Source organism: Streptomyces sp. NPDC001156, assembly GCF_053598275.1.
Genome location: NZ_JBSFJX010000033.1, coordinates 1 through 57,671, shown reverse-complemented (window position 1 = coordinate 57,671; position 57,671 = coordinate 1). Strand labels below are relative to the sequence as shown.

The 57,671-nt window shown below is 70.2% G+C and carries 44 protein-coding genes (1 of these 44 running past the window's edge); 30 read left to right on the top strand and 14 right to left on the bottom strand.

Features of this window, described 5'->3' with window-relative positions:
* Positions 1 to 389, top strand: the 3' portion of a protein-coding gene (gene hflX, locus ACWDA7_RS18445; RefSeq protein ID WP_450605321.1) for a GTPase HflX. Its footprint begins 1,102 nt before the window's first position; the window shows 389 of its 1,491 coding nt (coding positions 1,103-1,491); its start codon lies beyond the left edge, outside the window; it ends in the stop codon at positions 387 to 389.
* Positions 390 to 556: 167 nt separating this feature from the next.
* Here the strand turns inward: hflX and ACWDA7_RS18440 are convergent, their stop codons facing one another.
* Complete coding sequence (locus ACWDA7_RS18440) at positions 557 to 1,783, bottom strand: trypsin-like serine peptidase (protein ID WP_450605320.1); 1,227 nt, start codon at positions 1,781 to 1,783, stop codon at positions 557 to 559.
* A 469-nt stretch (positions 1,784 to 2,252) separates the two neighbouring features.
* Between ACWDA7_RS18440 and ACWDA7_RS18435 the strand changes: the two genes are divergently transcribed.
* From ACWDA7_RS18435 to ACWDA7_RS18420, 4 genes are all read left to right on the top strand, one after another.
* On the top strand, positions 2,253 to 3,644 hold the full coding sequence (locus tag ACWDA7_RS18435; RefSeq protein WP_450605332.1) for a diaminobutyrate--2-oxoglutarate transaminase family protein: 1,392 nt from the start codon (positions 2,253 to 2,255) through the stop codon (positions 3,642 to 3,644).
* Positions 3,645 to 3,847: 203 nt separating this feature from the next.
* A complete protein-coding gene (locus ACWDA7_RS18430; protein ID WP_450605319.1) occupies positions 3,848 to 5,812 on the top strand; it encodes an IucA/IucC family protein in 1,965 nt (654 codons plus the stop codon).
* Between the two features lie 39 nt (positions 5,813 to 5,851).
* Entirely contained in the window at positions 5,852 to 6,751 is a 900-nt protein-coding gene (locus ACWDA7_RS18425) for a GNAT family N-acetyltransferase (protein WP_450605318.1), read from the top strand.
* A gap of 421 nt (positions 6,752 to 7,172) precedes the next feature.
* Positions 7,173 to 9,146, top strand: a complete 1,974-nt coding sequence (locus tag ACWDA7_RS18420; RefSeq protein ID WP_450605317.1) for an ATP-dependent DNA helicase — start codon at positions 7,173 to 7,175, stop codon at positions 9,144 to 9,146.
* A gap of 177 nt (positions 9,147 to 9,323) precedes the next feature.
* Here ACWDA7_RS18420 and lexA read toward each other — a convergent pair whose 3' ends face one another.
* Complete coding sequence (gene lexA, locus ACWDA7_RS18415; RefSeq protein ID WP_359394473.1) at positions 9,324 to 10,103, bottom strand: transcriptional repressor LexA; 780 nt, start codon at positions 10,101 to 10,103, stop codon at positions 9,324 to 9,326.
* 518 nt (positions 10,104 to 10,621) lie between these two features.
* Between lexA and nrdR the strand changes: the two genes are divergently transcribed.
* Entirely contained in the window at positions 10,622 to 11,182 is a 561-nt protein-coding gene (gene nrdR, locus ACWDA7_RS18410; RefSeq protein WP_450605316.1) for a transcriptional regulator NrdR, read from the top strand.
* A gap of 150 nt (positions 11,183 to 11,332) precedes the next feature.
* The gene (locus ACWDA7_RS18405) at positions 11,333 to 14,218 is read left to right on the top strand and encodes a vitamin B12-dependent ribonucleotide reductase (RefSeq protein WP_450605315.1); all 2,886 of its coding nucleotides are present in this window, start codon (positions 11,333 to 11,335) and stop codon (positions 14,216 to 14,218) included.
* Positions 14,219 to 14,567: 349 nt separating this feature from the next.
* Here the strand turns inward: ACWDA7_RS18405 and ACWDA7_RS18400 are convergent, their stop codons facing one another.
* Positions 14,568 to 16,748: a hypothetical protein gene (locus tag ACWDA7_RS18400; protein ID WP_450605314.1), complete on the bottom strand. Its 2,181-nt coding sequence runs from the start codon at positions 16,746 to 16,748 to the stop codon at positions 14,568 to 14,570.
* A gap of 171 nt (positions 16,749 to 16,919) precedes the next feature.
* On the bottom strand, positions 16,920 to 17,453 hold the full coding sequence (locus tag ACWDA7_RS18395) for a TerD family protein (RefSeq protein ID WP_450605313.1): 534 nt from the start codon (positions 17,451 to 17,453) through the stop codon (positions 16,920 to 16,922).
* 150 nt (positions 17,454 to 17,603) lie between these two features.
* On the opposite strand from ACWDA7_RS18395, the gene ACWDA7_RS18390 reads away from it, so the two are divergent.
* From ACWDA7_RS18390 to ACWDA7_RS18380, 3 genes are all read left to right on the top strand, one after another.
* Complete coding sequence (locus ACWDA7_RS18390) at positions 17,604 to 18,209, top strand: YdbC family protein (RefSeq protein WP_359394484.1); 606 nt, start codon at positions 17,604 to 17,606, stop codon at positions 18,207 to 18,209.
* 149 nt (positions 18,210 to 18,358) lie between these two features.
* Entirely contained in the window at positions 18,359 to 19,018 is a 660-nt protein-coding gene (locus ACWDA7_RS18385) for a histidine phosphatase family protein (protein WP_450605312.1), read from the top strand.
* Between the two features lie 12 nt (positions 19,019 to 19,030).
* Positions 19,031 to 19,936, top strand: coding sequence for an ADP-ribosylglycohydrolase family protein (locus ACWDA7_RS18380; protein WP_450605311.1), 906 nt, complete (start codon positions 19,031 to 19,033; stop codon positions 19,934 to 19,936).
* Between the two features lie 433 nt (positions 19,937 to 20,369).
* Here ACWDA7_RS18380 and ACWDA7_RS18375 read toward each other — a convergent pair whose 3' ends face one another.
* Entirely contained in the window at positions 20,370 to 21,917 is a 1,548-nt protein-coding gene (locus ACWDA7_RS18375; RefSeq protein ID WP_450605310.1) for an MFS transporter, read from the bottom strand.
* Between the two features lie 178 nt (positions 21,918 to 22,095).
* Between ACWDA7_RS18375 and ACWDA7_RS18370 the strand changes: the two genes are divergently transcribed.
* From ACWDA7_RS18370 to ACWDA7_RS18360, 3 genes are all read left to right on the top strand, one after another.
* Positions 22,096 to 22,719, top strand: a complete 624-nt coding sequence (locus tag ACWDA7_RS18370; RefSeq protein ID WP_450605309.1) for a TetR/AcrR family transcriptional regulator — start codon at positions 22,096 to 22,098, stop codon at positions 22,717 to 22,719.
* 140 nt (positions 22,720 to 22,859) lie between these two features.
* Positions 22,860 to 23,561: a ribonuclease HII gene (locus ACWDA7_RS18365; protein WP_450605308.1), complete on the top strand. Its 702-nt coding sequence runs from the start codon at positions 22,860 to 22,862 to the stop codon at positions 23,559 to 23,561.
* 69 nt (positions 23,562 to 23,630) lie between these two features.
* A complete protein-coding gene (locus ACWDA7_RS18360; RefSeq protein ID WP_450605307.1) occupies positions 23,631 to 24,236 on the top strand; it encodes a hypothetical protein in 606 nt (201 codons plus the stop codon).
* Positions 24,237 to 24,708: 472 nt separating this feature from the next.
* Here ACWDA7_RS18360 and ACWDA7_RS18355 read toward each other — a convergent pair whose 3' ends face one another.
* A complete protein-coding gene (locus tag ACWDA7_RS18355; protein ID WP_450605306.1) occupies positions 24,709 to 25,344 on the bottom strand; it encodes a hypothetical protein in 636 nt (211 codons plus the stop codon).
* A gap of 233 nt (positions 25,345 to 25,577) precedes the next feature.
* Positions 25,578 to 27,734: a RecQ family ATP-dependent DNA helicase gene (locus ACWDA7_RS18350; RefSeq protein WP_450605331.1), complete on the bottom strand. Its 2,157-nt coding sequence runs from the start codon at positions 27,732 to 27,734 to the stop codon at positions 25,578 to 25,580.
* 244 nt (positions 27,735 to 27,978) lie between these two features.
* Between ACWDA7_RS18350 and ACWDA7_RS18345 the strand changes: the two genes are divergently transcribed.
* From ACWDA7_RS18345 to ACWDA7_RS18315, 7 genes are all read left to right on the top strand, one after another.
* Positions 27,979 to 29,880, top strand: a complete 1,902-nt coding sequence (locus ACWDA7_RS18345; RefSeq protein ID WP_450605305.1) for a DUF4192 family protein — start codon at positions 27,979 to 27,981, stop codon at positions 29,878 to 29,880.
* 197 nt (positions 29,881 to 30,077) lie between these two features.
* Positions 30,078 to 32,213, top strand: coding sequence for a glycogen debranching N-terminal domain-containing protein (locus ACWDA7_RS18340; protein WP_450605304.1), 2,136 nt, complete (start codon positions 30,078 to 30,080; stop codon positions 32,211 to 32,213).
* 98 nt (positions 32,214 to 32,311) lie between these two features.
* Entirely contained in the window at positions 32,312 to 33,070 is a 759-nt protein-coding gene (locus tag ACWDA7_RS18335; protein ID WP_450605303.1) for an NUDIX hydrolase, read from the top strand.
* 132 nt (positions 33,071 to 33,202) lie between these two features.
* Positions 33,203 to 34,954 (top strand): ABC transporter ATP-binding protein, encoded by a 1,752-nt coding sequence (locus ACWDA7_RS18330; protein ID WP_450605302.1) that lies wholly within the window; start codon positions 33,203 to 33,205, stop codon positions 34,952 to 34,954.
* Positions 34,955 to 35,116: 162 nt separating this feature from the next.
* Positions 35,117 to 36,004 carry a FadR/GntR family transcriptional regulator gene (locus ACWDA7_RS18325; RefSeq protein WP_450605301.1) on the top strand — a complete coding sequence of 296 codons (888 nt, stop codon included), beginning with the start codon at positions 35,117 to 35,119 and terminating at the stop codon, positions 36,002 to 36,004.
* Between the two features lie 588 nt (positions 36,005 to 36,592).
* Complete coding sequence (locus ACWDA7_RS18320) at positions 36,593 to 38,143, top strand: RNA polymerase sigma factor (protein ID WP_450605300.1); 1,551 nt, start codon at positions 36,593 to 36,595, stop codon at positions 38,141 to 38,143.
* 118 nt (positions 38,144 to 38,261) lie between these two features.
* Positions 38,262 to 39,080, top strand: coding sequence for a S1 family peptidase (locus ACWDA7_RS18315; RefSeq protein WP_450605299.1), 819 nt, complete (start codon positions 38,262 to 38,264; stop codon positions 39,078 to 39,080).
* Between the two features lie 222 nt (positions 39,081 to 39,302).
* Here ACWDA7_RS18315 and ACWDA7_RS18310 read toward each other — a convergent pair whose 3' ends face one another.
* On the bottom strand, positions 39,303 to 39,530 hold the full coding sequence (locus ACWDA7_RS18310) for a DUF7455 domain-containing protein (RefSeq protein ID WP_359394518.1): 228 nt from the start codon (positions 39,528 to 39,530) through the stop codon (positions 39,303 to 39,305).
* 442 nt (positions 39,531 to 39,972) lie between these two features.
* Between ACWDA7_RS18310 and ACWDA7_RS18305 the strand changes: the two genes are divergently transcribed.
* The 6 genes from ACWDA7_RS18305 to ACWDA7_RS18280 all read left to right on the top strand — a co-directional run bounded on the left by ACWDA7_RS18305 (position 39,973) and on the right by ACWDA7_RS18280 (position 47,011).
* Positions 39,973 to 42,093: a DNA gyrase subunit B gene (locus ACWDA7_RS18305; RefSeq protein ID WP_432933718.1), complete on the top strand. Its 2,121-nt coding sequence runs from the start codon at positions 39,973 to 39,975 to the stop codon at positions 42,091 to 42,093.
* A 345-nt stretch (positions 42,094 to 42,438) separates the two neighbouring features.
* Positions 42,439 to 42,963: a DUF1453 domain-containing protein gene (locus ACWDA7_RS18300; RefSeq protein WP_450605298.1), complete on the top strand. Its 525-nt coding sequence runs from the start codon at positions 42,439 to 42,441 to the stop codon at positions 42,961 to 42,963.
* Entirely contained in the window at positions 42,960 to 44,111 is a 1,152-nt protein-coding gene (locus ACWDA7_RS18295; protein ID WP_450605297.1) for a sensor histidine kinase, read from the top strand. The genes ACWDA7_RS18300 and ACWDA7_RS18295 overlap by 4 nt, the downstream gene beginning before the upstream one ends.
* The gene (locus ACWDA7_RS18290) at positions 44,108 to 44,791 is read left to right on the top strand and encodes a response regulator transcription factor (protein WP_450605296.1); all 684 of its coding nucleotides are present in this window, start codon (positions 44,108 to 44,110) and stop codon (positions 44,789 to 44,791) included. Before ACWDA7_RS18295 ends, ACWDA7_RS18290 begins: the two co-directional genes overlap by 4 nt.
* Positions 44,792 to 44,861: 70 nt before the next feature.
* Positions 44,862 to 45,422, top strand: coding sequence for a DUF485 domain-containing protein (locus ACWDA7_RS18285; RefSeq protein ID WP_450605295.1), 561 nt, complete (start codon positions 44,862 to 44,864; stop codon positions 45,420 to 45,422).
* Positions 45,419 to 47,011, top strand: coding sequence for a solute symporter family protein (locus ACWDA7_RS18280; RefSeq protein WP_450605294.1), 1,593 nt, complete (start codon positions 45,419 to 45,421; stop codon positions 47,009 to 47,011). Before ACWDA7_RS18285 ends, ACWDA7_RS18280 begins: the two co-directional genes overlap by 4 nt.
* Before the next feature lie 89 nt (positions 47,012 to 47,100).
* Here the strand turns inward: ACWDA7_RS18280 and ACWDA7_RS18275 are convergent, their stop codons facing one another.
* Positions 47,101 to 47,793 carry a response regulator gene (locus ACWDA7_RS18275; RefSeq protein WP_432933729.1) on the bottom strand — a complete coding sequence of 231 codons (693 nt, stop codon included), beginning with the start codon at positions 47,791 to 47,793 and terminating at the stop codon, positions 47,101 to 47,103.
* 161 nt (positions 47,794 to 47,954) lie between these two features.
* On the opposite strand from ACWDA7_RS18275, the gene ACWDA7_RS18270 reads away from it, so the two are divergent.
* From ACWDA7_RS18270 to ACWDA7_RS18260, 3 genes are all read left to right on the top strand, one after another.
* A complete protein-coding gene (locus ACWDA7_RS18270; protein ID WP_450605293.1) occupies positions 47,955 to 48,770 on the top strand; it encodes an ABC transporter ATP-binding protein in 816 nt (271 codons plus the stop codon).
* Positions 48,760 to 49,626, top strand: a complete 867-nt coding sequence (locus ACWDA7_RS18265) for an ABC transporter permease (RefSeq protein WP_450605292.1) — start codon at positions 48,760 to 48,762, stop codon at positions 49,624 to 49,626. The genes ACWDA7_RS18270 and ACWDA7_RS18265 overlap by 11 nt, the downstream gene beginning before the upstream one ends.
* A gap of 122 nt (positions 49,627 to 49,748) precedes the next feature.
* On the top strand, positions 49,749 to 50,810 hold the full coding sequence (locus ACWDA7_RS18260) for an ABC transporter substrate-binding protein (RefSeq protein ID WP_359394542.1): 1,062 nt from the start codon (positions 49,749 to 49,751) through the stop codon (positions 50,808 to 50,810).
* Between the two features lie 17 nt (positions 50,811 to 50,827).
* On the opposite strand, the gene ACWDA7_RS18255 is transcribed toward ACWDA7_RS18260, so the two are convergent.
* The 4 genes from ACWDA7_RS18255 to ACWDA7_RS18240 form a co-directional block, all read right to left on the bottom strand.
* Entirely contained in the window at positions 50,828 to 51,517 is a 690-nt protein-coding gene (locus ACWDA7_RS18255; protein WP_450605291.1) for a response regulator, read from the bottom strand.
* Positions 51,514 to 53,247 (bottom strand): ATP-binding protein, encoded by a 1,734-nt coding sequence (locus ACWDA7_RS18250; protein WP_450605290.1) that lies wholly within the window; start codon positions 53,245 to 53,247, stop codon positions 51,514 to 51,516. Before ACWDA7_RS18250 ends, ACWDA7_RS18255 begins: the two co-directional genes overlap by 4 nt.
* A gap of 104 nt (positions 53,248 to 53,351) precedes the next feature.
* Complete coding sequence (locus ACWDA7_RS18245) at positions 53,352 to 54,302, bottom strand: sucrase ferredoxin (RefSeq protein WP_450605289.1); 951 nt, start codon at positions 54,300 to 54,302, stop codon at positions 53,352 to 53,354.
* Between the two features lie 174 nt (positions 54,303 to 54,476).
* The gene (locus ACWDA7_RS18240) at positions 54,477 to 55,733 is read right to left on the bottom strand and encodes a citrate synthase (RefSeq protein WP_450605288.1); all 1,257 of its coding nucleotides are present in this window, start codon (positions 55,731 to 55,733) and stop codon (positions 54,477 to 54,479) included.
* A gap of 96 nt (positions 55,734 to 55,829) precedes the next feature.
* Between ACWDA7_RS18240 and ACWDA7_RS18235 the strand changes: the two genes are divergently transcribed.
* Positions 55,830 to 56,993 carry a citrate synthase/methylcitrate synthase gene (locus tag ACWDA7_RS18235; RefSeq protein ID WP_450605287.1) on the top strand — a complete coding sequence of 388 codons (1,164 nt, stop codon included), beginning with the start codon at positions 55,830 to 55,832 and terminating at the stop codon, positions 56,991 to 56,993.
* 104 nt (positions 56,994 to 57,097) lie between these two features.
* On the opposite strand, the gene ACWDA7_RS18230 is transcribed toward ACWDA7_RS18235, so the two are convergent.
* Positions 57,098 to 57,334 carry a hypothetical protein gene (locus ACWDA7_RS18230; protein ID WP_450605286.1) on the bottom strand — a complete coding sequence of 79 codons (237 nt, stop codon included), beginning with the start codon at positions 57,332 to 57,334 and terminating at the stop codon, positions 57,098 to 57,100.
* Positions 57,335 to 57,671: the final 337 nt, after the last annotated feature.

The following is a 57,671-nucleotide window of genomic DNA, read 5'->3' as shown; positions in this document are numbered from 1 at the left end:
AGGAGCAGCTGGCCGCAGTGCGTGAGGTGATCAGGGACGTCGGCGCGACCGACGTTCCCGAGATCGTCGTCATCAACAAGGCGGACGCGGCCGATCCGCTGGTGCTCCAGCGGCTGCTGCGGACGGAGAAGCGCGCCATCGCGGTCTCGGCGCGCACGGGCCGGGGCATCGCGGAACTGCTCGCGCTCATCGACAACGAGCTGCCCAGGCCGTCGGTCGAGATCGAGGCGCTCGTGCCCTACACGCACGGCCGTCTGGTCGCACGCGCCCACTCCGAGGGCGAGGTGATCTCCGAGGAGCACACCCCGGAGGGCACCCTGCTCAAGGTACGGGTGCACGAGGAACTGGCCGCGGAGCTCGCCCCGTACGCCCCGGCTCCGGCGCTCTGAGCCACGACGGACCGACGCCGGTCCCCGTCATGATGTGACCGGCGGCGGTCCCGGGCACGACGTGGTCGGCAACGGCGACTGCCCGAGTCCCGCCGGACGGGTGCGTCAGGGTGATCCACCTGCACGGAAGGCCAAGGGAGCGGGCCTTGTGCGTTGCGTTCAGCCTGTCACTGGTTCGCGAACTTCTTGCTGACCGACGTGTAGATGCCCTTGGCCACGTCCCCCAGGCGTGGGCCCGCCAGCCAGCCGGAGGTCACCGGGCCGATCGAGGTGTTGGACACCAGCGCCGGCTTGCCGTCGCTGCCCTTCTCCACCCAGCCGCCACCGGACGAACCGCCCGTCATGGTGCAGCCGATGCGGTACATCGTCGGATCCGTCCGCACGATCGACAGCCGGCCCGGCTTGTCCTGGCACTGGTACAGCTTCTGGCCGTCGAACGGCGCCGCGGCCGGGTAGCCGGTCGCCGTGATGCTGTCGACCTTTGGTACGGCCGGCGCGTTGAAGTTCACCGGGAGGGCCGAACCGACCGTCTCCTCCAAGGACTTGCCGCCGTTGCCCTGCTCCGGGGTCACATGGATCACGGCGAAGTCGTACGGCGCGCCCTGGCCACCGGTCTCGTCGCCCCGCTCGATCCACTGGTCCGAGGTCTGCGCCCAGTCACCCCACCAGACGCCGTACGGGGCGATCTGCTCCCGCGTCGCGCTCTGCAGTTCGGCTTCCGTCCTGCCCGCGTTGTTGTACGCCGGCACGAACGCGATGTTGCGGTACCAGCCGCCCTTGCGGCCCGCGTGCACACAGTGGCCCGCGGTCCACACGAGGTTGGACTTGCCGGGATGGGCCGGGTCCTCGACCACGGTCGCCGAGCAGACCATCGTGCCCTCGGGCGAGTCGAAGAACACCTTGCCCGCCGTGGGCGCGCTGTCGTGGTAGGCGGGCCGTACCGACTGTGCCTGCACCGGCGCCGGGGTCCGGTCGGTTACGCCCTGGTCGCCCGAGAGGTCGTTGGCGTCGACACCCTTGTCCGGGTCGTTGGCCTTGCGCATCCGGTCCGGGTTCCACAGCCCCTGGATGATCGGGTTGACGAACTCGTCGGCCTCGCGCAGCCAGTCGTCCTTGTCCCAGTTCTTCCAGGCGCCGTTCTTCCACTTGTCGATGTCGATCCCGTGTTCCCTGAGCTTCCGCTTGATGTCGTCCGGGATCTTGATCTTGCCGTCGCCCGCGGCGGAGGCGGACGCGCTCGCATCACCGCCCGCCTTGGCGTCCCCGCTCGAGTCGCACGCGGTCGCGGTCAGCGCCAGTGCCGTGGCCAGGCCGACTGCGGCCAGCACGGGGGAGGTGGTGCGACGAACGCTCCTTTCCCGGGGGGCGGCGAAGAGCGGGCGTATGGATCGCATGGTCTGAACTCCCCCTGGAATGAACCCGTCTGACAGGATCGGCGCACCGCCGTGAGACGGCGGGACATCTCGGTTGATCATCCGATGTCACTGAACGACACCCGACACTATGTGCTCGCTGTGCGGGACTTCCCGCGGAACGGCAACGGTTCCGTCACGGCCGTGATCATCGACGCACCTCCGTCGCACAGGACGGGTCCGGCATCGGGACTCGGGTGACGGCTGGTGCGAAGCGCCCGCCTCGCACGGCCGTTCAGGGGATCAGCGGTATGAATTTCGCCCCCGACCGCTTCCACAGGCCGTTCACGTCGTTGGTATGTACGGGGGGAACTGCCGACCGCGCTCAAACGCTCACCCCCATTCCCTCTGGACAGCGGGAGGAACTGTCGTCGTGACCGTGACGGAGACTGCGTTGGTGCCGGTGGAGGGCGAACCGGAGGAGTGCGGAGCAGCCGAGGCGGAGTATTCCGTGCGCGAGACGACGCGCGGGACCGGAGCGGTGCGCTCCGCGCACGAGGGCATTCTGCGACGCCAGTCGGCGCGCGAATCGGCTGCTCGCACCTATGCGCGCGCCCTCCCGATCGTGCCTGTGCGGGCGCGCGGACTCACGATCGAGGGCGCGGACGGCCGCCGCTACCTCGACTGCCTCTCCGGCGCGGGCACGCTGGCCCTCGGGCACAACCACCCGGTGGTTCTGGAAGCGATCCGCAACGTCCTCGACTCCGGTGCGCCGCTGCACGTCCTGGACCTGGCCACGCCCGTCAAGGACGCTTTCACCACCGAGTTGTTCGGCACCCTGCCCCCCGGCTTCGCCGACCGCGCGCGTGTGCAGTTCTGCGGTCCGGCCGGGACCGACGCCGTGGAGGCCGCGCTCAAGCTGGTACGCGCGGCCACCGGCCGGAGCGGGATCCTCGCCTTCACCGGCGCCTACCACGGGATGACCGCCGGAGCACTGCAGGCGTCCGGAGGCGCCACCGACGTCCGGGTGACCCGCCTGCCGTTCCCGCAGGACTACCGCTGCCCCTTCGGTATCGGTGGCGATCGCGGTGCCGAACTCGCCGCGCGCTGGACCGAGTCCCTCCTCGACGACGACAAGTCAGGCGTGACACTGCCGGCCGGGATGATCCTCGAACCGGTTCAGGGGGAGGGCGGCGTCAACCCGGCGCCCGACGCCTGGATGCGCCGCATGCGCCAGATCACCGAGACCCGGTCGATCCCACTGATCGCGGACGAGGTGCAGACCGGTGTGGGCCGCACGGGACGCTTCTGGGCGGTCGAGCACAGCGGGGTGATCCCCGAGGTGATGGTCCTCTCCAAGGCGATCGGCGGCAGTCTGCCGCTCGCCGTCGTCGTCTACCGCGACGATCTGGACGTCTGGCGTCCCGGCGCCCACGCCGGCACCTTCCGCGGCAACCAGCTTGCCATGGCCGCCGGTACCGCGACCCTCCGATACGTCCGTGAGAACGGCCTCGCCGAACGCGCCGCCGCGCTCGGCACCCGCATGCTGGCTGAACTGCGCGCCCTGGCCGCGGAGTTCCCGTGCATCGGCGATGTGCGCGGCCGCGGTCTGATGATCGGCCTCGAGCTGGTGGACCCCGAGAGCGCAGCCGCACCGGCACTCCCGCTGTTCCCGACCGACGATCCCGGGAGCGCAGGACCGCGTCCTGCGGCGCCCGCACTGGCCGCCGCCGTCCAGCAGGAGTGCCTGCGGCGCGGCCTGATCGTGGAACTGGGCGGCCGCCACGCGAGCGTCGTCCGGCTGCTGCCGCCGCTCACCATCAGCGACGAGCAGACGAGCGCGGTCCTGGACCGGCTGGCCGACGCCGTGGCAGCCGTGGCCCGGGGGCCTGTCATCCCCTGAGCCGCGCATCTCCTGCTGCGCGAACCGACACCACTGCGACACCACAGCCGAGGAGTCACTCGCCCTTCACTCTCATCTCGCCCTCGCCGTGCCTTCCGACTCCGGCCCGAGGCCCTCAGATAGGTCCAAGGCACCGCACCCGCCCGCACGCCCGTACCGCTCGGCCCTCGCCGCACGAGCTGGACATCTCACGAGGAACGACCTTGAACGCCACCCCGATCCCCCACGGCGGTTTCCGGAGCCCCGAGAGAGAGGCCGGCCCCACGCGGAGGGCCGGCTCCGGGGGAGAGTCCGGCCTCGAGCGGGAGTTCGGCAGCATGCAGGCCACCGCCCCCGGGTTTCACACGGTACCCGCGCAGGGGACCGCGTCACCGGAGGCCGACGAGAGGCGCGGTGCCACCACCGACCTGCTGGAACACCCCGATCCGCACACGGCGGCCCACGCCGCGACCGTGGAGAACCTGCTGCGCTGCTGGGTCCGCGAGCACGACCTCTCCGCTCCCGTCGACGGCACTCTGCGCATCCCGCTCCCCGCCAGCGGTACGGCCCTCCTCGTCCCGGTCTCCTACTGGTCCCCGACCGGCTGGCACCGGTTCGGCCCGCCCTATCTGGCCGGTGCACCCGAGGCGGCCCCGCCCGCGGACGCGCTGACGGTGGCCACCCTGCTGGCACGCGAGACCGGGTCGGCTCCCTCGTCCGGCTCCGCTCCCGGGCATGTCGCCGATCTCGTGGCGCGCGTCGCCGACTCCGTACGCCGCACGACGGCCTTCGTCGCGGCGCGCCGCGAGCGCCCCGTTGACGGAGCGGACCTCTTTCTCTCCGCCGAGCAGGCGCTGGTGCTCGGGCACCCGTGGCATCCCACGGCCAAGAGCCGCGAGGGACTCTCCGACGCGGAGGCACGGCTCTACTCGCCGGAACTGCGCGGCTCCTTTCCCCTGCACTGGCTGGCCGTCGCGCCGCTGGTACTCGCGGCCGACTCGGCATGGACCAAACGCGGCCGCCCCGTGCCCGCCGGCCGACTGGCCCAGTGGCTCGCCGGCACCGGGCTCCCGCTACCCGACGGATTCACCCCGCTGCCACTGCACCCCTGGCAGGCGCGTGAGATCCGGCTCCGCCCCGAGGCCGCGGCGCTGCTGGACGCCGGACTGCTCCGCGACCTCGGTCCGCACGGCGGCCTCTGGAATCCCACGTCATCCATCCGCACGGTCCACCGCTCCGGCGCCCCGGCGATGCTCAAGCTCTCGCTGGGCTTGCGCATTACCAACTCCCGCCGTGAGAACCTCCGCAAGGAACTCCACCGCGGCGTCGAAGTGCACCGTCTGCTGCGTGGCGGCCTGGGCAAGCAGTGGCGGTCCGTGCACCCCGGTTTCGACATCGTGCGCGACCCGGCCTGGATCGCCGTCGACGACACGGACGGCACCCCGGTGCCCGGGCTGGACGTGGTCATCCGCCACAACCCGTTCGGTCCCACGGACGACGTCTCCTGCGTCGCGGGTCTCGTCTCGCCGAAGCCCCGCGCCCAGGCGGCGGGGCAGCGGCACCCCGTCCTGCGCTCGCGGCTCGCCGAGACCGTCACCCGCCTCGCCGGGCGCACCGGCCGCTCGCGCGGAGCCGTCGCCACCGAGTGGTTCCTGCGCTACCTCGAACGAGTGGTGCGCCCCGTGCTGTGGCTGGACGGCGAGGCCGGTGTCGCCCTGGAGGCACACCAGCAGAACACCGTGGTCCTGCTGGACCCGGAAGGCTGGCCCACGGGCGGCCGCTACCGTGACAACCAGGGCTACTACTTCCGGGAGTCCCGCCGCGCCGAACTCGACGCACGGCTGCCCGGCATCGGCGAGCACAGCGACACGTTCGTCTCCGACGAGGTGACCGACGAACGCTTCGCCTACTACCTCGGCATCAACAACGTGCTCGGCCTCATCGGCGCGTTCGGCTCGCAGCGGCTCGCCGACGAACGGGTGCTGCTCGCCGCCTTCCGCCGCTTCCTCGCCGACGCCGCCACCGGGCCCAACCGGCTGCGCACCCCCTTGCCCGCCCGCCTGCTCGAATCACCCGTCCTGCGCTGCAAGGCCAATCTGCTGACCCGGCTGCACGGCCTGGACGAACTCGTCGGCCCGGTGGACACCCAGTCCGTCTACGTCACCATCACCAACCCCCTGCATTCCTGAGGAACATGACCCATCCCGTCTCCTGAGAGGAGCCTCGCCGTGCCTCCCATCGATATGAGCAGCGGCGCCGGCACCGCCTCCGCCCCGGAGCCCGACACCGACCCGGGCTCCGGACCGGCTGCCGAAACCCGTCCGGCTCCGGGTTCCGGCCCGGCGGGCCCGGACTGCGAGGACACCCTCGACCTCCGGCTTCCCGACCAGTTCACGGCGCTCTGCGCGGACGAGGAGGCGGGGCCGAGCGGGGCGGCCGGTCCCACCACTGCCACCGAGTCGGCCGTAGCGCCCCCTTCGCCTGCCGCGCCTGCCGTATCCGCCTTATCCGTCACGCGTCTTGGCACCCCGCAGGACGACGACCTCCTCGACCACGTCTCGGACTGGGGCGAGGTCGCCACCTCCGTGGGCGTCTTCCACCTCGTCCCCGTCCGCCCCGAACGCGACCTCGCCCTGATCGCCCGTTGGATGAACGACCCCTCCGTGGCGGTCTTCTGGGACCTGGCGGGAGACACGACGGTGACCGAGCGGCACCTGCGCGCCCAACTCGTGGGTGACGGACGCAGCGTCCCCTGTCTGGGCGTGCTGGACGGGACACCCATGAGCTATTGGGAGATCTACCGCGCGGATCTGGATCCCCTGGCCCGCTACTACCCGGCCCGGCCCCATGACACCGGTCTGCACCTCCTTATCGGCGGTGTCGCCGACCGTGGGCGCGGCCTCGGCTCCACTCTGCTGCGCGCCGTCGCCGACCTCGTACTCGAACGGCGTGCCGCCTGTGCACGTGTCATCGCCGAACCCGACATCCGCAACACCCCTTCCGTCGCCGCTTTCCTGAACGCCGGTTTCCGGTTCTCGGCCGAGGTCGACCTGCCCGACAAGCGGGCCGCCCTGATGGTCCGGGACCGGGCGCTGCAGCCTCTGCTACGGTCTCATCACTCTCCGTAACGATCCGCGTCCGGCCTCGGTTCCCGGTCGACCGCGGATCCTCAGCCGAGGTGGCCTCCGCCAGTTCCTGGCGTCCCAGCCGAGAGGGCGTCCGCCCGTCCTCGGCGTCCTCGGCGTCCCCGGCCGAGGAATGTCCGCAGGCCCTCAGCGTCCGAGGCCGAGGTGACGGCTGGTCCTCAGTGCCCTCAGCTGAGGTGACCGCCAGTCCTCAGGGCCCCAGCCCAAGGGTGACCGCCTGTCCCTCATCCGAGGGGTGACCGCCGTCGTCAATCCAGGAGTTCCCTGCCGTGTCCACCGGCCGCACCGCACCCACCCACCGCACCGGAACCCGTTCCGAACCCCGCGCGCCCCGTGTGAGCCTCCCGCGCGCTGCGGGCTTGAGAGCCCGATTGTCGGTGGCGGGTCGTAGGGTGGTCGCGCTATGACGAAGCCCTCACTCCCCGAACTCCTGCATGCAGCCGTCACAGCTGTCGGCGGCACGGAGCGCCCCGGCCAGGTGACCATGGCCCAAGCCGTCGCGGAGGCCATCGACGACGGATCCCACCTGCTGGTCCAGGCCGGCACCGGTACCGGAAAGTCCCTGGGCTATCTGGTGCCCGCGCTCGCCCACGGGGAGCCCGTCGTCGTGGCGACCGCCACCTTGGCGCTGCAACGTCAGCTGGTCGAGCGGGACCTGCCGCGCACGGTCGAGGCGCTGCACCCGCTGCTGCGCCGCCGCCCCGAGTTCGCCATGCTCAAGGGCCGGTCGAACTACGTGTGCCTGCACCGCCTGCACGAGGGCATGCCGCAGGACGAGGAGGACGGCCTCTTCGACCAGTTCGAGGCCGCCGCGCCCTCGAGCAAGCTCGGCCAGGACCTGCTGCGGCTGCGCGACTGGTCCCAGGAGACGGAGAGCGGCGACCGCGACGACCTCACCCCGGGCGTCTCGGACCGCGCCTGGGCCCAGGTGTCCGTGTCGTCCCGGGAGTGCCTGGGCGCCTCCAAGTGCGCGTACGGCGCCGAGTGCTTCGCCGAGCTGGCCCGCGAGCGCGCCAAACTCGCCGAGGTCGTCGTCACGAACCACGCGCTGCTCGCGATCGACGCCATCGAGGGCGCTCCGGTTCTCCCGCAGCACGAGGTCCTGATCGTCGACGAGGCCCACGAGCTGGTCTCCAGGGTGACGGGCGTGGCCACCGGCGAACTCACCCCCGGCCAGGTCAACCGCGCCGTGCGGCGCGCCGCCAAGCTGGTCAACGAGAAGGCCGCCGACCAGCTCCAGACCGCCGCCGAGGGCTTCGAGCGGCTGATGGAGCTCGCCCTGCCCGGCCGCCTCGAGGAGATCCCGGAGGACCTCGGCTACGCCCTGATGGCGCTGCGCGACGCCGCCCGTACGGTGATCTCCGCGCTCGGGACGACCCGCGACAAGTCGGTGCAGGACGAGGACGCGGTCCGCAAGCAGGCGCTGGCCTCCGTGGAAGGCGTGCACGATGTGGCGGAGCGGATCACCAACGGCTCCGAGTGGGACGTCGTCTGGTACGAGCGCCACGACCGCTTCGGCGCGACGTTGCGTGTCGCCCCGATGTCCGTGTCGGGGCTCCTGCGGGAGAAGCTCTTCGCGGACCGTTCGGTGACTCTGACCTCGGCGACGCTGAAGCTGGGTGGCGACTTCAACGGCGTCGGGGCATCCCTCGGTCTCGCCCCCGAGGGCACGGAGGGAGACGATCTGCCCCAGTGGAAGGGCGTGGATGTCGGCTCGCCCTTCGACTATCCGAAGCAGGGCATTCTGTACGTCGCGAAGCATCTGTCGCGCCCCGCGCGCGACGGCGATCGCGCGGACATGCTGGACGAGCTGACGGAGCTGATCCAGGCGGCCGGCGGCCGCACTCTGGGCCTGTTCTCGTCGATGCGGGGTGCCCAGCTCGCCGCCGAGGAGCTGCGCACCCGCATCCCCGAGTTCCCGATCCTCCTGCAGGGCGAGGAGACGCTCGGCGAGTTGATCAAGAACTTCGCCGCCGACCCGAAGACCTGTCTGTTCGGCACGCTCTCGCTCTGGCAGGGCGTCGACGTCCCGGGTCCCAGCTGCCAGCTCGTCGTCATGGACAAGATCCCCTTCCCGCGCCCCGACGACCCCCTGATGAGCGCCCGGCAGAAGGCCGTCGAGGACGCCGGCGGCAATGGCTTCATGGCCGTGGCCGCGACACACGCCGCGCTGCTGATGGCGCAGGGCGCGGGGCGGCTGGTACGGGCGTCAGAGGACCGCGGTGTGGTCGCCGTGCTGGACCAGCGGCTGGCCACGGCCCGCTACGGAAACTATCTGAAGGCGTCACTGCCCGGCTTCTGGTACACCACGGACCGTAATCAGGTGCGAAGGTCCCTGGCGGCGATCGACGCGGCGGCGAGGGAGCAGGACGGGTAGCCGGGTGGGCTCGCGTTTGTGCAGGTCACTACGCTGTCCCCCGGCCGCGGCCGGGGGACAGCGTAGTGACCTGGTGTGCCTCACGGCTGAGGACAACGTGGGCCCCGGAACCGGCGCAGGGGTCCCGGGGCCCGGATCGTGGGCGGGCGCGGTGCACATCCGCCCGCCGCGGCGGAGTCACACGCGCCGCAGCACCGCCACCACCTTGCCGAGGATCGTCGCCTCGTCGCCGGGGATCGGCTGGTACGCGGAGTTGTGCGGCAGCAGCCACACATGGCCGTCCTCGCGCTTGAAGCGCTTGACGGTGGCCTCGCCGTCGAGCATGGCGGCCACGATGTCGCCGTTCTCGGCGACGGGCTGACGCCGGACCGTGACCCAGTCGCCGTCGCAGATGGCGGCTTCGATCATGGAGTCGCCGACGACCTTCAGGACGAACAGCTCACCGTCGCCGACGAGCTGCCGGGGGAGCGGGAAGACGTCCTCCACCGACTCCTCGGCGAGGATGGGGCCACCGGCGGCGATGCGGCCGACGAGCGGGACGTACGACGCGGCGGGCTTGCCCGCGGTGTCCGTGGGCTGGACGGAGGCCGGCTGGTCCGATCCGCGCACCTCATACGCGCGCGGGCGGTGCGGGTCGCGGCGTAGGAAGCCCTTGCGCTCCAGAGCCATCAGCTGGTGTGCCACCGAGGAGGTGCTGGAGAGGCCCACGGCCTGGCCGATCTCACGCATGGACGGCGGGTAGCCGCGCCGCTGCACCGAGTCCCGGATGACTTCGATCACCCTGCGCTGCCGGTCGGTCAGCCCTGAGCTGTCCGCCCGGATGCCTGGAGGCCGACCGGGCAGGGACCTCTTGGCCCCCTCGGGGTTCGTGGCTTCGTTCATGGCATGCACCGGCTCGAGTCGGCCCTGGGAGCGGTCCTGGGCAGTGATGGTGGCACTGTCTGCGGTGGTGGTCACGTCGGCCCCTCTCGATGGTCTCCCGTGCAGCACAACGGTAGTTGCTTTCGAAAGGTTGCGCCAAACACACGTTCGAGTGAAAAACCACGAATTACCTGACGCGATCAGGTGTCCGGGTGTACGGCCGACGTCGCCCCCGGGTGGGGGAATCTGCTCCTTGCCGTACTGTGCAGCGCCGGGAAGATCGCCTTGTGGGCCGCCGTAGCCGGCGCCCAGTCTGCCATCCGGTGTCCCGTAGATGGGGAACCGGCCCCCATCTCCATGCCGTGTCCACCGTATCCGCGCATGGCTCGTTTCGGTATGGCCGTGCGGCATGTGCCAATCACGCTCGATCTGCGTGTCGTCGCCGAATGTACGAGCCAATCGCTAGATGTAGTGGTTGGATTGCAGTCGTAGCCCACAAGTTGTGGTCCCCCCGGTCTCCATGGCTCGGGTGATCGCCTATGCTTGGGGCTGCTTCGAGAGGCCCATGGGGCCCGAGAGGCCAATGAGTCATGCTGAAAAGGAGGGATGGAGCCATGCACTGCCCCTTCTGCAGGCACCCCGACAGCCGCGTCGTCGACAGTCGTACGACCGATGACGGCACGTCCATTCGCAGGCGCCGTCAGTGCCCGGACTGCTCCCGTCGTTTCACCACCGTGGAGACGTGCTCTCTCATGGTGGTCAAGCGGTCCGGAGTCACCGAGCCCTTCAGCCGCACCAAGATCATCAACGGTGTGCGCAAGGCATGCCAGGGGCGGCCTGTCACCGAGGACGCACTCGCCCAGCTCGGCCAGCGGGTCGAGGAGGCGGTGCGGGCCACCGGTAGCGCCGAGCTGACCACCCACGACGTGGGTCTGGCCATACTCGGCCCCTTGCAGGAACTCGACCTTGTGGCCTTCTTGCGGTTCGCGTCCGTCTACCGGGCGTTCGACTCGCTGGAGGACTTCGAGGCCGCCATCGCGGAACTCAGGGAGCAGCAGCGCGGGCGCGCCGCCGAGGTCGACGACGACCACGGGAACGCTGTCGCGGAGCGCCAGGGAACCGACCGCGGGTCCGGAGCGACGGCCGACGTCCCCGTGCCCGCCGCCGCCGACTGATCGGGGGGCCCGGGGGGTACCGGCTCCGCCGGCGGCACACACAGACCCGTCACGCGCCCCCTCATGACGCGCGTGACACGTAGACACATAAACCGTGCCTGGGAAGAAAAGGGCACGTCAGGGCGTTTTTGCCTGATATAGGGAGGCGGCATGACAGAGACGGCGAGCGGTCCGGCACGAGGTGCCCGAGCGAAGGGCGCCAAGGCCACCAAGGGGCTGCGTATCGAGCGCATTCACACGACCCCCGGGGTGCACCCGTACGACGAGGTCGAGTGGGCGCGCCGTGACGTCGTCATGACCAACTGGCGCGACGGCTCGGTCAACTTCGAGCAGCGTGGCGTCGAGTTCCCCGAGTTCTGGTCGGTGAACGCGGTCAACATCGTCACCAGCAAGTACTTCCGCGGTGCCGTCGGCACCCCGCAGCGCGAGACCAGCCTGAAGCAGCTGATCGACCGCATCGTGAAGACGTACCGGAAGGCCGGTGAGGACCACAAGTACTTCTCCTCGCCCGCCGACGCGGAGATCTTCGAGCACGAGCTGGCCTACGCCCTCCTGCACCAGATCTTCAGTTTCAACAGCCCCGTCTGGTTCAACGTGGGCACCCCGCAGCCCCAGCAGGTCTCCGCCTGCTTCATCCTGTCCGTCGACGACTCCATGGAGTCGATCCTCGACTGGTACAAGGAAGAGGGCATGATCTTCAAGGGCGGCTCCGGCGCCGGCCTGAACCTGTCCCGCATCCGCTCCTCCAAGGAACTGCTCTCCTCGGGCGGCAACGCCTCCGGTCCGGTTTCCTTCATGCGCGGTGCCGACGCCTCCGCAGGAACGATCAAGTCGGGCGGTGCCACCCGCCGCGCCGCCAAGATGGTCATCCTGGACGTCGACCACCCGGACGTCGAGGACTTCATCGAGACCAAGGTGAAGGAAGAGGAGAAGATCCGCGCCCTGCGCGACGCGGGCTTCGACATGGACCTCGGCGGTGACGACATCACCTCCGTGCAGTACCAGAACGCCAACAACTCGGTCCGCGTCAACGACACCTTCATGAAGGCCGTCGAGACCAGCGGGAAGTTCGGCCTGCGTGCCCGTATGACCGGCGAGGTCATCGAGGAGGTCGACGCCAAGGCCCTCTTCCGCAAGATGGCCGAGGCCGCCTGGGCCTGCGCCGACCCCGGCATCCAGTACGACGACACGATCAACCACTGGCACACGTGTCCGGAGTCCGGCCGTATCAACGGCTCGAACCCGTGCAGCGAGTACATGCACCTGGACAACACGTCCTGCAACCTCGCCTCGCTCAACCTGATGAAGTTCCTGAAGGACGACGGCAAGGGCCACCAGTCCTTCGAGGTCGAGCGCTTCGCCAAGGTCGTCGAGCTGGTCATCACCGCGATGGACATCTCGATCTGCTTCGCGGACTTCCCGACCCAGAAGATCGGCGAGAACACCCGCGCCTTCCGCCAGCTCGGCATCGGCTACGCCAACCTCGGCGCCCTTCTGATGGCGACCGGCCACGCCTACGACTCCAACGGCGGCCGCGCCCTGGCCGGTGCCATCACCTCCCTGATGACCGGCACGGCGTACAAGCGTTCCGCCGAGCTGGCCGCGGTCGTCGGCCCGTACGACGGCTACGCCCGCAACGAGCAGCCGCACCTGCGCGTCATGAAGCAGCACTCGGACGCCAACGCCGAAGCCGTCCGCATGGACGACCTCGACACCCCGGTGTGGGCCGCCGCCACGGAGGCCTGGCAGGACGTGCTCCGCCTCGGTGAGAAGAACGGCTTCCGCAACTCCCAGGCGTCCGTCCTCGCGCCGACCGGCACCATCGGTCTCGCGATGTCCTGCGACACCACCGGTGTCGAGCCCGACCTGGCGCTGGTCAAGTTCAAGAAGCTGGTCGGCGGCGGCTCGATGCAGATCGTCAACGGCACCGTGCCGCAGGCGCTGCGCCGCCTCGGCTACCAGGAGGAGCAGATCGAGGCGATCGTCGCCCACATCGCCGAGCACGGCAATGTGATCGACTCGCCGGGCCTCAAGCACGAGCACTACGAGGTCTTCGACTGCGCCATGGGCGAGCGCGCCATCTCCCCGATGGGCCACGTCCGCATGATGGCCGCGATCCAGCCGTGGATCTCCGGCGCCATCTCCAAGACGGTCAACATGCCGGAGACGGCGACCGTCGAGGAGGTCGAGGAGATCTACTTCGAGGCCTGGAAGCTGGGCATCAAGGCGCTCGCGATCTACCGCGACAACTGCAAGGTCGGCCAGCCGCTCTCCGCCAAGAAGAAGGAGCCGGCCCCGGAGAAGGCCGAGGTGCCCGCCGCCGAGGCCAAGGTCGAGAAGGTCGTCGAGTACCGCCCGGTCCGCAAGCGTCTCCCGAAGGGCCGTCCCGGTATCACCACGTCCTTCACCGTCGGCGGTGCCGAGGGCTACATGACCGCCAATTCCTACCCGGACGACGGTCTCGGTGAGGTCTTCTTGAAGATGTCCAAGCAGGGCTCGACCCTCGCGGGCATGATGGACGCCTTCTCCATCGCCGTCTCGGTGGGTCTGCAGTACGGCGTGCCGCTGGAGACCTACGTCTCGAAGTTCACCAACATGCGCTTCGAGCCGGCCGGTATGACGGACGACCCGGACGTGCGGATGGCGCAGTCGATCGTCGACTACATCTTCCGCCGCCTCGCGCTGGACTTCCTGCCCTTCGAGACGCGCTCCGCGCTCGGCATCCACTCCGCCGAGGAGCGTCAGCGCCACCTGGAGACCGGCTCCTACGAGCCCGCCGACGACGAGGTCGACGTCGAGGGTCTGGCCCAGTCGGCCCCGCGCACCCAGGAGTTGAAGGCGGTCGCCACACCGAAGGCGGAGGCCGCCACGGCCAAGCCGGCCCCGCAGCAGGCGCACACCAGCGCCGAACTGGTGGAGATGCAGCTGGGTATCCAGGCGGACGCCCCGCTGTGCTTCTCCTGCGGTACGAAGATGCAGCGGGCGGGATCCTGCTACATCTGCGAGGGTTGCGGTTCGACGAGCGGCTGCAGCTGAGGAACGACCGGCCTTGTCGTGCCCCCGGTCATCCGTCGGTGTGAACCTCAGGTGAGGCACCGGCTGATGGCAAGGTGACCGGACAGTTGTCCCCTCGAAGCCCCGGTGCTTCGAGGGGACAACTGCGTGGGCCATGCGTAACGAGGATGCGACCCGTTGCCGTCCGGCACCGGCCCGGTCCTGGTCGGTGCTCGACGACAGGGAGCCGGAATCAGCACTCCCAGTTCGCGTAGTCGCCGACGGTCACGCCCTGCTGTGCCGGAGCGCCGTGGTCGGGCCGCACGGCCGCGTACGGCGCTCACAGTCTCCGTCCCCGGCGGGGCTGGCGCGCGACCAGGCTCGGTCGGGCCTATTCCGGCGAATGATGCCCGGTCGCGTCGGGGGCGACAGAGGCCGTGAAGGCCGTGACGAGTGTCCGGACGCGGTTCCGGAAGGCCTCGTCCCGGCGGATGATGCGGTCTTCCACTCCCGAGCGAATGATCCGCGCGTCGCCGTCGGCGAGGGCGGACAGCCGGCGCAGATGGTCGGCGGTCAAGGCGGCGGCGCCGAGGGACTCCAGGGCGTCGCAGGCACCCGTCGGGTCGGCTTCCAGTTCCGCGGACCGCAGGACGGCGCCGGCGAGTGCCGTACGGTCCAGCGAGGCGGGTTCTGCCACCGCCGTGAGGGCCAGCACCGCGGCCGGTACCTGCTCGGGATGGTCGAGCAGGGTCTTCAGGCGGGAGGTGAGCGGCCGCCCTGCCGGGCCGAGGAGGGCGGTCGTACGAGCGGCCCGCACCACCGACCACTGGGACCAGCGGTTCTGTTCGGCCCGGGCGAAGACCGAGTCCAGGGCGGCGACCACCGCGGCGGCGTCCTCCGTCACGCCCCACAGTGCCTCGGCCAGCGCCGTGTCCGCGTCCAGTGCGGGCGTGACCGTTTCGCGGTCCGGGCCGCCGAGCGCCTCGCGCAGGGCCGGCGCCAGGACCGCCGCCCAGGGACCGAGGGCGCCGACCGTCCCGAGGGCTTCCCTGAACCGGCGGCCACCACTCCGGATCTCCTGGTCGAGGCAGTGCACCAAGGGCTCGTACTCGCCGACGAGGTCGTACAGGGCCTTTGCGACAGGGAGCGAACTCTGCCCGCCGGCCTTCCGCAACACCGCGACCGCCTCGACGCGTTGGCCGGGCGCGCTGTCAGCGGCGATGGCGGCGATGGCCGGGGCGACCTGGCCAGGGAAGTGCGCGAGTGCCTTGTACAGCTCGGGCAGTGCCGGCGTTGCCTGGGCGCCCCACCTGCCCAGGAGGCTGGTCAGCAGTCCCGGTTCGTTCCCGCTCAGGGCCTCGGGCCGCAGGAGGCGGCGCCGGATCGCACCGAGGAGCTCAGCGTCGTACGGGAAAGCGGGGTCCGGCCGACGCAGGAACCCGGCAGCCGCGTCGAGCGCCCGCGGCCGTCGCCTGAGCCCGGCGGCCAGGAGCGGCGCGGCCTGGGCGGGCGCGACAAGGACGAGCGCAGCCAGGGCGCGGTCCGCATGGTCGTCTGCCTGCTGCGGGTTCCGGCCGGCGAGCGGGGCCAGGACGTCCGCGGCCGCCGCGGCGGAGGCGTCCAAACGGCCCAGCAGCGACGCCATCGCGACCACGGCCTCCTCGTCGACGGCCGCGGCACACAGGCCGGCCAGCAGCCGCGGTGGAGCACTGCGGGAGAGCATGCACGCGCGGTCGGCCGCCCACAGGGCCTCCGCCCGCACCTCGGCCCGGCCGTCGCGCAGGGCGGCGTCGACCAGTGCGAACGCCGCCTCCCGGTCCGCGTGGCGGTGCCTGTTCAGCAGGGCCTCCACGACGGCCGCGAACGGCTCGTTGCGTTCGAGGTCGAGGCAGTCGCCGCCAAGCGGATCGGCCGGCAGAAGGGACAGCATCGTCGTGTGGTGTGCCTCGGTCCAGGGCAGATCCGCGTCGAGGCAGGCCAAGACGGCGGCCATACGAAGCTCAGCGGGTCGGCGCGGGTTCAGGACGGTGGTGGCCGCCGACGCACCGGCCTGCGGGTCGAGCCGGGACATCCCGGCAAGGATCTCGGAGAGCACGAGCGGCTCGGGCTCCTCTTCCCAGCGCCTGCGGAGGGCTGGGAGCACGAGTTCGGTGGCACGCGTGTGGGACACCGCCCACACCGCGGTCCGGCGGACCTCCGGCTCGGCGGCGTCCATCAGGGGCAGGAGCAGCGGAAGCTGTCCCGCCACGGCGGCCCGGACCGCGCCCGGTGCCACGCCGTGCTCGTCCTCGCTCTCGGCCATGCCTCCGAGCAGCATCAGCACGTCCGTCACCTGGTGGCCGGCCGCCACGATCCTGGCCAGGAACGGCGCCACTTCCGCACTGGCGGCATAGACCGTCCCCTGATGCAGCACGCTCCCGTACAACTCCGACAGCGCTTCGCCGGCCGGACCCGCGTCGGTCTCCACCAGGGCCCGCAGCAGATCGGGGAGGTCCTCCGCGCTGCCGTAGGCGTGGGAGAAGGAGGACCAGGGGTGGGAGTCCACGCCGTCGAGCGGGTGTAGGAGCGCCATGCGAAGCATCGTGCCAGCCACGTCTGACAGCAGAACCCGTCGGCCACTGACAGCAGAACCGGTCGGCCACTTGAAGCGCTTGCGCCCCGTCACTTGATTGCGGGGTTCAAAGGGCGGCACGACCGGTGGTTCGTGCCGCCCTTCGCGGTCTGTGCTCTCTCGTGGGACAGCTCAGGAATCGCGCGGACTGCCCATCATGCGGGCGAAGCCTGCCGGGTCCGTGTCGTAGCCGTGGATGCCCGGGTGGAAGGTCCACTCACCGGAGGCGTCGCGGACGAACTCGGCCACTGTTGCCGCCGTCGCGCCCAGTACGCCGCCGAAGTCGTCCTCGGCCAGGACGGTGTAGCCCTCACGCAGGCGCAGCGCCGGGTTCAGTACGCCGACGAACGTCCTGCGGCCCCACTGCTGCTGTATGACCACGCCGGCCACCACGCGCGCGTACCGGCCGTCGAGCCGGTAGAGCTCCAGGGTCATGACCTCGTCCCAGCCGAAGCCCTTGCCGTCGAGGCTGTCCCGGTTGAGGTAGATCGTGCCGTCGGGGGCGCGGCTGCCGAAGTGCACGACGTACGCGGGATCCCCGTACGGGTCGGACGCCGAATAGGTCGCGGCCACGATGTCCAGGTCGGTGGGCGGCTGTCCCGGCGGACTCGGGTCCCACTTCACCGCCAACTCGGCCTTACGGATGCCCTTGTTGAGGCCGCTCATCACCCGTCCCTCCCGTTGTCGGCGCCCTCGGCGTGAATTGCCGTGCAATGAGGGTCAGTTGTCCATTGTGCCTCGTACATCGGACGCTCGCCCGGGTGCACTCCGCCGGAGAGCGACCGACGCCACGCACCGTGGCCTTACGATGGCGCGGTGCTGGTCAAGTGGATTCGCTGCACCGTGGTCGACCGCCGCGGTTTCGAGCGGGGGCAGCGAAAGTGGGCGGGGCTTCCGGGGGAGCCGGGCTTCCGGGGACAGGGCGGAGGCTGGAGTCGGGGCAGGCCCGGCGTGGCGCACATCTTCGCGTTCTGGGAGAGCCGTGCCTTCTACGACTCCTTCATGGCGCGCTCGCACGACCGGCTGGCCGCCGCGCAGTCCGGCACGTTCAAGGACCAGCAGGTCAGACTGTTCGACTACCGCTTCGACGTGAAGACCGGGTTCGAGCCCCGCTTCAGCGACGCCGACCTGGTGCGGGTCGCGCATTGCAGGGTGCACGAGGAGCGGGCCGAGCATTTCGCACTGATGCAGGAGAAGGTCTGGAATCCGGCGATGGCCGGCTCACCGGGCATGATCCGCGGACTGTTCGGCGAGGCACCGGGCCGTGAGTTCCTGATCCTGTCCATGTGGCAGTCGGCCGCCGAGCACGGCAAGTATCGCGAGGAGCGGGTGGAACGTCTGGCGCTGAGGGCGCAGACCGAGGCTGATGTGGCTGCCCTCACAGGTGACATCGTGGATCTCGAGCCGACGTGGACCGTGTGAACCCGTGGTGCCGGCACATGCGGGCGTCGGGGCGAATCCTGCGAGTTTGAGAACTGGACCGTGCGGATGAGCGCAGGCCGAATGTGACCTATGCCGTATAGAGGCCCCTCGGGTGCCACTTCGGCCGTCACTCGATCTAGGGTTTTGGCATGGCACGACCACGGCGCATCGTCCTTGTCCGACACGGCGAGTCGGTGGGCAATGCCGATGACTCCGTGTACGAACGCGAGCCAGACCACTCACTGCCGCTCACCGAGAAGGGGTGGCAGCAGGCGGAGGAGACGGGAAAGCGACTGCGGGAGCTGTTCGGCACGGAGCGCGTCAGCGTGTACGTCTCCCCGTACCGCCGCACCCACGAGACCCTCCGCGCCTTCCATCTGGACCCGGAACACGTCCGGATTCGTGAGGAGCCCCGGCTGCGGGAGCAGGACTGGGGAAACTGGCAGGACCGCGACGACGTGCGGCTTCAGAAGGCGTACCGGGACGCCTACAGTCACTTCTTTTACCGCTTCGCCCAGGGCGAGTCAGGCGCCGACGTGTACGACAGGGTCGGCGGCTTCCTGGAGAGCCTGTTCCGGAGCTTCGAGGCGCCCGATCACCCGCCCAATGTGCTGCTGGTGACCCATGGCCTCGCCATGCGTCTGTTCTGTATGCGCTGGTTCCACTGGACGGTCGCCGAATTCGAATCACTGTCCAATCCGGAGAACGGCGAGACGCGCATGCTCCTCCTCGGAGAGGACGGCAAATACCGGCTTGATCGCCCGTTCGAGCGCTGGCGGGAGCCGCTGCCGTACTGGATCACCGGATAGAGTAGTAATGCCATGATCGCTGACTCCTCATTCCACGGGCGCCGGGAACGCGCTCTGGCCGCCCTGCGCGGGCTGGCGGTGGGGGACGCGCTGGGCGCACAGTTCTACATCCCCGGGCACTATGCGCTGCTCAAGCGCCGCGAGCTGCCGCCGGGCCCTTGGCAGTGGACGGACGACACGGAGATGGCCTGCTCCGTCGTGTCCGTGGTGGCCACGCATCGCCGCGTCGACCAGGACGCCCTGGCGCATTCCTTGGCGGAGCACCACGACGCGGCCAGAAGGCACGAACCGCCGATCGACCGGATCCTTGAGCAGGTCGGTGCCGGCGGTGACTGGCGCGAGCTGGCCGCCGCGCTGTTCAGGGGGCATGGCTCGTGGGGCAGCGGTGCCGCGGTGCGGACGGCCCCACTGGGAGCCTGGTACGCGGACGACCCCGAGCAGGCCACCCATCAGGCGGAGATCTCGGCCTACCCCACGCATCAGCACCGCGAAGCCGTGGTCGGCGCCGTGGCCGTCGCGGCTGCAGCCGCCCTGGCCGCGGACCCTGCGGGGCCGCCGAGCCCGGAGGCCTTCCTCGACGGGGTGATCGCGCTCGTACCTAAGAGTGCCGTCGGCATGGGTCTGCGGCGCGCCCGTGACATGTTCGACTACGACGACGCGGCCACCGTGGCGGCCGTGCTCGGCTGTGGGCGGCGTACGACGGCGCACGACACGGTGCCGTTCGCGCTGTGGTCAGCCGCGCGCGCCCTTGGCGACTACGAGCAGGCGTTCTGGACGACCGCGCAGGTGGGCGGGGATGTGGACACAACCTGCGCCATCGTCGGGGGAGTGCTCGCCGCCGGGAAGGCGGGAGCGCCGCCCGCGGAGTGGCTGCGGCGCACGGAGCGGCTGCCGGCCTGGATGCCCCCGTCGGCGTAGACGATCGGGGTCGAGTCTGGGCGCCGTATCCCGCGCAGGCTCGGGGCGAAACCGCCTGCTGTTCTGTCTTGTCCTGAGAACGCCCCCGCGGTGGGGAGGCCGGAACCCGTTCCCTGGCCTTCGTCCAGGGAAGGCGCGACTTGGCCCTGGTGGACAGGCGCGGGAAGGCCCGCATCGGAGCCGGGCCTCTTCCTGGAGAGCCTGGGAAGGCCCGAACCGGCGCCGCCCCGTCAGTCCCGGGCGATTGTGCCGGCAAGGCGCCCACGAACCGGCCCCAGGCCGCGGGCGTGGACGGCCGAAGCGGCGCCCCGGCTGCCGTCGCCCGGGCGGGCCGAAGCGGCGTCCCGGCCGTCCTCGCCCGGGCGCCGCTTCCGACGTCGTGGGGCTCCTGCCACCGGTCCGCGCGGACCGGTGGCAGGAGCGAAGGGCCCGCTCAGCTCCCGGCGGGTCCCGCCGTGCCGGCCAGGGCCTCCAGGTCGCTCTTGCGCACCCGGATGACCACGGTGGCCGTGATCAGGGCCAGTACCGCCATCGCGGCGGCCGGGATGAACGCCGTCGAGATGCCGTGGGCGAGTACCTCGTGTCCCCAGGGGGCCGGCAGCAGGTGTGTCTTGGCGAACTCCGCCTTCTGCTCGGGCGCCCCGTTCGCCATGAACTTCGGTATCTGCTTGTCCGCCTCGTTCTGGCTGGCGGTGCCGAACACCGTGGTCAGGATGGACAGTCCGAGCGAACCGCCCACCTGCTGCATGGCGTTGAGCAGTCCGGAGGCCGCGCCTGCCTCGTGCTGGGCGACGCCCGACACCGCGGTCACTGTCAGCGTCACGAAGTTCAGGCCCATGCCGAAGCCGAACAGCAGCATCGGGCCGAGCACGCCGGAGACGTACGAGCTGTCGGGGCTGATGAACGTCAGCCAGCCGAGACCGAGCGCGACGAGCGTCGCGCCGACCAGCATGAACGGCTTGGGGCCGAGCACCGGCAGGAACCGTTGGGACAGGCCCGCGCCGATCACGATCGCCACCGTCACCGGCAGGAAGGCAATACCGGCGGAGATGGGCGAGTAACCCAGTACGTTCTGCACGAACAGCACGATGTAGAAGAACATGCCGAACATCGCCGCGGCGAGGCTGAGCATGATCACGTATGTGCCCGAGCGGTTGCGTTCGGCGAACATCCTCAGCGGGGTGATCGGCTCCTTGGCCCGCATCTCGATCAGGGCGAACGCCAGCAGCAGCACCGCGGCCGCACCGAAGGACCCGATCGTGAGGCTGTCCCGCCAGCCTTCCTCGGATGCGCGGATGAAGCCGTACACCAGCGACGCCATGCCGGCGGTCGAGGTGAGCGCGCCGGCGATGTCGAAGCGTCCCGGATGGCGCTGCGACTCGTTGATGTACATCGGGGTGAGCGCGGCGATCAGCAGACCGATGGGCACGTTGACGAAGAGGACCCAGCGCCAGTCGAGCCACTCCGTGAGCATGCCGCCGGCCAGCAGGCCGATCGCGCCGCCGCCGGCCGACACCGCGGCGAAGACGGCGAAGGCCCGGTTCCGTGCCGGGCCTTCTGGGAAAGTGGTGGTGATGAGAGCCAGCGAGGTGGGCGACGCGATGGCGCCGCCGACGCCCTGCAGAGCGCGCGCGGCGAGCAACTGCCACGGTTCCTGGGCGAGTCCGCCGAGCAGCGAGGCGAACGTGAACAGCAGGATGCCCGTCATGAACACCCTGCGCCGGCCGAGGATGTCACCGGCCCGGCCTCCGAGCAGCAGCAGTCCGCCGAAGGTCAGCGTGTACGCGCTGACCACCCATGTCAGGTCGGTCGTGCTGAACTGCAATGCGTCTTGAATGTGCGGGAGCGCGATGTTCACAATCGTCGCGTCGAGTACCACCATGAGTTGGCAGGCCGCGATGACGGTGAGCGCGATGCCGGGACGCCCTGTCCGGCGTGCGGTTTTGGCTGTTTGTTCCTGGATCAATGGAGAGGTTGTCACTATGGGTCCCCCATAAGTGCGTTAGTGAACGCCCGCGTTCACTGTCGCGTCAACGGTAGTGAGTCCCCGTCAGTGAACGCAAGCGTTCACTGACTTCGTTGCCGTCGACACCGCGAAGACCGCACGTCCCCTTCCCCCCAAAGCCCCCCGCTTCCCCATGCTCAACGGAGACATACAGATGGGTACTTCGTCCTGGATGGCCGCCTCCGCTCAGTCGGCCTCGCTCCGCCGGCGTGGTGCCGTGCTCGAACGCGCGATCCTCGACGCCGCCCTGGAGCAGCTCAGTACGGTCGGCTGGAACGGCCTCACCATGGAGGGTGTCGCCGCCGGTGCCCAGACCGGCAAAGCCGCCGTCTATCGCCGCTGGGCGTCCAAGGAGGACCTCGTCGCGGACGCGCTCCAGGCCGGACTGCCGCGCCTCGACGAGATGCCCGACCTCGGAAACGTCCGCGAGGATCTGCTCGCGTTGTGCCGACAGGCGCGCGAGGCCATGTACTCGCGCCCAGGCTTCGCGCTCCGCGCAGTCATTCACGAATGCGACAGTCGGCAGGCCGAGCGCTTCCATGGCGTGATCTACGAGGGTGTAGTGGAACCCGCCATCAAGCTGCTCCGTGAGGTGATCAACCGTGGTATCGAACGGGGTGAAGTCCGGCCCGACGCCGCGAACGGATATGTCTTCGACGTCATCCCGGCGATGATGATGTACCGCTCGAAGGTGTGCGGAAGCGAATGGGATGAGCAGGACATCGAGGAGATGATCGACCAGCTGATGATGCCGCTGCTGCGGCCCGGGCAGGGCTGAACCGGGTCTTGCGGACTGCGCGGGCGTGGCTGTGTCGGGGCCGTGGCCGTGCGCCCCGAACGGGCTGTCGGCCGATGTGCCGTTGCCCGGGGAAGCCGGGGTGTCGCTCGGCGATCCCGGCGGCGTAGGCTAAGGGCGCCATGCTGTACGAACCACCTACTCACACCGTCGAGCGCTCCCTTCGCGCAACGACCGGAGCGAAGATCATCGCCGGTGTCGACGAGGTGGGGCGCGGTGCGTGGGCCGGCCCTGTCACCGTCTGCGCGGCGGTCACGGGTCTGCGCCGACCGCCCGAGGGCCTCACCGACTCCAAGCTGCTGACCGTCAAGCGGCGCACCGAACTCGCGGTGCTGCTGGAGAAGTGGGTGACGGCGTACGCCCTCGGGCATGCCTCCCCCGAGGAGATCGACGAATTCGGGATGACGGCCGCGCTCCGGTTCGCGGCGGTACGCGCCCTGGAGGCGCTGCCCGTCCGCCCCGATGCGATCATCCTCGACGGGAAGCACGACTACCTTGGGGCGCCCTGGAAGGTCCGTACGGTGATCAAGGGCGACCAGTCGTGTGTGGTGGTCGCGGCGGCCTCGGTGATCGCCAAGGTTCACCGCGACAAAATGATGGCCGAACTGGGTATCGACCATGCAGACTTCGGTTTTGCGGCCAACGCTGGGTATCCGTCGCCGGTGCACAAGGCCGCACTGGAGGAGCGGGGCCCCACCCCGTACCACCGCTTGTCGTGGGCGTATCTTGATGCGCTGCCCCAGTGGCGGCATCTCAAGAAGGTCCGCAACTGGGCGGTCGGAAGCGCGTCGGAGATCGAGGGCCAGCTCGGCTTCGACTTCTGACCGGTTCCGATCGCACTCATGTGCCACCCGCCGAGGCAAGCCGCACCGGCGTTTGATAGATATCAGCTCATGCCTCTCATTCCCGAGGAGCCTCAGATTCACGAGAGTGCCCAGGGTCCCCGCGCCACGCCGGCTGCCGGCCGCACCGCGCCGACCCCTCGTCCTGTACCCGGCCCCCGCCCCGCGGCCCCCGCACGTCCCGGCCGTCCGGGGTCTGTACGGCCGATGCCGGCCCAGCGCGCCTCGCGTGAGCCGGCCAAGTCCGGACCGTCCGTTCCCTCCGCCACCCCGCAGATCCAGCTGATCCCGGCCTCGGCCGAGGGCGCTCTCGACGCCGCTGAGGAAGCAGTCGACCTGCTTCTGGAGTCCGGTCGTGCCCCCGGCGACGTGCTGGTGATCACCACTGGCGAACCGCACCCATGGGCCACGCACGAGCTGTCCTTCGGCGATGGCGCGTACTGGGCGCAGCATGACGCCGGTGACGACGTCTTCTACGCCGACGCCTCCGCCGCCGGCCGTGCCGCCGCCCGTCCGGTGGTCGTGGTCGCCGTCAACGGCGGCGCCGGCGACACCGTGGCGACCGCGCTTCCGCTGGCCCTCGGCCGGGCCGGTGCCCTGCTGATCGTCTGCGGTGACCCGAAGCAGATCAACTCGGTGCTGGGCGCGGGCGTCTGAGCGGTCCGGACCCGGTCCGGTCCACTCGCGTCCCGCCCGTCCGCGCCGGAGTTCCGGAGCCGGTCCGCCGGTTCGGACGTCGGTGGGCCGTCGGGAAGGGCGCCACATCGGTGGACCCCGAACGGCGGTCGCTTCGGCATACGTGCGCGCGGAAAGCCCACCGTGGCATGAGTACCTGGCGCACAGTCGCCGGTCACCGCGGTCCTCCGGCCACCGCGTCGACGGGCCGCCGCGGCCATAGGTCGCCGCAGTCGCCGGGCTTACGGGCCACCTGTGCCGTCGGACTGGGGCGAGGCGACGCGCCTGTGCCGACGATCCCGTGTATCGCTCTCCCGCACCTTCGCCAGGCGGCGCTCACCGGACGTGTTGCCGCGGGACTGCTCCGGCACCTGCCCTGCCCTCAGCGGTCGGCACGTCCCCGGATCGTACGAGGCTCGCCAACCGTACGAGGCTCGCGACGGTGCCGTGTCCTTCAGCGGGCGGCGGCCCGGCGCAGAATCTCCGAGGCGACGCCCCCCGTGCGCGGCGATGGAGAGGGTGCTGTGCCCAGGTCGAACGCCTCCGGTGGTGAGTCCGCATGGGGGCGGCGTCCGCTGCGCCCCTCGCCCAGGACCTGCCAGCCGTCACGCGTCAGCGTGATGTACGCACCGCACCGCAGCCCGTGGAGCGTGCATGCATCGCGCAAACCCCACATCCAGGCCCCGTCCTCCTCCGTCCAACGCCCGTTCCCCTCACGGCAATAGACCAATACGGCCGTCCGCACAGGGGTGCGGCGCCGCAGGTCGTGCGGGATGACCCGGCGCAAGTGGTCCAGCAGCGAATTGCGGAACATCCACCCGTCCGCCGGTGCGGGGCGCCGGATGAACGAAGCGCTCGCCAGCAGCCGTTCCTCTGGATCCAGCACAGCCACCATGGCCATGGAGGGACGCGGCCGGTGCAGGCCGTGCAGCTCGCTGACGACTTCACGGGGGTTGCGCAGCAGCGGAATCCCCGCCGCAGCCCACTCGGCGGGTTCGAGCATCCGGGGCAGAGGGTTGGCGGATGCGGCGAACGGTCCGGCGGAGGCCGACATCGACGCCGCCGAGGACGGAGCGAATCCGAAGGTCACGATTCTCCCTTCGGCTACGCGCCCAGACTTCGGGCGGGGGTCGGACGGGGGGCGCGCACCGCAGCAGAGCCCTACCGGAACCATGGACGAGCCGTGCGGGGAGCGGAATTCAATTCTTCCCGGCGAAGTGAAATGCAGCAACGCGCAATCGGGTCCCCCGACCGATTTCTAGTGCTGGGTGGCCTATATCCCCTGCGTACCTCTGCTCCAAGCGATCCCGGAGACGACACGGGTCACGCCTGCACGGCCAGCACCAGCGGCAACACCCCCTTCGCTCCGCCCTTCCGAAGCATGCGCGCGGCCACCGCCAAGGTCCAGCCCGTCTCGGCCATGTCGTCCACGAGGAGTACCGGACCATCCGCCTCCCGGAGTGCCGCGGCCAGCGCGGGCGGCACGGTCAGTGCCCCGTCGAGCGCCTTGAGCCGCTGCGCGCTGTTGCTCCGGGGCACCCGCGGGACGTCGCCGGCGTACTCCACGGAACCCAGCAGGGGCAGCCGCCCGATCTCCGCTATCCGCGCCGCCAGGGTCTGGATCAGCCTCGGGCGCGTACGCGAGGCCATGCTGACGACGCCGACCGGGCGCGGCTGTGCGTCGGGACTGCCTGCTGCCCAGCCGCCCGGTCCCTTGGCCCAGTCGGCCAGCACGCCGACCACAGCTCGCGCGATGTCGTCCGGCACGGGACCGTCCGGGGCTTGAGGTGCCAGCATCGGGCGCAGCCGGTTGCCCCAGCCGATGTCGGAGAGCCGCCCGAGGGCCCGTCCCGGCGTCGCCTGCTCCCCGGCCGGGATACGCCCCTTCAGATCCACACCGACCGCCGGCAGACCGGTCGGCCACATCTTCCGCGGCTCGACCTCGACGCCCGCGCGGCCGAGCTCACCGCGCGCCGCGTCCAGCGCGAACGGGGAGACGGAGTCCGAGAACCGCGGTCCGGCGCAGTTGTCGCAGCGTCCGCAGGGCGCGGCTCCCTCGTCGTCCAATTGCTGTCTCAGGAACTCCATGCGGCAGCCCGACGTGGATACATAGTCGCGCATCGCCTGCTGCTCGGCCTCGCGCTGCTTGGCCACCCAGGCGTATCTCTCGGTGTCGTACGTCCAGGGGACACCCGTCGCGATCCAGCCGCCCTGCACCCGGCGTACCGCACCGTCGACGTCGAGGACCTTCAGCATCGTTTCCAGCCGGGACCGGCGTAGTTCGACCAGTGGCTCGAGTGCGGGCAGCGACAGCGGCCGGTCCGCCCGCGCGAGGACGTCCAGCGTGCGCCGTACCTGTTCCTCGGGAGGGAAGGCGATCGAGGCGAAGTACTCCCAGATCGCCTGGTCCTCCCTCCCCGGGAGCAGCAGTACTTCGGCGTGCTCCACACCGCGGCCGGCGCGTCCCACCTGCTGGTAGTAAGCGATCGGGGACGAGGGCGAGCCGAGGTGGACCACGAAGCCGAGGTCCGGCTTGTCGAAGCCCATTCCGAGGGCGGAGGTGGCGACCAGTGCCTTGACCCGGTTGGCCAGCAGATCCTCCTCCGCCTGCTGCCGGTCGGCGTTCTCCGTCTTCCCCGTGTACGAGGCCACGGTGTGCCCGCACTGGCGGAGGAACGCGGTGACCTCCTCGGCCGCGGCCACCGTGAGCGTGTAGATGATCCCGGACCCCGGAAGCTCCCCCAGGTGGTCGGCGAGCCATGCCATACGGTGTGCGGCGTCCGAGAGCCGCAGCACGCCGAGGCTCAGGCTCTCCCGGTCCAGATGGCCGCGCAGGACCAGCGCGTCCGTACCGGCCCCGGTGCCGAGCTGCTCCGCGACGTCGGCGGTCACGCGAGCGTTGGCCGTCGCCGTGGTCGCCAGCACCGGCACACCCGGCGGGAGGTCCGCGAGCATGGTGCGCAGCCGGCGGTAGTCGGGGCGGAAGTCATGGCCCCAGTCGGAGATGCAGTGGGCCTCGTCGACCACCAGCAGGCCGGTCGCGGCCGCCAGCTCGGGAAGCACCCGGTCGCGGAAGTCGGGGTTGTTGAGCCGCTCCGGGCTCACCAGCAGGACGTCCACCGCGCCGGCGGCGACCTCGGCCTGGACGGTCTCCCATTCCTCGGTGTTGGACGAGTTGATCGTCCGCGCGTGGATGCCGGCCCGCGCCGCGGCCTCGACCTGGTTGCGCATGAGGGCGAGGAGGGGCGAGACGATGACCGTGGGGCCCGCACCGCGTTCGCGCAGTAGCGCGGTCGCCACGAAGTAGACCGCGGATTTGCCCCAGCCGGTGCGCTGTACGACCAGGGCTCTGCGTCCGCCGGCGACCAGGGCCTCGATGGCACGCCACTGGTCCTCGCGCAGCCGGGCTTCGCCCCCCGGCGCGCCGACGAGTCGGGCGAGCACGGCGTCGGCCGCGGCACGCAGGCCGGTCTCGGCCATGGCCGAGGGGGCGCTCGGGTCCCCGGAGTCCTGCGGGGATCGAGTCGCGGGGTCGTCTGCAGCGGTCGGTGTGGCTTCGTGAGTCGGGTGGCGCGGGTGTTCGTCGGTCATGCCGTCCATGCAACCCGATAGGTCCGACATCGTGCGAGCGAGGCCACAACCTGTGGACAAGTCCTGGCGTGCTCATGGCCGTGGTTATCCACAGGCTCAAACGGAACTCCAAGATCCGCGAGATGGTCGCGGCATGACGAACCACGACGAAGCGGCCGGCTCCTCCGGCATCGGTGACAGGGGCGGATCCGCGCACGGCGGCGGGGACCCCACCGTGCACGGCGCCCGGCCCACGGAGTACAAGGGACATGGCCACGCTGCCGGTTCCTGTGGCGAGACGCAGGTCACCCTGCGCACCCCGGCCGAGCTGGCCGACGCTCTGCCGTACCTGCTCGGGTACCGGCCCGAGGACAGCATCGTGCTGGCTGCCCTGCACGACCGGGACAAGCGCGGGAGGTTCGGCGGGCGCGCACGGCTCGGTATTCCCGCCCGTTCCGACGACTGGCCGTCGGTGGCCCAGCAGCTGGCGCACGGCCTCGTGACCGACAGCGGGCGCAGAGGGACCAGGCCGGAAAGCATGGTCGCCTACCTCGTCCAGGAACCGCAGAGCGGCGAGGCGGGACGCGACGTGATGGAACGCCTGCGGCCGCTCGCGCAGTCGCTGCGCACGGCGTGCGGCGATCTCGACGTTCCGGTGGTGGAGGCGTTGTGTATCTCCGACGGCCGCTTCTGGTCCTACTGCTGTCCGAGCCCGGGCTGCTGTCCAGCCGAGGGACAGCCGATGGGCCTGCCCGGCACGTCCGTCCTGGCGGCCGCTGCCACCTACGCGGGACTTCAAGTGCGGGGCACACTCAAGGAGTTCAGGGCCAGGCTGAGCCCGATGGAGACGGCAGCGGCCCTCGACCAGGAAGTCGCGCTGGACGCCGCGAGCCTGGCCCTCGTCCCAAGGATCCTGCACGGCGACTCACGTGAGGACGTGGCCGGAGAAACGCTCGGACTGGCCGAGCGGGTCATGGCGAGGTTCGCCGAAGCCGCACGGGCACCCAGCACTCAGGCGGCGGACCTTCGCGACGACGAACTGCTCGGACACGACGAGGCCGCGGCCATGATCCTCGGTCTGCAGGATCGCACGACCCGTGATCGCGCAGCCGAGTGGATGGAAGGTCCGGAGGCCGCCGTGGCACTGAGGCTGTGGCGCGCCCTGGCCCGCCGATGCGTGGGCTCGTACGGCGAGCACGCGGCTGCGCCCCTGACGCTGGCCGGATGGGTCGCCTGGTCGACCGGCGACGAGGTCGAAGCCCGCGAAGCTCTCGCCATGGCCCTGGGCGCGGACCCGGACTACCTGTTCGCCCGCCTCCTGCACCAGGCCTGCAACGAGGGCCTGCATCCGGAGACCGTCCGCCGCTGCCTGAGGGCCGAGCGAGTGGAACGGGACGGACAACAGCGAGCGGAACGGGGCGGAGAACAGCGAGCGGAACGGGACGGAGATCGGCGCCCCGCCGCTACGACATCGGACCGGTGCGCTGCGCCGCCGCGCCGCTACGAGGGGGTAGTTGCCGGAGGGCGCATCGAAGGCGAAGCCGGCACCGCTTCGCCCGACAGCGCCGAGGACGTGATCGACGACCGGCCTGGGGCTGTAACGGGGGACGAGCGTCTGCGTGGCGAACGGGTGACGGCTGTAGAGGAGGGTGACGAGCCGTCGCCGGACGACTGCGACCTGGCACAGGCCGCACCCCCACCGCGGACACCGGTAACCACAGCCACTTCCCATTCCACGGACACTCCGCATTGCACGGGCACTTCACATCCCACAGCTACTTCGCAGTCCACGGCCACTCCGCATCCAACGATCGCTTGGCGTCGCCGCCGCAAGACCCGTGCGGCAAGCGGTGGCAGCCGCGCGATCCGGCCCCGTACCGCAAGCGGCGGCAGTCGCGCGATCCGGCGTTCGCCCAGGACAGTCGATGCACGTCATCGGCGCCCCACCGACACCTCGACCGGTGGCGACGGGTCGCGGCCGGGAGCCAGGGACACGACCGACCGTCCCGCCGCTCACGGAGGGCAGGGCCATCGCGTGGAGGACGGAGACACATGAGCGGATCCCTCCATTTGGCCTACCGCCGTTCGGTCGGCTTCCGCCCCACAGGCGTGACCACGGGGAAGGCCCTTCCGTTCACTTGTGGTGCGGAACCCCTGCTCGGGTCGCCCCGCCGCACCACTCAGCACCTTCCCGAGCCCTCACCCGGCGCCGGGCGCCCGCCAAGGCGTACCCAGCGCAGAGGAGGCCGCCTCATGCCCCTGTCCACACCGTTTCCCGCCCGCGGCAGCGACCGCCGGCCCCACCCAGGCATCCCCGCACCCCAGCCTCCCAGCGGCACCCCGCCGACTGCGCCACGGAGGCCGGGCGGGACGTCGGCCCGCACCCCGCACACCGACCGGTCGCCGACGACCGGCCCGCCGCAGCCCCTGCCCCGAGGCGTCGCGGAGCTGCCACCCGCCCACACCGCCCTGATCTGCGTCGCCCTGCCCGCACTGGTGATCTCCACAGATCAGGGACAGCTGACGGGACAGGGACTGGAGGGGTTCTACCGTGCGGGCCGACGCGTGCTGTCCCGTTGCCAGGTGCGGGTGGCCGGCCGGGAGCCGCTCGCCGTCCAGGGCCGCATGCTCGGGGCCGACCGTGCCCGATTCGTGGGGACGGTTCATGTGGCACCGGACTCCGGCCCGGACCCCGATGTCGTTGTGGAGCGCATCCGATCGGCGGAGGGCACGGAGCGCATCGTCCTGCACAGCGCGGCTCCCCGACCGCTGCGCCTGCCACTTGAGGTGTCACTCGGTACGGACCTCGCCGAGTTTGGAGCCGTCGCCTCCGGCAGCTCGGGGCCCGAGCTTGCCGCCACCGTCCACGACTCGGGTCTGCGCTGGTCCTCGGGCAACGGCGACTGCCTGGTCACGGCTGTCCCGTCACCCGCCGATGCCCTGGCCTCGGCCGGACTCCTGCGCTGGGAAATCGAGCTGCCGCCCGGCGGCTCACAGACCGTGGAACTGCGGCTTCACCCGGATGGCCCAGGATCAGCCCGGGCGGTACGGCGAGGGGCGACCAGCCCCTTCGTGCAGGCCCAGGCCACTGGCGACGACCCAAGAATTCAGCCCCTGCTGCGCACCTGCGTTGAGGACCTCGAGGCCTTGCTGCTGCGGGATCCCGCGCACCCCACCGACGTCCATCTGGCGGCGGGGGCCCCGTGGCGCTGCGGTCCGGCCCCCGCCGACTGCCTGGCCGCGGCCCGGATGACACTGCCGCTCGGCACGAGGCTCGCGGCGGGAACCCTGCGCATGCTGGCGCGCACTCAGCTCGGCGGACCCGGCCTGCGCTCGGGCATGATCCCCGGCCCTCGTCGGGACGCGGGGGCTCATCTCCCGCCGGGCTGCACGGGGACCGACGCAACTCTGCTGTTCCCCGTCCTCCTCGCGGAGGCGTGGCGCTGGGGGCTTCCGGAGCGGGAGACGGAGGAACTGCTCCCCGCGGCCGAGAGCTGTCTGCGGTGGCTGCGCACCACAGTCGGTGACGCGGTCTATCTCCCCGACCCCCAGCCGGACGGGCCGCTGCGCTGCGAGACCCAGGCGCACGCCCACCGGGCCGCGCTGCTCGGCGCCGATCTGCTGGAGGTGTGGGGGCGACCGGGCGGACGGGAGCTGCGTGAGTGGGCCGAGGAGCTCCGTGACGCGTTCATCGAGGACTTCTGGATTGAGGACCGTTCGGGCGGCAGACCGGCTGCCGCCCGCACCCGGGACGGACGCCTGGTGCCGCACCTCGGCGCGGGTGCCGCCCATCTCTTGGACACCGGCCTGCTCGGCTCAGGCGCTCTCGCACCCGGGCTGCTCGACAAGGGGCACACCGAGCAGCTGGCACGGTTGTTCGGCGGGCCCGTCATGGACTCGGGCTGGGGACTGCGCGGCCTGGGCGCAAGAGAGGCGGCGTACAACCCGTTCGGACACCGAGGCGGAGCCGTGCGGGTTCAGGAGACGGCGGTCGCCGTCGCGGGACTGGCCGCCGCCGGCTACGAGGAGCAGGCAGGCGCCCTGCTGGGCGGAATGCTGTCGGCGGCGGAGGCCTTCGGATACCGGTTGCCGGAGATGTTCGCGGGTGAGTCGCGGGCCGAAGGGAGCGCCCCCCTGCCGCATCCGGCGGCCTGCCGCCCCGCCGCCACGGCAGCCGCCGCCGGAGTGCTCCTCCTGACCGCCCTCGCCGGCATCCGCCCCGATGCACCCGCCCGGACCGTGACCCTGAGACCGGTCCGCAGCGCCCCACTGGGCGAGATCGCGCTGACGGGACTGCGACTCGCCGGTGCCCCCTTCTCCGTGCGCGTCGGCCGCCTCGGCCTCGCCATGGTGGAGGAGGCGGCCGACGGACTTCAGCTGGGGGTGTGACCTCGGATTACGCGGCGCAGCGGCGCGGACGGTGGTCGTCGATGAGACCTGTGGCGATCGGGAGTGTTTATCGTCAGGCAGACGACTATGATCGCGACATGCCCTACGACCCGTCAGCCTTTCCGCCCTTCGCCGTCACCGTGGACCTGGTCGTGCTGACCGTGCGCCGTCATGCCCTTTGTGCGCTGGCGGTTCGAAGGGGCGAGCCGCCGTTTCAGGGCCGGTGGGCGCTTCCGGGCGGCTTCGTACGGGTGGACGAGGATCTGGCGCAGGCCGCGGCACGCGAGCTGGCCGAGGAGACGGGACTGTGCGCCCACGACCCGTCCGTTCCGGCGCAGGACAACGGCGCTCACCTTGAGCAGCTGGCCACGTACGGCGACCCGAAGCGGGATCCGCGGATGAGAGTGGTGAGCGTCGCCCATCTCGCGCTCGCTCCCGATCTGCCGGCGCCACGTGCGGGTGGCGACGCCAACAGCGCCCGTTGGGCGCCCGTGGAGGAGCTGTTGCAGCAGGGCGGCTACGGCAGGGAGGGGGAGCAGGCGGCGCCGCTCGCCTTCGATCATGCGCAGATTTTGGCGGACGGTGTCGAGCGCGCCCGTTCCAAGATCGAGTACTCGTCGCTGGCCACCGCCTTCTGCCCGCCCGAGTTCACCGTCGGCGAGTTGCGCCGCGTCTATGAGGCGGTATGGGGTGTGGCGCTCGATCCGCGCAACTTTCACCGCAAGGTGACTGGCACACCCGGCTTCCTGGTTCCCACGGGCGGCACGACGACCCGCCAAGGCGGTCGCCCGGCACAGCTGTTCCGTGCCGGAGGAGCCACACTGCTCAACCCGCCGATGCTGCGTCCCGAGGTCTGACCGTCGTCCGACGCAGTCCGTGCGACGGGCTGCTGTGGGCACGTGTCTGAAGCGGACGAAGTAGGCGTCGATGCGGCGCCAAGATGACTGAAAAAGCGGACATAGCGGATATATCGCGCTATCTTGCTTCGAGTGATCCAGGCGATCGGACTGACCAGCATCTCCCGCAGGGACCTCCCGCCCGCTGTCGACGACGTCTCCTTCGAGGCGCATGCAGGCTACGTCACCGCTCTCCTCGGAGGTCCCGGCGCAGGCAAGTCGACGGCGCTCAGGCTCATGCTGGAACTCCAACCGGGCCGAGGCATCACCTACTTCCGGGGCCGTCCGCTGCACCGCATCGCCCACCCCTCGCGCGAAGTGGGAGTTCTTCTCGGCGACGTCCCCGGCCATCCTGCGCGCACGGTCCGCGGGCAACTGCGCATGCTGTGCTGCGCCGCGGGTGAGCCGGTGCGCCGTGCCGACGAAGTCCTCGAGGTGGTCGGACTGACCGGCTTGCGCAACGAGAGGCTCGGCACGCTCTCGCGCGGCATGGACCGTCGCCTCGGGCTGGCCTGCGCCCTCCTCGCAGACCCGCACGCGCTGGTGCTCGACGACCCCGTGGGCGGACTCTCCGCTCGCGAGGGCCGCTGGCTGCACGGCACCCTGCGTGCGCACGCAGCCCAGGGCGGCACCGTCCTGTTCACCACCGGCGACCCCAAGGAGGCCGCACGCACCGCCGATCACGTCGTCACGCTCGACGAGGGCCGGCTCGTCGCCGACCAGGCGGTCGCCGACTTCGCCCGCACCCGGCTGCGACCCCGCGTCGCCGTCCGCAGTCCGCACGCAGCCCGGCTCGGCACACTGCTCACCAAGGAGGCCAGAACGGAGCAGCGTTCTCTGGAAGTCGTTCACGAGGACGGCAACCGGCTGTCGGTTTACGGAAGTACGTGCGCCGAGGTCGGTGAGACCGCTTTCCGGCACGGGGTGCTCGTTCATCAACTGGCTGACGAAGTCGGCGATATGGGGCCGGGCGCCGGCGTCGAAGCCGCCCCCCTCCCGTCCTCGTCGCCGTCGGCCGAGGCGCTGGAGGCAGACGACCTGGCCCCGCTGCCGCCGCCCGTCGGCGTCCGGGACGTGCCCGGCGCCCTGCGCCCCGTGCGTTATGAACTGCGCCGCGCCGCCGGAATCGGCACGACGTACCTCACCGCGGCCCTCGCGCTTGTCTCCTCCCTTCTCGTCGCCGTGGTCCTCGCTCGCGCCGGGGACACCACGGTGGGCCGCCTGCTGGCCGCCTGGCCGCAGGTGCTCCCGCTGCCGCCCGCAGCGCTCGGCGCGGGACTGCTCGGCGCCGTCGCCTTCGGCGACGAGTTCCGCCACCCCGCCCTGGCCGCGGACCGTGGAACCGTTCCCCGCCGCCTGGGACTGCTCGCCGCCAAACTCCTGGTCTCCGGGGCGATGGCGCTGCTCCTTGCCGTCCTCACCGTCGGCTGCGCCTTCGGGTTTCTCCATGTCGTCTATGGGCAGGAGGTTGCCCGGCTTCCTGCTGAGTGGCTCCCTCTCGGCGTCAGTTGGTGCGGGCTCGTCGTCGGCTGCGCCTGGACCGGTGTGCTCGCCGCCGGCATCTTCCGGTCCACCACAGCCGGGCTGGCCGCGGTGCTCGCGGTGCCCGTGGTCGTCGCACCCCTCCTGGAGAAGGTCCTGGAGGGACCGCCCGCGCAGACCTCGGAGGGCTCTGCCGCACAGATGCCCGAGCTCACACTCGTGCGGTTGCCGTTCGGCGCGGATCGGTATCTGGCTGCCGCGGCGCATGTGATCGCCCAACCCGTCGGTGCTGCGCTCGCTTTGTCCCTGATTGCCCTGCTCTGTGCCTATCTGCTCACCACCCTGCGCGGTAGGGTCCGATGACGGCGCTCCGTCACCATCGGTTCCCCTGTGTCCGCAACTTCCCCAAGACACGCCCATTTCTTTCCGATAAGGCGTCAATTGCGACGGGGTGAGCGATCACCCTTTCGTGTGCTTTTCACCAAAGACCTCAAGGGAGTTGGAGAGGGCGCCGACAAAGGATCCGTGAGTACCCTTGCACACACCATGATGACCGCCGCCCGCTCAACAGACTCCGGCCTGGCCGGACCGGGCGAACTCGACCGCTACCCCTACGCCGAGGCACCCGCCCCCGACCGCGTGGGCACACCTTCCTGGGAGGCCGCGGACCCCGAACTCGGCCGCGTCGGCCGGCGCGCCGCGGGCAGCCGCGGACGCGGACTGCACGGCCAACTCGTCCAGCAGCTCGGCCAGATGATCGTCTCCGGTGACCTGGGCGCCGACCGCCCTCTGGTCCCCGAGGAGATCGGCCAGCGCTTCGAGGTGTCCCGTACCGTCGTCCGTGAGTCGCTGCGCGTTCTCGAGGCAAAGGGCCTGGTCAGCGCCCGCCCGAACGTCGGTACGCGTGTGCGCCCCGTGAGCGACTGGAACCTGCTCGACCCGGACATCATCGAGTGGCGGGCCTTCGGGCCGCAGCGCGACGACCAGCGTCGCGAGCTCAGCGAGCTCCGGTGGACCATCGAGCCCCTCGCCGCACGTCTCGCTGCCGGTCACGGGCGCGAGGAGGTGCAGCAGCGGCTCGGTGACATGGTCGAGATCATGAGCCACGCCATGGCGCAGGGAGACTCCCTGACGTTCTCGCGTGCCGACGCGGAGTTCCACTCGCTGCTCATCCAGGTCGCGGGCAACCGCATGCTGGAGCACCTCTCGGGCATCGTCTCGGCCGCCCTCCAGGTCTCCGGCGGCCCGGTCACCGGCTGTGACCGCCCGAATGACGCCTCGCTGAGCCAGCACGCCCGCATCGTCGACGCGCTCGCCTCGGGCGACGGGGCGGCCGCCGAAGGGGCCATGCGTCAACTGCTCACCGTCCAACCCGAGGTAGAGCGCGTGGTGCCCGCCCCGCGCGAGCACTGACCGCACTCTCGGGGGGTGCGATCTTGGGCAGGCGCCCTCGCCGGCCGGCACCCGGTCCGCGCGGCCGGGAGACCGCGTAGTGCCGTTCATCCGCCGTCGGACTCCGTCGGATCCTCCCGGGACCCGGCGGAGTCCGACGGAGATCACGGTGCCGCCAGCCTCCGCTCGCGCCGCCGTCATGGACGATCCGGCGGATGTCGATGATCCGATCGGTCGTGCGTTCACGAGCTCGTCATGGATTCTCTGGGCGGGGCTGTGTGGGGCACGGAATCCGGGGCATGACAGAGCGTGTGCCCTTTACGAGAAGGGCAGCAGGGATGAGATCGACGACCTCCTCTGCCCGTATCTGGACGTTTTTGAGCGGTTACGGGGTGTGACCCGGGCCACGCAGATTGGGCGTAACGCTCTACGGAACTGTGCGATGACCTAAGAGGTGACAGCCGAGGAGGGAATACGGACGCCGGTCACGGCGCTGTTCAACTTCCCGGCCCCCGCCCGCGCCGTCGGCCCATCCCCAAGCCGGCGGTCGGCTCCTGTCCGTCATGGAAGGGGCCGGAAGCCGTTTTCCAACGTTCCGAGAGGTTGTTCGTGTCGGCCAGCACATCCCGTACGCTCCCGCCGGAGATCGCCGAGTCCGTCTCTGTCATGGCTCTTATTGAGCGGGGAAAGGCTGAGGGGCAGATCGCCGGCGACGATGTGCGTCGGGCCTTCGAAGCTGACCAGATTCCGGCCACTCAGTGGAAGAACGTACTGCGCAGCCTCAACCAGATCCTCGAGGAAGAGGGTGTGACGCTGATGGTCAGTGCCGCAGAGCCCAAGCGCACCCGCAAGAGCGTCGCAGCGAAGAGTCCGGCCAAGCGCACCGCCACCAAGACCGTCGCGGCGAAGACGGTGGCCGCCAAGAAGGCGCCCGCCCCCGCCCCGGCAGCCGAGGCTGTGCCCCCGCTGGTGGCCGACGACCCGGCTGAGGACGCGCCCGCCAAGAAGACCGCTGCCAAGAAAACGACCGCCAAGAAGGCGGTCGCCAAGAAGGCCGTCGCCAAGAAGGCGGCTCCGGCCAAGAAGACGACCAGTGGCAAGAAGGACGACGCCGAACTGGTCGAAGAGGAAGTCCTTGAAGAGGCCCCCGTCAAGGGCGGCGACGAGCCCGAGGGCACCGAGAACGCCGGCTTCGTGCTCTCCGACGAGGATGAGGACGACGCGCCCGCCCAGCAGGTCGCCGCGGCCGGTGCCACCGCCGACCCGGTCAAGGACTACCTGAAGCAGATCGGCAAGGTCCCGCTGCTCAACGCCGAGCAGGAGGTCGAGCTCGCTAAGCGCATCGAGGCCGGCCTCTTCGCCGAGGACAAGCTGGCCAACGCCGACAAGCTCGCCCCCAAGCTCAAGCGTGAGCTGGAGATCATCGCCGAGGACGGCCGCCGCGCCAAGAACCACCTTCTGGAGGCCAACCTCCGTCTGGTGGTCTCGTTGGCCAAGCGCTACACCGGCCGCGGCATGCTCTTCCTGGACCTCATCCAGGAGGGCAACCTCGGTCTGATCCGTGCGGTCGAGAAGTTCGACTACACCAAGGGCTACAAGTTCTCCACGTATGCCACCTGGTGGATCCGTCAGGCGATCACCCGCGCCATGGCCGACCAGGCCCGCACCATCCGTATCCCGGTGCACATGGTCGAGGTCATCAACAAGCTCGCACGTGTTCAGCGCCAGATGCTGCAGGACCTGGGCCGCGAGCCCACCCCGGAGGAGCTGGCCAAGGAACTCGACATGACCCCCGAGAAGGTCATCGAGGTCCAGAAGTACGGCCGTGAGCCCATCTCCCTGCACACCCCGCTGGGTGAGGACGGCGACAGCGAGTTCGGCGACCTCATCGAGGACTCCGAGGCCGTCGTCCCTGCGGACGCGGTCAGCTTCACGCTTCTCCAGGAGCAGCTGCACTCCGTGCTCGACACCCTTTCCGAGCGCGAGGCGGGCGTCGTCTCCATGCGCTTCGGTCTCACCGACGGCCAGCCGAAGACCCTCGACGAGATCGGCAAGGTGTACGGGGTCACCCGCGAGCGCATCCGCCAGATCGAGTCCAAGACGATGTCGAAGCTGCGTCACCCGTCGCGCTCCCAGGTGCTGCGCGACTACCTCGACTAGTCCTTGGCCGTAGCCGTTGAGGGGCCGGTTCCGTGAGAACCGGCCCCTTGCGTGTGCGTGATGCGGGGAACTGGATCACTGTGGGTGTTCTACGATCATCTGACAGTGAGGAGAGCCCATGCGTCGCCACCTCGCCCGATCGCTGGCCGTCGGAGCGGCAGCAGCCTTGATACCGCTGGCCTCTCCCGCTCCCGCGACGGCGGACAACGTCGTCATCGGAGGCTTCCCGGTCGACATCTCACAGAGTCCTTGGACCGTCGCCCTCTCCAGCCGTGACCGGTTCGGAGGTACGCGTGCGGGACAGTTCTGCGGAGGAGTCGCGGTAAGCCGTTCCACGGTCGTGACCGCGGCTCACTGCATGAGTACGGCCGTCCTGGGGGCACCACCAGGTCAGGTACGGGACCTCAAGGTCATCGCGGGGCGCACGGACCTGCTGTCCAGCCGGGGCTCGGAAATCCCGGTGACCGCGACTCGGGTCAATCCGGCATACAACAGCTACACGAATGCCGGTGACTTCGCCGTGCTCACGCTCGCCTCCCCGCTACCGGCGACTTCGGTCATCCCCATGGCGGCAGCCGGAGACCCGGCCTATGCACCGGGTACGGCGGCGACCGTGTACGGCTGGGGCGACGCCACCGGGGACGCCGACTATGCGCGCAGTCTGCGAGGGGCGAACCTGCAGGTTCTCCCGGACACGACGTGCGAGCAGGCGTATCCCGGCGGTCTGGACGGGAAGTACCTGCGTGCTTCCATGCTCTGTGCCGGCCAGCCCCAGGGCGGGCGCGACGCCTGCCAGGGGGACAGCGGGGGACCGCTGGTCGCCCAGGGTCGCCTGATCGGTCTGGTGTCCTGGGGGAGCGGCTGCGGGCAGCCGGGAAGCCCCGGGGTCTACACCCGGGTCTCGGAGGTCGCCAGTTCGCTGAACGCCGGTCACTGAGGACGGCGGTCCGCGCACCGGGAGCCTGGGGCTTGTTGCTCACTGCCCCTAGGGGGAGTCGGCAGCGATGGCCGGGCGGACCGGCTGAGCACGATGACCGGGCAGGCGTTCTGAGGGCGCCGCCCGGGGAATGCGGTACGAGTACGGGCGGCCACTCCCTGTGAGGGGAGTGGCCGCCCGTTCACCGGCCTCGGCGCCGGTGTCGGCTCGTCGCGCGAGGTGTCAGCGTTCCTCGTCGGGTCCGCTCGTCGGAACGGTCAGCCGTTCCGTCTCGTCCTGTATCTCAGCGGCGATCTTCTTGAGTTCCGGCTCGAACTTGCGGCCGTGGTGGGCGCAGAAGAGCAGTTCTCCGCCGCTCAGGAGGACGACGCGCAGGTACGCCTGGGCGCCGCAACGGTCGCAGCGGTCCGCGGCCGTCAGCGGGCTCGTGGGGGTCAGAACAGTAGTCACGTCGCCTCTTCTCTAGCTCGACGAGCTGTCGTACCAGGGTCAACATCCAACCAGGCCGAAAACGTTCCCGCTCGCGGCTTCACCTCGAAAGATTCTTTCCAAGACGGTTGTCTGCTGCCGGTTGGCGGCGAATGTGCCGTATTACGTCTCTTGTGTCGTACGGGTTCGCGCTTTTTTATCGGTTGTCCGCCCTCCCGGCCGGGTTGCCGGTTGTGGATGAGGACGTGCCCCGAGGCTAAATGGTTCATGCCTCGAAGGGAACGTGATATGTACTTCACCTCCTCGAGGGGATCGAACGCTCGTGCGACTCTGGACTAGTCTGAGTTCATGACGAGGGTGGCGTTACAACGGCCCTACCAGGCCTCGGTACCCTCGGACCGGCAACCGAAGCCGGCCCGCACCCCAAAGGGCCCCACCAGAAATTCAGCGAGGAGCGAACCGCGTGACCGCCGACACGTCCGTGCCGTCCACAGCGCTGCTGACAGGAGCAGGGGACGGCTCCAACTACACCGCGCGGCACCTCCTCGTCCTCGAAGGCCTGGAAGCCGTCCGCAAGCGCCCTGGCATGTACATTGGCTCGACCGACAGCCGGGGCCTGATGCACTGCCTCTGGGAGATCATCGACAACTCCGTCGACGAGGCCCTGGGCGGCTACTGCGATCACATCGAGGTGATCCTGCACGACGACGGCTCGGTGGAGGTCCGGGACAACGGCCGCGGTATCCCGGTCGACGTGGAGCCCAAGACCCGACTGTCCGGTGTCGAGGTCGTGATGACCAAGCTGCACGCCGGCGGTAAGTTCGGCGGTGGCTCGTACGCGGCGTCCGGTGGTCTGCACGGCGTCGGCGCCTCCGTGGTGAACGCGCTCTCCGCGCGCCTGGACGTCGAGGTCGACCGCAACGGGCACACGCACGCGATCAGCTTCCGCCGCGGCGTCCCCGGCGCCTTCGCGAGTGACGGTCCCGACGCGAAGTTCGAGGCGACGAGCGGTCTGCGCAAGACCAAGAAGCTCCCCAAGACCCGGACCGGCACGCGTGTGCGCTACTGGGCCGACCGTCAGATCTTCCTCAAGGACGCCAAGCTCTCCCTGGAGACGCTGCACCAGCGCGCCCGCCAGACCGCGTTCCTGGTGCCGGGCCTGACCATCGTCGTCCGCGACGAGTACGGGCTCGGTGAGGGCGGCAGCAAGGGCGAGGAGTCCTTCCGCTTCGACGGCGGCATCAGCGAATTCTGTGAGTACCTGGCGAGCGACAAGCCGGTGTGCGACGTCCTCCGCTTCTCCGGACAGGGCACGTTCAAGGAGACGGTTCCCGTCCTGGACGACCACGGGCAGATGACGCCCACCGAAGTCACCCGGGAGTTGGGCGTCGACGTCGCGATGCGCTGGGGGACCGGCTACGACACGACGCTCAGGTCGTTCGTCAACATCATCGCCACCCCCAAGGGCGGCACCCATGTCGCGGGCTTCGAGCAGGCCGTCACCAGGACGATGAACGAGGTGCTGCGCGCCAAGAAGATGCTGCGCGTCGCCGAGGACGACGTCGTCAAGGACGACGCCCTCGAGGGGCTCACCGTGGTCGTCACCGTGCGCCTGGCCGAGCCGCAGTTCGAGGGTCAGACCAAGGAGGTCCTCGGCACCTCGGCGGCCCGCCGCATCGTGGGCACTGTGATCGCCAAGGAGCTCAAGGCCTTCCTGACCTCCACGAAGCGTGACGCCGCCCAGCAGGCCCGCGTCGTCCTGGAGAAGGTCGTCGCCGCGGCCCGGACGCGCATCGCGGCCCGCCAGCACAAGGACGCGCAGCGCCGGAAGACGGCTCTTGAGTCCTCCTCGCTGCCCGCCAAGCTCGCCGACTGCCGCAGCGACGACGTCGACCGCAGCGAGCTGTTCATCGTGGAGGGCGACTCCGCACTCGGCACGGCGAAGCTCGCCCGGAACTCCGAGTTCCAGGCGCTGCTCCCGATCCGCGGCAAGATCCTCAACGTCCAGAAGTCGTCCGTCACGGACATGCTGAAGAACGCCGAGTGCGGCGCGATCATCCAGGTCATAGGGGCCGGATCGGGTCGGACCTTCGACATCGACGCGGCCCGCTACGGCAAGATCATCATGATGACCGACGCCGATGTGGACGGTTCCCACATCCGCACCCTGCTGCTGACGCTCTTCCACCGCTACATGCGGCCCATGGTCGAGGCGGGCCGGGTGTTCGCCGCGGTGCCGCCGCTGCACCGGGTCGAGATCATCCAGCCGAAGAAGGGCCAGGACAAGTACGTCTACACGTACTCGGATCGCGAGCTGCGCGACAAGCTCCTGGAATTCCAGAGCAAGGGCATCCGGTACAAGGACTCCATCCAGCGCTACAAGGGCCTCGGTGAGATGGACGCCGACCAGCTGGCCGAGACCACGATGGACCCGCGCCACCGCACCCTGCGCCGGATCAACCTCTCCGACCTCGAGGGTGCCGAGCAGGTGTTTGACCTGCTGATGGGCAACGACGTGGCGCCGCGCAAGGAGTTCATTTCCAGCTCCGCGGCGACGCTGGACCGGTCGCGCATCGACGCGTAGGCGGTGTGCCGGGCGGCGCTCCGCCGCCCGGCACACCAGCGCGGTGTCGGCCGTGTTCGTGCGCGGCGTCCGTCGGCTGAGCGCGCGCTGGCGCGCCGGTTGCCGGGCGCTGTCCGTCGGTTTGTGGGCCTGCCCCGGCCACGTGTCTCATCGGAACCAGGTCTGAAAGCCGACGTCACCGCCTGCCCGCAGGGATTCTCCACCCCCGGGTGGAGACTGAGCGCGTCGCGGTTTCCACCCGTGATCCACCCCGGCTCCGATCAGCCGACCTGCGCTTTTCCGTAGCGTCGAAGGCGTCGACAGCACTCGCCGTCGGCATCTCCCCTTCCGCACACGGAGGCTGTGATGTCCGGGCTCGTCAACGCGTTGGTGATCGTGGCCGTGGCCGCCCTGGTGATCGTCCGCCAGTTCCGCGCGCGCCGGATCGACACCGAGCGGCGCTGGTGGCTCGTGCCCGTGATTCTGACCGTCCTGGCCCTGCGCGAGCCCGGCATACTCGATGCCCATCACCGTGCGGAGTCGGTCCTGCTGCTCGGCACCGAGGTGCTCGTGGGCCTTGCCATCGGGGCCGGCTGGGCCTGGACCAGCCGTATATGGGTGGGGGCGGACGGTGCCGTGTGGAGCACGAGCACCAAGGCGAGCGCGGCCGTCTGGAGCGCGGGCATCGCCCTGCGAGCCGGCCTCTTCGCCTTCGGGGCGTACCTGGGCGTCCACCAGGACAGCTCCACGCTGCTGCTCGGCCTTGCCGGCACCCTGCTGGTTCGCTCCGGGATCCTGGTCTGGCGTGCGCAGTCCCTCACTCCCGCGGCCAGCGCGGCCACGGCGTACGGTGACGGCGCACTCAGGCGCGCAGGGAAGGAGCGTGTGTGACGGAGAACCTGTGGACGAGCTGGCCCTCCCGGGAAGCACTGTCCCGTGCGGGAGTCTCCGCCGCCCGGCGCATGCTCGGCCGGGCCGGCCGGCTCTTCGCCCTCGGAATGCTCCTCTGGACGACCTTCGCGGGCAGCAGCCTGCCCGCGTGGGGCAACGTCGCGGCGGCGGCCGGGGTGGTGCTGTGCGGGTTGCTGGTCTGGGCCTTCTTCCGGACCACCTTTCGCAATCGGCTGCCGTCTTCGGTCGCCCTGATCTCTCTGCTCCTCGGACTGGCGCTGGTCGCCTACGCCACCGGTCTGCGCGTCCCGGCGCTTGTGCTCTGGTGCGGGTGCGCTGTCTGCTCCATGGAGCGACTGCCCCTGGCCGCCGGACTCCCTGTCGCCGCCACGGGACTGGGGGCCTATGCCGCGGTCACCAATGACGGCCGGCTGACCACCGTGGTCACCGTGGTCGGTATCGCCCTGGCCGGGTATGTGCTGCGCCTGGACGCCGAAGCACGTGGCAGCGCCTTGCGGCTGCTCGCTCAGGAACGGGCGGCGCGTGCGGCCGAGGCTGAGTCGGCGGCCCTTGCGGAGCGGACCAGGATCGCGCGGGAGATCCACGACGTGCTGGCGCACAGCCTCTCGGCACAGCTCGTGCATCTGGAGGCGGCCAGGCTGCTGATAGAGAGGGGAGGTGACCGGGACAAGATCCTCGAACGGGTCGTGGCGGCCCGGGGCATGGCCAGGGAGGGACTCGCCGAGACCCGGCAGGCGCTCTCCGCACTGCGCGGCGAGATGTCCCCTGTGGAGGAGTTCCTCAGTGAGCTCGTCGCCACGGAGGACGGAGCGGACGTCACCATCTCGGGTGAGCGCAGGCCGCTGACCGCCGAGGCCTCGCAGGCCGTCCGCAGGGTCGCGCAGGAGGCCATGACGAACGTCCGCAAGCACGCACCGGGCGCCAGAGTGCACATACAGCTGGAGTTCGACGAGCACCAGGTGATGCTGAACGTCCGCGACTCGGGCGGATCGCCGGGCGAATTGACCGGGTCGGGGGCCGGGTACGGTCTGCTGGGCATGCGCGAGCGTGCCGAGTTGCTCGGCGGCTCGCTGGAGGCGGGGCCGGGCGAGGAAGGATTCGTGGTGACGTTGAAGGTACCCGTATGACGGAGGAGGAGGGCGGCAAGCCGGCCCGGGTCGTGGTGGCGGACGACCAGACGGTGGTGCGCGAGGGCATCGTGATGCTGCTCGGACTGCTCCCCGGTATCGAGGTCGTCGGCGCCGCTGGGGACGGGGAGGAGGCGGTCCGGCTCGTCGCCGAGCTGGCCCCGGACGTGGTGCTGATGGACCTGCGCATGCCGCGCTGCGACGGCGTGGAGGCGACACGGCGCATCCGTGCCGAGCACCCCGGCACCCAGGTCGTCGTGCTCACCACTTTCGCGGACGACGAGTCGCTGTTCCCTGCGCTCAGGGCGGGTGCGCGCGGCTATCTCACCAAGGACGCGGGTGGCGACGAGATCGTCCGGGCGGTGCGGAGTGTGCTGTCCGGCGGCGCAGGCCTCTCGCCGAGCATCCAGCGACGGCTGCTGGAGCGGTTGTCGGAGCCGGAGCGGGAGCCGGCCCCGGTCGCTGAGGCGCCGGACGGGCTCACCGTCCGGGAGACGGAGGTGCTCGTACTGATCGCTGAGGGGCTGACCAACCAGGAGATCGCGCGCCGGCTGCATGTCTCCACGGCCACCGTGAAGACCCACATCAACAATCTCTTCGCCAAGGCAGGGCTCAAAGACCGTGCCCGGGCGGTCCGTTACGCGTATGCAAAAGGCCTGGTACGACCGCCCTTGCAGTGAGGTCACCTGATGGGGTGAAGAGCCCCGGGAAGAAGAGTCGGGGGTCTTCCCGGTCTGTCCATCCTTGGGCATGAAGTCAAGCAATGGTCGTCCCCTCGGGGACAAGGGCGGTCCCGACAGTCCGGTCGAGCAGCAGGGAGGCAGAGACCCGGCCCCAGCAGCGGCGGAGGCGGCTGGACGCCTGAGGCACGACGATCCTTGGTACGACGCGCTTGCCTCCGGCTGGGGCGAACTGGACGGCACCGGTGCTCCCGCTCCTTCGGTACCGCCCGCGCGCGCCGGTGAAGCGACCGCCCGAGTGGGCGACGTCTATCTGGAGGTACAGCGCAGCGCGGCGTTCCAGGAGGTGCGCAGCAGGTATCGGAGATTCGTGGTTCCAGGGTTCGTGGTCTTCTTCGCCTGGTACGTGGGCTACGTGGTGACCGCGCAGACCGCCCCCACTCTGATGACACGGCCGGTCGCGGGAGCCGTGAACGTGGCGATGCTGGCGGGGCTGGGGCAGTTTCTGACGACGTTTCTGCTCACCTGGGCGTACGCGCGGCACGCCCGGTTGCGCAGGGATCGTGCAGCGCTCGACCTGCGCTGGAACACCCAGGAATTGACCCGGGGAGCCAAGGGCGGCGAGTGGTGAGCGGACACCATCAGGCGCTGGCTCTGGTGCTGTTCAGCGTGTTCGTCGCGATCACGCTGGCGATCACCACATGGGTGAGCCGCCACCGGCGCGGGTCGGCGGAGGAGTTCTATGCGGGCGGTCGGTTGTTCTCTCCGATGGAGAATGGTTTTGCCATCGCGGGCGATTACATGTCGGCGGCTTCCTTCCTGGGAGTCACCGGGCTGATCGCGCTGTTCGGCTACGACGGACTGCTGTATGTCGTGGGTTTTCTGGTCGCCTGGCTCGTCGTGCTGTTCTTCGTCGCCGAACTGGTCCGCAATTGCGGGCGTTTCACGCTGGCGGACGTCGTGGCGGCGCGGATGCGCGAGCGGCCGGTGCGGATCGCGGCGGGGACGTCCGCGGTGACCGTGTCCGTGCTGTACCTCGTGGCACAGATGGTGGGAGCCGGCAGTCTCGTCGCGTTGCTGTTCGGAGGCACGAGTGCGGCGGCGCGGGCGTGGACGGTGATCGTCGTCGGTGCCCTCATGGTGATCTATGTGTCGCTGGGCGGGATGCGGGCCACCACCTGGATCCAGATCGTCAAGGCCGTTCTGCTGCTTGGCGGTACGGTCGCGCTGACCGTCCTCGTCCTGATGCGTTTCCACGGGAACGTCGACGCGTTGCTGCGGACGGCGGCGGAGCGCAGCGGGCACGGTGAGGCGTTCCTCGCGCCGGGCCTGAAGTACGGCGGCAGCTGGAACGCGCGGATCGACTTCATCAGCCTGGGCCTGGCGCTGGTCCTGGGCACGGCCGGACTGCCGCACATCCTGTCCCGCTTCTACACCGTGCCCACCGCTCGCGCGGCGCGTCGCTCGGTCGTCTGGTCGGTCGGGCTCATCGGAGGCTTCTACCTGATGACGATCGTGCTGGGATTCGGCGCAGCCGCGGTCGTCGGACCGGACGCCGTACGAGCGTCGAACTCGGCAGGGAACACGGCGGTCCCGCTGCTGGCGCTGAAGCTGGGCGGCGGAGCCGAATCGGCGGGCGGAACGGTCTTGTTCGCCGTGGTCGCCGCGATCGCCTTCGCCACGATCCTCGCGGTCGTCGCCGGTATCACCCTCGCCTCCTCGGCCGCCGTCGCGCACGATCTGTACGCGTCACTGCGCAGCCGTCGCGCCAAGCCGCGCAGCGAGGTGCGCGTGGCCCGGGCCGCCGCGGTCGGCATCGGTGCGGTCGCGATCGGGCTCGGGCTGCTGGCCCGCGACCTGAACGTGGCCTTCCTGGTGGGGCTCGCCTTCGCGGTCTCCGCGTCCGCGAACCTGCCGGTGCTGATGTACTCGCTGTTCTGGCGCAGCTTCACCACACGCGGCGCGGTCTGGTCGGTCTACGGAGGCCTGCTGCCCGCACTGGGCCTGGTGCTGCTGTCCCCGGTCGTCTCGGGCAGCCCCGAATCGCTGTTCCCGGCCGTCGACTTCCAGTACTTCCCGCTGCAGAACCCGGGCATCGTCTCCATCCCGCTCGGTTTCCTCGCGGGCTGGCTCGGCACGGTCACGTCGCCGGAACCGGCGGACGCGGCCAAACACGCGGAGACGGAGGTGCGGTCGCTGACGGGGGCAGGAGCGGTCTGAAACCCGGCGAAGCCGGATCGCAGACGGGCCCCGCGACGGCCGGTAACTGATGCCGCGACGGGGCCCGACCCCGGCCGACCGCGCGGCCCCTAAGGCGCCACCCACGCGTACCGGTGTTCGGGCCGTCCGGTGTCCCCGTACTTCAACGAGAGCCGCAGCCGGCCGGCCTGCTCCAGGTGACGCAGATAGCGCTGGGCGGTGGAGCGGCTGAGTCCCGTTCTGGCGGCCACCTCGTGGGCCGAGAGCGGCTGGTCGGCCCGGTGCAGCACATCGCAGATGAGGTCCGTGGTCGGCTCCGAGTGACCGCTGGGCAGGCCGGGGGACGAGGACGCGGGAGTGGTACGCAGGGCGCCGAAGATGCGGTCGACCTGCTCCTGGCCCGCCACGCCTCGGCCGCCGACACGGTCGACGGTGCGACGCAGGGCGGCGTAGGAGTCGAGGCGGGTTCGCAGCGCCGTGAAGGTGAACGGTTTGACCAGGTAGTGCAGGGCGCCCAGCCGCATGGCGGCCTGCACGGTGGCCACATCACCGGCTGCGGTGATCATGATGACATCCGTCCCGTGGCCGTGTTCGCGCATGCGGTGGACCAGTTCGAGGCCGGTCTGGTCGGGCAGATAGTGGTCGAGCAGGACCAGGTCGATCGGGGCGCGTTCGACCGCCGCGAGCGCCTGGGCAGCGCTGTGGGCGCGGGCGGCGACCCGGAATCCGGGAACCTTTCCCACGTACTTGGCGTTGATCTCGGCGACACGGAAGTCGTCGTCCACGACCAGGACGTCAATCATCGGGCCTCTCTCCCTCAAGGCCAGGCGAGCGTTAAGCCCGTGTTTCGGCTCCGCTGTTGTAGCGCGAGCAAAATGAGCACAACAGACCCTTGCAAGCAGAAGTCGGGGTTGCGCCCACAAGACTCCTGCTGTGGCCCGCACCACATCTACGGTCCCGGGTCATGAGCACAGACAGCAGCCCCGCCATCGAGCTACGGGGCGCGAGCAAAACCTTCCGGACCCCGTCAGGGGGTCTGCACACGGCCGTAAGGGGTCTGGATCTGACCGTCGGACGCGGCGAGTTCGTCGCCGTGGTCGGGCCGACCGGCTGTGGCAAGTCCACGACCCTGACCCTGGTCAGTGGCCTGGAGGAGCCCACCGAGGGTGAGGTTCTTGTGGCCGGCGAGCCGGTCGCGGGAGTCGGGGACAAGGTCGGCTTCGTCTTCCAGCAGGACGCCACGTTCCCCTGGCGCACGGTTCTGTCCAACGTCATGGCCGGCCCGCGTTTCCGCGGTGTGCCCAAAGCGGAGGCGAAACAGAAGGCGCGTGAGTGGCTGGCCCGGGTCGGCCTCGCGGCGTTCGAGGACCGCTACCCGCACCAGCTCTCGGGCGGCCAGCGCAAGCGTGTCGCCCTTGCCGCCACCTTCGTCAACGACCCCGAGATCCTGCTGATGGACGAGCCCTTCTCGGCGCTCGACGTGCAGACCAGGGCGCTGATGTCGGACGAGCTGCTGGAGCTGTGGGAGGGCACGGGCGCCTCGGTCGTCTTCGTCACCCACGACCTGGAGGAGTCGATCGCGCTGGCCGACAAGGTCGTTGTGATGACCGCCGGGCCCGCGACCGTGAAGCAGGTCTTCGACATCGATCTGCCGCGGCCGCGCAAGGTCGAATCGGTGCGCCTGGAGCCGCAGTTCATCGAGATCTACCGCGAGATCTGGGAGTCCCTCGGCGAAGAGGTCCGCATCACGCGTGAGAGGGGTGCCGCCCATGTCGCCTGAGGTGATCTCCGCGTCGGCCTCCGTCGACACCTCCAAGCGGCCCGACCGCGCCGTCTCCCGTGCGCGTGCCGCGCGCAAACGCAAGGTCGTCGTCCTGCTCGCCCGCGTGGCGATCCTGATCGCCGTGCTCGGCCTGTGGGAGGCGCTGTCACGGGCCGCGGTCATCGACCCGTTCAACTTCTCGATGCCGTCGAAGATCTGGGATCAGATCTACACCTGGGTCACGCACGGCACGGCGCTCGGCTCGCTCGGCGAGCAGATCTGGGTGACCCTCCAGGAGGCGCTGCTCGGCTGGATCATCGGTGTGGTGGCCGGTGTGGTCTTCGGTATCGCGCTGGGGCGGGTCGCCTTCCTGGCCGAAGTCCTCGGCCCGTACATCAAGGTGCTCAACTCCATACCGAGGATCGTCCTTGCCCCGATCTTCGTGATCTGGTTCGGGCTCGGCCCGTCCTCCAAGGTGGCCTCGGCCGTCGTCCTGGTCTTCTTCCCGGTCTTCTTCAACGCCTTCCAGGGCGCCCGCGAAGTCGACCGCAATCTGGTCTCCAACGCGCGGATCCTGGGTGCCAGCGACCGGCGGGTGACTCTTCAGGTCGTCATTCCGTCGGCCACCTCGTGGATCTTCACCAGCCTGCACGTCAGCTTCGGCTTCGCCCTCATCGGTGCCATCGTCGGTGAGTACATCGGGGCCACCAAGGGCGTCGGCCTGCTCGTCGCCCAGTCACAGGGCACGTTCAACGCGGCCGGTGTGTATGCCGCGATGGCCATCCTCGCCGTCGTCGCGCTCGTGGCCGAAGGGCTGCTCACCTTCGCGGAGCGCCGCATCTTCCGCTGGAAGCCGTCGGACTCCGATCACTGACTCTTCCCCAAGGCCCGCGCGGTCCACGAGGGCTTCCCCGCAGCCGGACGGCTTCCGCGCAACGCCATTGCCAGCACCTGTTTTTTCTTCCGCACCGCCATCTCACAAGGACGTGAACCGACATGCGCAACCGCGCCAGAATCGCCGCTCTCGCCACGGCCGGCCTGCTCGCCGTCACCTCGCTCACCGCCTGCGCCAACGAAGCCTCCTCCACCGCGTCTTCCGGTTCCGGCAGCAAGGGCGACGGGAAGGGCGAGAAGGTCAAGATCATGGTCGGCGGCCTGGACAAGGTCATCTACATGCCCGCGATGCTCACCCAGCGGCTCGGCTACTTCGACGCCGAGGGTCTCGACGTGGAACTCCTGAGCGAGCCGGCGGGTGTGCAGGCCGAGACCGCGCTGGTCTCCGGCCAGGTCCAGGGAGCCGTGGGCTTCTACGACCACACACTCGACCTGCAGACCAAGGGCAAGCACGTCGAGTCCGTGGTGCAGTTCTCGCATGCGCCCGGTGAGGTCGAGATCGTCTCCGCCAAGGCCGAGAAGGACATCACGTCGCCCAAGGACTTCAAGGGCAGGAAACTCGGCATCACCGGCCTCGGATCCTCGACCGACTTCCTCACCAAGTACCTCGCGGTCAAGAACGGCGTGAACGTCAGCGACTTCAGCCCGGTCGCCGTCGGTGCCGGCCCGACGTTCGTGTCCGCCCTCCAGAAGGGCTCCATCGACGCCGGTATGACCACGGACCCGACGGTCGCCACGGTCCTGCAGAAGAAGCTCGGCAAGGTGCTCGTCGACATGCGGACGCCGCAGGGCTCCGAGGAGGCGCTCGGCGGCCCGTACCCGTCGTCCAGCCTCTACATGCAGACGGACTGGGTCAACAGCCACAAGGACACAGTCCAGAAGCTGGTCAACGCCTTTGTGAAGACCCTGAAGTGGATGTCCTCGCACAGCGCCGACGAGATCGCCGACAAGATGCCGGCCGACTACTCCCAGGGCGACAAGACGCTCTACGCGGACGCCATCAAGAGCACTCTTCCCATGTTCACGAAGGACGGCGTGATGCCGCAGAACGGCCCCGAGACCGTCGAGAAGGTCCTCAAGGCGTTCAACCCCAACATCAAGAACGCGACGATAGACCTCGGCAAGACGTACACCACCGAGTTCGTGGAGAAGGCCGCGGGCTGACCCGCACCGGCCGCACCTCAGACGCGGGTCGCCCAGACATAGCGATGCTCCGGGCGGCCCGCGTCGCCGTATCTGAGGGTCAGTGTGGCCCGGCCGCTGCGCTCGAGGAGCTTCAGATAGCGCTGCGCGGTCTGGCGGCTCAGTCCGGTGCGTTCGGCGATCTCCTGGGCCGACAGCGGCCCGTCGGCGTGCATCAGGGCCCGGCGTACGAGATCCGCCGTGCTGGGGGAGTGACCCTTGGGCAGTCCCGGTCCGGGACCTGCCGACAGGGCGCCGAAGATCCGGTCGACCTGAGCCTGTTCGGCCTCGCCTCCGCCGTCGAGGGTGCGGCGCAGTTCGGCGTACGCCTCCAGCTTGGCGCGCAGCCCCGCGAAGGAGAACGGCTTGACGAGGTACTGGAGCACGCCGTGCCGCATCGCCGCCTGCACGGTCCCGACATCACGGGCGGCCGTCACCATGATCACGTCGGTCTCGTGGCCGCGCCGTCGCATCTCCTGGACGACGCCGAGCCCCGTACCGTCCGGCAGGTAGTGGTCCATCAGCACCAGGTCCAGGTGGGGCAGAGTCGCCAACAGGTCCAGCGCGGCGGCCGCGTTGTGCGCCTCGCCGGCCACATGGAAGCCGGGGACCTTCCGCACGTATGCGGCGTTGACCCGTGCGACACGGGAGTCGTCGTCCACGACCATTACTCCGATCGGCCGGGTCATCGGGACCCCTCCTCGGGGGTCTGCACGGATGCGTCCGGGTCCGGTGTCCCGTCGTCGGGCACCTGTGGAGCGTGGACCAAGGAGTGGCGGTCCCCGACAGCGGGCCGCGGTGCCGGCTCGGCCTCCTCGAGCGCTTCCGGCAGCACGACGGTGAACTCCGCGCCCCCGCCCTCCGCCTCGTCCACCCGGGCGATTCCCCCCTGACGCTCGGCGAGACGACGCACCAGGGAGAGGCCGAGTCCGCGCTTGCCGTGGACGGGCGGCTGCTTGGTCGACCATCCGTCGGTGAAGACCAGCTCCCGCCGCTCGGCCGGGATTCCGGGGCCCGTGTCCCGCACCCTGAGGATCGCGGTGCGCCCCTCGGCGCGCAGTTCGATCTCCACGCGCGCGTGGGGCGTGCCCGCCACGGCGTCCAGTGCGTTGTCGACCAGGTTGCCGACGACGGTGACCAGTCCCCGCGGGTCGATCAACCGGTCCGGCAGCAGCGTGCCGTCCGCGATCCACAGGGCCACACCTCGCTCCGCGGCGACCGTGGCCTTGCCCACCAACAAGGCCGCGAGCAGCGGATCGTGGATCTTCTCGGTGACCTGCTCGGAGGTGGCCCGGTGGTCACCCACCACCTCTCCGACGAACTCCACGGCGTCGTCGTACATCTCCAGTTCGAGCAGTCCCAGGAGCGTGTGCATTCGGTTGGCGTGTTCGTGGTCCTGCGCGCGCAGCGCGTCGATTAGACCGCGCGTGGAGTCGAGTTCCCGGCCCAGCTGCTCCAGTTCGGTGCGGTCGCGCAGAGTGGCGACGGCACCTCCGTCGTCGGTGGGCATGCGGTTGGCGACCAGGACCCGGTGACCCCGCACGGTCAGCAGGTCGGTGCCGGTGACGCGTCCCGCCAGGACGTCCGTCGTACGGCCCTCACCGAGTGCCTCGTCGAGGGGCTTTCCGACGACCTCGTCACCGATGCCCAGCAGACGCTGCGCCTCGTCGTTCACCAGCCGCATCCGGCCGGCCCGGTCCAGGGCGACGACGCCCTCTCTGATGCTGTGCAGCATCGCCTCCCGTTCGGCGAGCAGGGCCGAGATGTCGGAGAAGGCAAGGTCCCTGGTCTGCCGCTGGACCCTTCGGGAGACCAGGTACGCCGCCAGCGCGCCGATGGCCAGGGCCGCTCCGGCGTACGCGAACAGCCCGGGTATCGCGTGGATCAGGCGAGCCCGCACACTGTTGTACTCGATGCCCACCGACACCGCCCCGATGATCCGGCCGTGCGCGTCCCGCAGCGGCACCTTGCCGCGGGCCGAGCGGCCCAGGGTGCCGGTGTCGATCTGCAGGACGTCCCGACCGGCCAGGGCCTCCCTCGGATCGGTCGAGACGACCTTGCCGATCTGCGAGAGGTCGGGGTGCGACCAGCGCACGCCCCTCATGTTCATCACCACGACGTACTCGGCGTTGCTGGCCTTGCGGATCCGCTCCGCCTCCGCCTGCACGGGCCCGTCCTGCGAGGGCAGCGTCGACTGGAGATCCTCGGCGATCTGCGGCTGGGCCGCCGTGGCCTGCGCGATCGCGAGGGCCCGGCGCATCGCCTGGTCGTCCAGCAAACGGCCGAGCGGCGCCAGGAACAGCCCGGTGGCGAGCACCGCGACGCCCGCGGCGATGGCCACCTGCATCAGCAGGACCTGCGAGAACATCCGCCGCGGCATACCGAGCCGCAGTCGTCGTGCAGGGGGAGAGGGGCTCATGCGTACGACGGTACGGGGCCCGGCATGCCCTGCCGTAGGGGGTGTGGCATGGATCTCCAGAAGGGCCCGTGGGCCGGAGCCGGTCGTGAGCCGGCGCGACGGTCTCAGCAGCGCGCGGGGTCGGTGACGACCGCGGCGTGCAGTTCCCGTACGGACACGACGTCCATCCGGGCCGGCGAACCCAGCACCGAGCCGCAGCTCTCCGGGCGCGGCGGCAGCGAGCTGCCCTGCGCCACGAGGACGTGCCACAGCCGCCCGTCGGTGTGCGCGACGGTGACCTCCCAACGCGGTGCGTCCCCGTCCGTGCGAACGACGGTCAGCGCGTCCGACGCGTACTCGTGGGCCGCCGTGCGCACCGCGAGTTCAGCGGCCTGCGCGGGGCGCTCCCAGGCGGAGCTGCCACGGCAGCCCTCGACCACGACCCGCCCTTCTCGCACCCCCTGGAGGACCTCTTTGACATGCGGGGCCTGGGCCCGCCCGTACGCGTATCCGAACGGAAGGACGAGCACTGTGGGCGAGAAGCGGTGGCCCCCCAGGTGGGTGACCTCCCAGACGCCGTCGACTCCGGAGTGGGCCAGCTCGGTGGCGAGGGGACGGCCGAGCAGCGCGCAGCAGCGGTCCCGCTTGCCGTTGGTGCACACGAGGGCGAGCGGATCGCCCGTGTGGGGCCGCCCTTGAAGAATGTCGTCGAAGGTGTGCGGGTCGCCCATGCCGAGCGCCGTGAAGTCGAGGTCGAGCAACCGTTCGGGCGCGGAGGTTGTGGCGGCGTGCAGCCATACGTTTCCGGGAACGGTGTGGGCTACATACACCTGTCGTGCGGAGGGTTCGCCGCAGTCGGCGTGCCGGCCGGGGCGGCGGATGAGCGCGATCCGCACTCCGGTGCCCTCCGAGGCCGCCTCGAGGGCGCGGCCCAGCTCCGGGTCCAGGTGGCTCGAGGTGAGCGCCTTGGGTCCCCAGGGGCCGGACTGCTCCAGGAGCAGCCATGTCCTCGCGGTCGCCGCGGTCCCCGCGAGGGGCTCGTCGAGGTCCCGGGACGCGGTCGTGCACGTACTCACAGAGGTGAGCCTAACCTGACTTTGCCTGGGGTGACTTCCGCTACCGCGGACGGGGCGCGTTGGCGGCGCATCAGGCGTGCGAAAGGGGCGTGCGGAGCACGTCCGGAGAGCGGGGCGCGAGCAGACGCACACCGGCTCACTCGGAGCGTGATGGCGGACACCGGCGCGCCGGGCTCAGCGCGGGAGCGGCTGTGGCGGACGCGCCCCCACGTAGCGTCCGCTTGGGCGCATACGCAGCGGGCGCTCCTCGTACTCCTCCAGGATGTGGGCGATCCAGCCGGCCGTACGCGCGACGGCGAAGACGGTCTCGCCCGCCGTGGCCTCCATGCCACACGCGACCGTGAGGACGGCGAGTGCCAGGTCGACATTGGCGTGCAGGGGCGTGTGGCGGGCTGTCGTGGCCACGACGTCCCGGGCCGCCGCCAGGGCCGGCGCCGCGGCCGGTACGTCCTCCAGGAGCGCGAACAGGACACGTGCGCGCGGGTCCTCACCGGGATACAGCCGGTGTCCGAGTCCGGGGACGCGGCGTCCGGTGCGCAGTTCGTCGGCGACCACCGGGGCCGCGGTGCCCCGGTCCAGGACGTCCAGCAGCAAGCGGTGCGCGAGGCTGCTGGCCGCACCGTGCAGGGGGCCCTCCAGAGCGCCGAGGCCGGCCGAGACGGCGGCGTACGGGTGCGCACGGGCGGACGCGGCGACACGGACCGCCAGGGTCGAGACGGCCAGGTCGTGGTCGACGAGCAGCCCGAGCGCCGTGTCCAGCACCCGAAGTGACGCCTCGTCCGGGGTGCGGCCGGTGAGCCGCCCCCACAGGCGCTCGGCGAGCGGGACAGCCTCGCGATGCGTGTGCCGCAGCGGGGGAAGGGCGGCGACCATGGTGGGGATCAGGGTGCGGGCGGCGCCGAGGACCGCGTCCGGTGACAGGTCGAAGCGGAGCGGATCCGCCGTGGCCGCCGCGATCGCGGCCACCCGCAGCCGGTCGGTGGGGCCGCTGTGCTCGGGCAGCGCGTGCACGGCGCGACGGGCCACGTCGACGGCTGTGTCCGGGGCGGTGAAGGTGATTCCGGGCCGCAGCCGTTCCGTCCACAGCCACTCGGCGATCTCCTCGTACGAGTGGCGCGCGGCCAGCTCGGTCGCGTCGACGCCGCGGAAGTAGTACCGGTCCTTGTCGATCAGGGTGATGCCCGTACGGACCGAGAGCTCGCCGCCCGCAGGGAAACTCCCGCCCGGGTCACGTCTGTTGCGCCGGGCGAGTGCCGCGACCTCCTTGGCGTCGAAGGTGCTGCCGCGGCCGCCCGGCTCGCGCCGGCTGCTGAGCTGCCCACGGCTCACATAGGCGTAGACGGTCTCGGGCTTCACGCCGAGCAGCTCGGCCGCCTCCTTGGTGGTGAGCCGGGTTCCGTCCTGACCATGAGCCGCTTCCTGATCCCTCATGGTCGCCACCGTACCCATGGATCGAACATTGATTTAATCAATATTGACAACATATAAGTCAAGGATAGACAGTCGAGTCAAGTTGAGGGAGGAAACATGCCGATCAGCAGGGCCGCAGCCACCTCCGTGGACGTGCCGCGAGGACTCGCGGGCGTTGTCGTCACCGACACCGCATTGGGTGACGTCAGGGGGCTGGAGGGCTTCTACCACTACCGCCAGTACTCGGCTGTCGAACTCGCGCAGACCCGCGGCTTCGAGGACGCCTGGCACTTGATGGTCCACGGCGAACTGCCGGACGCGGCGCAGCGGTCCGCCTTCGCCGCCCGGACGGCGGAGCTGCGCCGGCTGCCCGACGACGTACGGGCCGCGCTTCCCGCGGTGGCCGCGGCGAGCGGCGCCTCCGGCCCGCTGTCCGCACTGCGCACTGCGCTCTCCCTGCTCGGCGCGTCCAAGGGGTTCCGGCCGGTGTACGACATCGACGCGGACCAGCGCCGTGAGGACACGATCGCGGCGGCCGCGGCCGTCCCCACGCTGTTGACGGCGCTGTACCGGCTGGGCCGGGGGCTGGAGCCGGTCGAGCCGCGGCAGGATCTGCCGCATGCCGCGAACTACTTGTACATGCTGACGGGTTCGGAGCCGGACGCGGCGCACGCGCGGGCGGTCGAACAGTACTTGATCTCGACCATTGATCATGGGTTCAATGCGTCAACCTTCACGGCGCGGGTGATCGCCTCGACGGGAGCGGACGTGGCGGCGGCCCTGGTCGGTGCCGTCGGTGCGCTGTCCGGACCGTTGCACGGCGGCGCGCCGAGCCGCGCCCTGGACACCCTCGATGCGATCGGCACGCCCGACCGTATCGACTCCTGGATCCGCGAGCGCGTTCTCGCGGGAGAGCGCATCATGGGCTTCGGCCACCCCGTCTACCGTACGGAGGACCCGCGCTCCCGGATGCTCCGCGGCATCGCCGAGCGGTTCGGCGGCCCGCTGGTCGACTTCGCGATCGAGGTCGAGCGCCAGGTGGAGGCCATCCTGGCCGAACTGAAGCCCGGCCGCGAACTCCATACGAACGTGGAGTTCTACGCGGGCGTGGTGATGGAACTCTGCGGGCTCCCGCGCGAGATGTTCACCCCGACCTTCGCGACGGCCCGGGTGGTCGGCTGGAGCGCCAACATCCTGGAACAGGCGGAGGACCCGAAGATCATCCGCCCGGCCGCCCGGTACGTGGGGCCGGTGCCACCGGTGGCGGTGCCGGCCGCCTGACGAGGCGCCGGAGCCTGGTGCGGACGCACCGGACGAAGCAATGCCCGGGCCTCGGCGCAGACGGCACCGAGGCCCGGGCATGGTACTGGTGGAGCGCCTGTCGACTATGCGTCGGGAATATCGGCTTTCGCCCTGACCAGGGTTTCCCGGCTCACAATGACGATGCGCTCGTAGTCAGCGCGCGCAGCGTCGGCGGGTAGCCCGCTCTCCAGGGTGGCCGTGGCCTCGGTCCCAATGACGGCGAAGTTGCCGTCACTGAGCTCGAAGATGTCTGGACAGGTCTCGCCGGACAGACTGCCCCGTTCGCGTGGGGACGCACCGATGCGGCGCACGATTTTCAAGGGAACCCCGATCCTCAAGTTTCAGGAGTGAAAAACGGGGACAGATTAGCTCACAGTCAAGTGGAACACGTGTTCGCCCTTCGTCCAACTGGCCGTACCCCGGGCGATGTTGGCCGCGTCGGAGCTCGCTCTCACCCGCAGTGTTGGGAGCGTAAGCCCTAGCTCTGACTGGCCGGAGGTTCACCCACGACCCACCACTCTTCCGTGTCTGCTTCGTCAAGATCGTGGATCAGTGTGTCCATCAATACCGTCGCGTTTGGTTGATCGGCAGTTCGTCTGCCTCGCCCGTGAACTAGTGGATCTTTACCACCGCAGGTGGCAGGTGGAGACCACCTAT

Excerpts from the sequence above, each read along its gene's own strand:
- ACWDA7_RS18440 (WP_450605320.1), bottom strand. The coding sequence starts at position 1,783 with ATGCGATCCATACGCCCGCTCTTCGCCGCCCCCCGGGAAAGGAGCGTT.
- ACWDA7_RS18420 (WP_450605317.1), top strand. The coding sequence starts at position 7,173 with ATGACGAAGCCCTCACTCCCCGAACTCCTGCATGCAGCCGTCACAGCT.
- nrdR (WP_450605316.1), top strand. The coding sequence starts at position 10,622 with ATGCACTGCCCCTTCTGCAGGCACCCCGACAGCCGCGTCGTCGACAGT.
- ACWDA7_RS18405 (WP_450605315.1), top strand. The coding sequence starts at position 11,333 with ATGACAGAGACGGCGAGCGGTCCGGCACGAGGTGCCCGAGCGAAGGGC.
- ACWDA7_RS18400 (WP_450605314.1), bottom strand. The coding sequence starts at position 16,748 with ATGGCGCTCCTACACCCGCTCGACGGCGTGGACTCCCACCCCTGGTCC.
- ACWDA7_RS18395 (WP_450605313.1), bottom strand. The coding sequence starts at position 17,453 with ATGAGCGGCCTCAACAAGGGCATCCGTAAGGCCGAGTTGGCGGTGAAG.
- ACWDA7_RS18385 (WP_450605312.1), top strand. The coding sequence starts at position 18,359 with ATGGCACGACCACGGCGCATCGTCCTTGTCCGACACGGCGAGTCGGTG.
- ACWDA7_RS18380 (WP_450605311.1), top strand. The coding sequence starts at position 19,031 with ATGATCGCTGACTCCTCATTCCACGGGCGCCGGGAACGCGCTCTGGCC.
- ACWDA7_RS18370 (WP_450605309.1), top strand. The coding sequence starts at position 22,096 with ATGGGTACTTCGTCCTGGATGGCCGCCTCCGCTCAGTCGGCCTCGCTC.
- ACWDA7_RS18365 (WP_450605308.1), top strand. The coding sequence starts at position 22,860 with ATGCTGTACGAACCACCTACTCACACCGTCGAGCGCTCCCTTCGCGCA.
- ACWDA7_RS18360 (WP_450605307.1), top strand. The coding sequence starts at position 23,631 with ATGCCTCTCATTCCCGAGGAGCCTCAGATTCACGAGAGTGCCCAGGGT.
- ACWDA7_RS18350 (WP_450605331.1), bottom strand. The coding sequence starts at position 27,734 with ATGGCCGAGACCGGCCTGCGTGCCGCGGCCGACGCCGTGCTCGCCCGA.
- ACWDA7_RS18345 (WP_450605305.1), top strand. The coding sequence starts at position 27,979 with ATGACGAACCACGACGAAGCGGCCGGCTCCTCCGGCATCGGTGACAGG.
- ACWDA7_RS18340 (WP_450605304.1), top strand. The coding sequence starts at position 30,078 with ATGCCCCTGTCCACACCGTTTCCCGCCCGCGGCAGCGACCGCCGGCCC.
- ACWDA7_RS18335 (WP_450605303.1), top strand. The coding sequence starts at position 32,312 with ATGCCCTACGACCCGTCAGCCTTTCCGCCCTTCGCCGTCACCGTGGAC.
- ACWDA7_RS18315 (WP_450605299.1), top strand. The coding sequence starts at position 38,262 with ATGCGTCGCCACCTCGCCCGATCGCTGGCCGTCGGAGCGGCAGCAGCC.
- ACWDA7_RS18300 (WP_450605298.1), top strand. The coding sequence starts at position 42,439 with ATGTCCGGGCTCGTCAACGCGTTGGTGATCGTGGCCGTGGCCGCCCTG.
- ACWDA7_RS18290 (WP_450605296.1), top strand. The coding sequence starts at position 44,108 with ATGACGGAGGAGGAGGGCGGCAAGCCGGCCCGGGTCGTGGTGGCGGAC.
- ACWDA7_RS18285 (WP_450605295.1), top strand. The coding sequence starts at position 44,862 with ATGAAGTCAAGCAATGGTCGTCCCCTCGGGGACAAGGGCGGTCCCGAC.
- ACWDA7_RS18275 (WP_432933729.1), bottom strand. The coding sequence starts at position 47,793 with ATGATTGACGTCCTGGTCGTGGACGACGACTTCCGTGTCGCCGAGATC.
- ACWDA7_RS18270 (WP_450605293.1), top strand. The coding sequence starts at position 47,955 with ATGAGCACAGACAGCAGCCCCGCCATCGAGCTACGGGGCGCGAGCAAA.
- ACWDA7_RS18265 (WP_450605292.1), top strand. The coding sequence starts at position 48,760 with ATGTCGCCTGAGGTGATCTCCGCGTCGGCCTCCGTCGACACCTCCAAG.
- ACWDA7_RS18260 (WP_359394542.1), top strand. The coding sequence starts at position 49,749 with ATGCGCAACCGCGCCAGAATCGCCGCTCTCGCCACGGCCGGCCTGCTC.
- ACWDA7_RS18255 (WP_450605291.1), bottom strand. The coding sequence starts at position 51,517 with ATGACCCGGCCGATCGGAGTAATGGTCGTGGACGACGACTCCCGTGTC.
- ACWDA7_RS18250 (WP_450605290.1), bottom strand. The coding sequence starts at position 53,247 with ATGAGCCCCTCTCCCCCTGCACGACGACTGCGGCTCGGTATGCCGCGG.
- ACWDA7_RS18240 (WP_450605288.1), bottom strand. The coding sequence starts at position 55,733 with ATGAGGGATCAGGAAGCGGCTCATGGTCAGGACGGAACCCGGCTCACC.
- ACWDA7_RS18235 (WP_450605287.1), top strand. The coding sequence starts at position 55,830 with ATGCCGATCAGCAGGGCCGCAGCCACCTCCGTGGACGTGCCGCGAGGA.